General features: G+C 59.8%; 51 protein-coding genes and 1 tRNA gene. 29 read left to right on the forward strand and 23 right to left on the reverse strand.

Annotated features, from left to right (window positions below):
• Positions 1-72 precede the first annotated feature (72 nt).
• The 4 genes from EP165_RS10550 to EP165_RS10565 all read left to right on the forward strand — a co-directional run bounded on the left by EP165_RS10550 (position 73) and on the right by EP165_RS10565 (position 5,100).
• On the forward strand, positions 73-1,428 hold the full coding sequence (locus tag EP165_RS10550) for an ABC transporter substrate-binding protein (RefSeq protein ID WP_127522183.1): 1,356 nt from the start codon (positions 73-75) through the stop codon (positions 1,426-1,428).
• A 106-nt stretch (positions 1,429-1,534) separates the two neighbouring features.
• On the forward strand, positions 1,535-3,262 hold the full coding sequence (locus EP165_RS10555) for an ABC transporter permease (RefSeq protein ID WP_127522185.1): 1,728 nt from the start codon (positions 1,535-1,537) through the stop codon (positions 3,260-3,262).
• Between the two features lies 1 nt (position 3,263).
• Positions 3,264-4,382, forward strand: coding sequence for an ABC transporter ATP-binding protein (locus EP165_RS10560; RefSeq protein ID WP_127522188.1), 1,119 nt, complete (start codon positions 3,264-3,266; stop codon positions 4,380-4,382).
• The gene (locus EP165_RS10565) at positions 4,375-5,100 is read left to right on the forward strand and encodes a histidine phosphatase family protein (protein WP_245440098.1); all 726 of its coding nucleotides are present in this window, start codon (positions 4,375-4,377) and stop codon (positions 5,098-5,100) included. Before EP165_RS10560 ends, EP165_RS10565 begins: the two co-directional genes overlap by 8 nt.
• A gap of 90 nt (positions 5,101-5,190) precedes the next feature.
• On the opposite strand, the gene EP165_RS10570 is transcribed toward EP165_RS10565, so the two are convergent.
• Together EP165_RS10570 and EP165_RS10575 are read right to left on the reverse strand one after the other, a co-directional pair.
• Positions 5,191-6,255 (reverse strand): ABC transporter ATP-binding protein, encoded by a 1,065-nt coding sequence (locus EP165_RS10570; RefSeq protein WP_127522190.1) that lies wholly within the window; start codon positions 6,253-6,255, stop codon positions 5,191-5,193.
• Entirely contained in the window at positions 6,252-8,120 is a 1,869-nt protein-coding gene (locus tag EP165_RS10575) for an ABC transporter permease subunit (RefSeq protein ID WP_164743002.1), read from the reverse strand. Before EP165_RS10575 ends, EP165_RS10570 begins: the two co-directional genes overlap by 4 nt.
• Before the next feature lie 238 nt (positions 8,121-8,358).
• On the opposite strand from EP165_RS10575, the gene cuyA reads away from it, so the two are divergent.
• From cuyA to EP165_RS10590, 3 genes are all read left to right on the forward strand, one after another.
• On the forward strand, positions 8,359-9,381 hold the full coding sequence (gene cuyA, locus EP165_RS10580) for a D-cysteate sulfo-lyase (protein ID WP_245440099.1): 1,023 nt from the start codon (positions 8,359-8,361) through the stop codon (positions 9,379-9,381).
• Positions 9,382-9,501: 120 nt separating this feature from the next.
• Positions 9,502-10,539, forward strand: coding sequence for an ABC transporter substrate-binding protein (locus tag EP165_RS10585; RefSeq protein WP_164743003.1), 1,038 nt, complete (start codon positions 9,502-9,504; stop codon positions 10,537-10,539).
• Positions 10,540-10,562: 23 nt separating this feature from the next.
• A complete protein-coding gene (locus EP165_RS10590; protein ID WP_127522196.1) occupies positions 10,563-11,612 on the forward strand; it encodes a succinylglutamate desuccinylase/aspartoacylase family protein in 1,050 nt (349 codons plus the stop codon).
• An 11-nt stretch (positions 11,613-11,623) separates the two neighbouring features.
• On the opposite strand, the gene EP165_RS10595 is transcribed toward EP165_RS10590, so the two are convergent.
• The 4 genes from EP165_RS10595 to EP165_RS10610 form a co-directional block, all read right to left on the reverse strand.
• Positions 11,624-12,814 (reverse strand): aminotransferase class V-fold PLP-dependent enzyme, encoded by a 1,191-nt coding sequence (locus EP165_RS10595; RefSeq protein WP_127522198.1) that lies wholly within the window; start codon positions 12,812-12,814, stop codon positions 11,624-11,626.
• A 90-nt stretch (positions 12,815-12,904) separates the two neighbouring features.
• Positions 12,905-13,858, reverse strand: coding sequence for a LysR family transcriptional regulator (locus tag EP165_RS10600; protein ID WP_164743004.1), 954 nt, complete (start codon positions 13,856-13,858; stop codon positions 12,905-12,907).
• Between the two features lie 93 nt (positions 13,859-13,951).
• Positions 13,952-14,650, reverse strand: a complete 699-nt coding sequence (locus tag EP165_RS10605) for a fumarylacetoacetate hydrolase family protein (RefSeq protein WP_127522202.1) — start codon at positions 14,648-14,650, stop codon at positions 13,952-13,954.
• Between the two features lie 41 nt (positions 14,651-14,691).
• The gene (locus tag EP165_RS10610; RefSeq protein WP_127522204.1) at positions 14,692-16,332 is read right to left on the reverse strand and encodes a GMC oxidoreductase; all 1,641 of its coding nucleotides are present in this window, start codon (positions 16,330-16,332) and stop codon (positions 14,692-14,694) included.
• Here EP165_RS10610 and EP165_RS10615 point away from each other — a divergent pair.
• From EP165_RS10615 to EP165_RS10660, 10 genes are all read left to right on the forward strand, one after another.
• Positions 16,324-17,304 carry a Gfo/Idh/MocA family protein gene (locus EP165_RS10615; protein WP_127522206.1) on the forward strand — a complete coding sequence of 327 codons (981 nt, stop codon included), beginning with the start codon at positions 16,324-16,326 and terminating at the stop codon, positions 17,302-17,304. The two genes, EP165_RS10610 and EP165_RS10615, sit on opposite strands and share 9 nt — an antisense overlap.
• Positions 17,304-18,491: an aminotransferase class V-fold PLP-dependent enzyme gene (locus tag EP165_RS10620; protein WP_127522208.1), complete on the forward strand. Its 1,188-nt coding sequence runs from the start codon at positions 17,304-17,306 to the stop codon at positions 18,489-18,491. The genes EP165_RS10615 and EP165_RS10620 overlap by 1 nt, the downstream gene beginning before the upstream one ends.
• Complete coding sequence (locus EP165_RS10625) at positions 18,491-19,468, forward strand: ABC transporter permease (RefSeq protein ID WP_127522210.1); 978 nt, start codon at positions 18,491-18,493, stop codon at positions 19,466-19,468. The genes EP165_RS10620 and EP165_RS10625 overlap by 1 nt, the downstream gene beginning before the upstream one ends.
• A gap of 4 nt (positions 19,469-19,472) precedes the next feature.
• Entirely contained in the window at positions 19,473-20,441 is a 969-nt protein-coding gene (locus EP165_RS10630) for an ABC transporter permease (RefSeq protein WP_127522212.1), read from the forward strand.
• 76 nt (positions 20,442-20,517) lie between these two features.
• Entirely contained in the window at positions 20,518-22,107 is a 1,590-nt protein-coding gene (locus EP165_RS10635) for an ABC transporter substrate-binding protein (RefSeq protein ID WP_127522214.1), read from the forward strand.
• Positions 22,108-22,140: 33 nt separating this feature from the next.
• Positions 22,141-24,222 carry a hydantoinase/oxoprolinase family protein gene (locus EP165_RS10640; protein ID WP_206075895.1) on the forward strand — a complete coding sequence of 694 codons (2,082 nt, stop codon included), beginning with the start codon at positions 22,141-22,143 and terminating at the stop codon, positions 24,220-24,222.
• Positions 24,219-26,252: a hydantoinase B/oxoprolinase family protein gene (locus EP165_RS10645; RefSeq protein WP_127522218.1), complete on the forward strand. Its 2,034-nt coding sequence runs from the start codon at positions 24,219-24,221 to the stop codon at positions 26,250-26,252. Before EP165_RS10640 ends, EP165_RS10645 begins: the two co-directional genes overlap by 4 nt.
• The gene (locus tag EP165_RS10650; protein WP_127522220.1) at positions 26,249-27,400 is read left to right on the forward strand and encodes a 2-aminoethylphosphonate--pyruvate transaminase; all 1,152 of its coding nucleotides are present in this window, start codon (positions 26,249-26,251) and stop codon (positions 27,398-27,400) included. The genes EP165_RS10645 and EP165_RS10650 overlap by 4 nt, the downstream gene beginning before the upstream one ends.
• Positions 27,397-28,464, forward strand: coding sequence for a C-terminal binding protein (locus EP165_RS10655; protein WP_127522222.1), 1,068 nt, complete (start codon positions 27,397-27,399; stop codon positions 28,462-28,464). Before EP165_RS10650 ends, EP165_RS10655 begins: the two co-directional genes overlap by 4 nt.
• A 57-nt stretch (positions 28,465-28,521) precedes the next feature.
• Entirely contained in the window at positions 28,522-29,244 is a 723-nt protein-coding gene (locus EP165_RS10660) for a GntR family transcriptional regulator (protein WP_127522224.1), read from the forward strand.
• Positions 29,245-29,247: 3 nt separating this feature from the next.
• Here the strand turns inward: EP165_RS10660 and EP165_RS10665 are convergent, their stop codons facing one another.
• Genes EP165_RS10665 through EP165_RS10675 form a run of 3 tightly spaced genes read right to left on the reverse strand, consistent with a single transcriptional unit; the run spans position 29,248 to position 32,367 of the window.
• A complete protein-coding gene (locus tag EP165_RS10665) occupies positions 29,248-30,651 on the reverse strand; it encodes an FAD-binding oxidoreductase (protein ID WP_127522226.1) in 1,404 nt (467 codons plus the stop codon).
• A 17-nt stretch (positions 30,652-30,668) separates the two neighbouring features.
• Positions 30,669-31,448: an SDR family oxidoreductase gene (locus tag EP165_RS10670; RefSeq protein WP_127522228.1), complete on the reverse strand. Its 780-nt coding sequence runs from the start codon at positions 31,446-31,448 to the stop codon at positions 30,669-30,671.
• 19 nt (positions 31,449-31,467) lie between these two features.
• Positions 31,468-32,367 carry a dihydrodipicolinate synthase family protein gene (locus tag EP165_RS10675; RefSeq protein ID WP_127522230.1) on the reverse strand — a complete coding sequence of 300 codons (900 nt, stop codon included), beginning with the start codon at positions 32,365-32,367 and terminating at the stop codon, positions 31,468-31,470.
• Positions 32,368-32,475: 108 nt separating this feature from the next.
• On the opposite strand from EP165_RS10675, the gene EP165_RS10680 reads away from it, so the two are divergent.
• Positions 32,476-33,240: an SDR family oxidoreductase gene (locus EP165_RS10680; RefSeq protein WP_127522232.1), complete on the forward strand. Its 765-nt coding sequence runs from the start codon at positions 32,476-32,478 to the stop codon at positions 33,238-33,240.
• A 28-nt stretch (positions 33,241-33,268) separates the two neighbouring features.
• Complete coding sequence (locus EP165_RS10685) at positions 33,269-33,985, forward strand: RraA family protein (RefSeq protein WP_127522234.1); 717 nt, start codon at positions 33,269-33,271, stop codon at positions 33,983-33,985.
• 25 nt (positions 33,986-34,010) lie between these two features.
• On the opposite strand, the gene EP165_RS10690 is transcribed toward EP165_RS10685, so the two are convergent.
• Positions 34,011-34,925: a polysaccharide deacetylase family protein gene (locus tag EP165_RS10690; RefSeq protein ID WP_127522236.1), complete on the reverse strand. Its 915-nt coding sequence runs from the start codon at positions 34,923-34,925 to the stop codon at positions 34,011-34,013.
• Positions 34,918-35,406 (reverse strand): ureidoglycolate lyase, encoded by a 489-nt coding sequence (locus EP165_RS10695; protein ID WP_127522238.1) that lies wholly within the window; start codon positions 35,404-35,406, stop codon positions 34,918-34,920. The genes EP165_RS10690 and EP165_RS10695 overlap by 8 nt, the downstream gene beginning before the upstream one ends.
• Before the next feature lie 117 nt (positions 35,407-35,523).
• Between EP165_RS10695 and EP165_RS10700 the strand changes: the two genes are divergently transcribed.
• Genes EP165_RS10700 through hydA form a run of 4 tightly spaced genes read left to right on the forward strand, consistent with a single transcriptional unit; the run spans position 35,524 to position 39,375 of the window.
• Positions 35,524-35,979: a VOC family protein gene (locus tag EP165_RS10700; protein ID WP_127522240.1), complete on the forward strand. Its 456-nt coding sequence runs from the start codon at positions 35,524-35,526 to the stop codon at positions 35,977-35,979.
• 10 nt (positions 35,980-35,989) lie between these two features.
• Positions 35,990-36,970, forward strand: a complete 981-nt coding sequence (locus EP165_RS10705; RefSeq protein WP_127522627.1) for an ABC transporter ATP-binding protein — start codon at positions 35,990-35,992, stop codon at positions 36,968-36,970.
• Positions 36,967-37,935, forward strand: a complete 969-nt coding sequence (locus EP165_RS10710) for an ABC transporter ATP-binding protein (protein WP_127522242.1) — start codon at positions 36,967-36,969, stop codon at positions 37,933-37,935. The genes EP165_RS10705 and EP165_RS10710 overlap by 4 nt, the downstream gene beginning before the upstream one ends.
• Positions 37,936-37,983: 48 nt before the next feature.
• Positions 37,984-39,375, forward strand: a complete 1,392-nt coding sequence (hydA, locus tag EP165_RS10715; protein WP_127522244.1) for a dihydropyrimidinase — start codon at positions 37,984-37,986, stop codon at positions 39,373-39,375.
• Positions 39,376-39,397: 22 nt separating this feature from the next.
• On the opposite strand, the gene EP165_RS10720 is transcribed toward hydA, so the two are convergent.
• Positions 39,398-41,791, reverse strand: a complete 2,394-nt coding sequence (locus tag EP165_RS10720) for a thiamine pyrophosphate-binding protein (protein ID WP_127522246.1) — start codon at positions 41,789-41,791, stop codon at positions 39,398-39,400.
• A gap of 119 nt (positions 41,792-41,910) precedes the next feature.
• Between EP165_RS10720 and EP165_RS10725 the strand changes: the two genes are divergently transcribed.
• A complete protein-coding gene (locus tag EP165_RS10725; RefSeq protein WP_127522248.1) occupies positions 41,911-42,378 on the forward strand; it encodes an Lrp/AsnC family transcriptional regulator in 468 nt (155 codons plus the stop codon).
• A 278-nt stretch (positions 42,379-42,656) separates the two neighbouring features.
• Here EP165_RS10725 and EP165_RS10730 read toward each other — a convergent pair.
• A tRNA-Met gene (locus EP165_RS10730) sits at positions 42,657-42,733 on the reverse strand.
• A 185-nt stretch (positions 42,734-42,918) separates the two neighbouring features.
• Between EP165_RS10730 and EP165_RS10735 the strand changes: the two genes are divergently transcribed.
• The gene (locus EP165_RS10735) at positions 42,919-43,872 is read left to right on the forward strand and encodes a Gfo/Idh/MocA family protein (protein WP_127522250.1); all 954 of its coding nucleotides are present in this window, start codon (positions 42,919-42,921) and stop codon (positions 43,870-43,872) included.
• 18 nt (positions 43,873-43,890) lie between these two features.
• Here EP165_RS10735 and mnmA read toward each other — a convergent pair whose 3' ends face one another.
• On the reverse strand, positions 43,891-45,090 hold the full coding sequence (gene mnmA / locus EP165_RS10740; RefSeq protein WP_127522252.1) for a tRNA 2-thiouridine(34) synthase MnmA: 1,200 nt from the start codon (positions 45,088-45,090) through the stop codon (positions 43,891-43,893).
• 294 nt (positions 45,091-45,384) lie between these two features.
• On the opposite strand from mnmA, the gene sciP reads away from it, so the two are divergent.
• On the forward strand, positions 45,385-45,660 hold the full coding sequence (gene sciP / locus EP165_RS10745) for a CtrA inhibitor SciP (RefSeq protein ID WP_127522254.1): 276 nt from the start codon (positions 45,385-45,387) through the stop codon (positions 45,658-45,660).
• 13 nt (positions 45,661-45,673) lie between these two features.
• On the opposite strand, the gene EP165_RS10750 is transcribed toward sciP, so the two are convergent.
• Together EP165_RS10750 and EP165_RS10755 are read right to left on the reverse strand one after the other, a co-directional pair.
• Entirely contained in the window at positions 45,674-46,123 is a 450-nt protein-coding gene (locus EP165_RS10750) for a paraquat-inducible protein A (RefSeq protein WP_127522256.1), read from the reverse strand.
• A gap of 61 nt (positions 46,124-46,184) precedes the next feature.
• Positions 46,185-46,562: a flagellar export protein FliJ gene (locus EP165_RS10755; protein ID WP_127522258.1), complete on the reverse strand. Its 378-nt coding sequence runs from the start codon at positions 46,560-46,562 to the stop codon at positions 46,185-46,187.
• A gap of 472 nt (positions 46,563-47,034) precedes the next feature.
• Here EP165_RS10755 and ctrA point away from each other — a divergent pair, with 472 nt between their 5' ends.
• The gene (gene ctrA, locus EP165_RS10760) at positions 47,035-47,730 is read left to right on the forward strand and encodes a response regulator transcription factor CtrA (RefSeq protein WP_127522260.1); all 696 of its coding nucleotides are present in this window, start codon (positions 47,035-47,037) and stop codon (positions 47,728-47,730) included.
• A gap of 106 nt (positions 47,731-47,836) precedes the next feature.
• Here the strand turns inward: ctrA and EP165_RS10765 are convergent, their stop codons facing one another.
• Together EP165_RS10765 and chpT are read right to left on the reverse strand one after the other, a co-directional pair.
• Positions 47,837-48,220: a response regulator gene (locus EP165_RS10765; RefSeq protein WP_127522262.1), complete on the reverse strand. Its 384-nt coding sequence runs from the start codon at positions 48,218-48,220 to the stop codon at positions 47,837-47,839.
• 151 nt (positions 48,221-48,371) lie between these two features.
• On the reverse strand, positions 48,372-49,001 hold the full coding sequence (chpT, locus tag EP165_RS10770; protein WP_127522264.1) for a histidine phosphotransferase ChpT: 630 nt from the start codon (positions 48,999-49,001) through the stop codon (positions 48,372-48,374).
• A 305-nt stretch (positions 49,002-49,306) separates the two neighbouring features.
• Between chpT and EP165_RS10775 the strand changes: the two genes are divergently transcribed.
• Together EP165_RS10775 and EP165_RS10780 are read left to right on the forward strand one after the other, a co-directional pair.
• Positions 49,307-49,897: an EipA family protein gene (locus tag EP165_RS10775; RefSeq protein WP_127522266.1), complete on the forward strand. Its 591-nt coding sequence runs from the start codon at positions 49,307-49,309 to the stop codon at positions 49,895-49,897.
• A gap of 213 nt (positions 49,898-50,110) precedes the next feature.
• Complete coding sequence (locus tag EP165_RS10780; RefSeq protein WP_348629557.1) at positions 50,111-51,346, forward strand: coiled-coil domain-containing protein; 1,236 nt, start codon at positions 50,111-50,113, stop codon at positions 51,344-51,346.
• A 6-nt stretch (positions 51,347-51,352) separates the two neighbouring features.
• On the opposite strand, the gene EP165_RS10785 is transcribed toward EP165_RS10780, so the two are convergent.
• The 5 genes from EP165_RS10785 to EP165_RS10805 form a co-directional block, all read right to left on the reverse strand.
• Positions 51,353-52,153: a TrmH family RNA methyltransferase gene (locus tag EP165_RS10785; protein WP_127522270.1), complete on the reverse strand. Its 801-nt coding sequence runs from the start codon at positions 52,151-52,153 to the stop codon at positions 51,353-51,355.
• A gap of 10 nt (positions 52,154-52,163) precedes the next feature.
• The gene (locus EP165_RS10790; RefSeq protein ID WP_127522272.1) at positions 52,164-52,931 is read right to left on the reverse strand and encodes a HugZ family pyridoxamine 5'-phosphate oxidase; all 768 of its coding nucleotides are present in this window, start codon (positions 52,929-52,931) and stop codon (positions 52,164-52,166) included.
• Between the two features lie 32 nt (positions 52,932-52,963).
• Positions 52,964-54,070: a CaiB/BaiF CoA transferase family protein gene (locus tag EP165_RS10795; RefSeq protein ID WP_164743005.1), complete on the reverse strand. Its 1,107-nt coding sequence runs from the start codon at positions 54,068-54,070 to the stop codon at positions 52,964-52,966.
• 65 nt (positions 54,071-54,135) lie between these two features.
• Entirely contained in the window at positions 54,136-54,897 is a 762-nt protein-coding gene (locus EP165_RS10800; RefSeq protein WP_127522276.1) for a 3-hydroxyacyl-CoA dehydrogenase, read from the reverse strand.
• A gap of 124 nt (positions 54,898-55,021) precedes the next feature.
• Complete coding sequence (locus EP165_RS10805) at positions 55,022-57,478, reverse strand: response regulator (RefSeq protein ID WP_127522278.1); 2,457 nt, start codon at positions 57,476-57,478, stop codon at positions 55,022-55,024.
• Between the last annotated feature and the right edge of the window lie 193 nt (positions 57,479-57,671).

A 57,671-nucleotide genomic window follows, 5' to 3' on the forward strand; every position in this document is an offset into this window, starting at 1 on the left:
CGAACTGGCATGCCGGTTGCTCCTCTCCAGATGCGATGCACATGATCGCGATAATTTTCTGGGAGGAATTTTATGTCTGATATCAAACGCAAGCCGCTTCGTATGCTGGGGCTGGGGGTTGCCTTTGCCGCCCTCATGACGGCCTCGCCGCTTCATGCCGCAGACGACAAGCTTGTCGTCGTGACATCCTTTCCGTCAGATCTGACGGATGTCTTCAAGACCGCCTTCATGAAGGAGAATCCCTCGATTGCCGTCGAGGTGGTCAACAAGAGCACGTCATCGGGCGTGAAATATCTCATCGAAACGGCGCAGAACAACCAGTCGGATATTTTCTGGGCCTCTGCCCCTGATGCCTTCGAGGTACTGAAGGGTGAGGGGCTTCTGGGCAGCTATTCCAAAGAGGTCGAGGGTATTCCTGCCGATCTCAATGGCTATCCGATCAACGATCCGGACGGGCAGTATCTGGGCTTTGCCCTCTCGGGTTACGGCTTTATGTGGAACACCCGCTACATGGAGGCCTACAATCTGCCGGCTCCCAAGGAGTGGGACGATCTGGAGGACGCCGTCTATCACGGCCATGTTGGCATCTCCTCTCCCTCCCGCTCGGGAACGACCCATCTGACAGTCGAGACAATCCTGCAGGGTGAGGGTTGGGACGAAGGCTGGGAAACGCTCAAGGCCATCTCTGGCAACGCCAAGACCATCACCGAGCGCAGCTTCGGCGTACCTGATGGCGTCAACAGCGGCTCTTTCGGCGTCGGGATCGTGATCGACTTCTTCGGCTTCTCTTCCAAGGCTTCGGGCTTTCCGGTCGAGTTCCATTATCCCAGCGTGACAGCGCTTGTTCCCGCCAATATCGGCGTCGTGGCAAACGCACCCAATGAGGGGCCGGCCCAGAAGTTCATCGACTTCCTGCTTTCGGAAAAGGGTCAGGCCTTGCTCTTCGATCCGAAGATCATGCGTCTTCCGGTGAACAAGAGCGCCTACGCGGACGCTCCGGAGGGCCTGCCCAATCCGTTCGATGGGTCGATTCAGACCAAGGTCCAGTTCGACAGCGACATGTCTGAACAGCGCTACAACGTAGTCAACGCGCTGTTCGACGTGATCATCACCTACCGGCTCGACGATCTTCGGAACGCCACGGCCGCGGTGCATGCGGCGGAGACTGCCCTTGCCGGTTCCGGTTCCGGCAATGCCGAGGCCGCGAAGCTGATCGAGGAGGCCAGGGCCCTTATCAATGCGCTCCCCGTCAATGCCGAAGAAGCCCTGGACCCGGATTTCAACGCGATCTTTACGGTGAGACGCAAGGACGCCGACACGAAGGTCGAAGGCCGCCAGGCCGAGGTCGAACAGCAATGGGACGCCATGGTGGTCGAGAACTACCGCAAGGCGACCGAGTTGGCCGAACAGGCCAAGTCGCTGCTCTAAGACAGGAGCGGCCCGCCGCGGGATGCTCTTCCTGAGCATCCCGCCACAAAGCCGGTTCGCGGCGGGCCTGCCTTTCGAGACTTCCGGTTCCAAACGGAGCATTTCCATGACCACTGCAGCCCTTCGGCGGCCGGCACTCAACATGTCTGTCGGGCCCTATCTGGCGGCTGGCCTTGTCGTTCTGTTTCTCGGCGCGTTTCTCGTCGTGCCGGTGTTGAAAGTCATTCAGGTCGCGTTTCAGGACCCGGCCACTGGCGGTTTCACACTGGTGAATTTTCAGGACTTTTTTGCCAGCACGCTGTTTCGCCAGTCTTTCTACAATTCCGTCTATGTGGCGGGTATGTCGGTGGTCATTGCCTCGGCCATCGCTCTGCCGCTTGCCTATTTCACGACGCGCTTCAACTTCTCCGGTTCCGTCATCATTCAGACGCTGGCCTTCGTGCCGCTCATCATGCCGCCCTTCATCGGCGCGGTGGCAATGCAGCTTCTGTTTGGCGCCAATGGCAGCGTGAACCTCATCCTGCGCGACTATTTCGGCATCACGATCCCCTTCATGAAGGGGCTGAACGGCGTAATCTTCGTGCAAAGCCTGCACTATTTCCCGTTCATCCTGATCAACCTTTCGGCCAGCCTGCGCAACATCGACCGCTCCATGGAAGAGGCGGCGCAGATGCTTGGCTCCAGCGGCGTGCGCATGTTCCGGCGCATCGTGTTTCCGTTGGCCATGCCCGGTTATATCGCCGGTGCCTCGCTGGTCTTCGTCAAGGTGTTCGATGATCTGGGCACGCCGCTGCTCCTCAACGTCAACACCATGCTGGCGCCGCAGGCCTATCTCCGCATTTCCTCGGTCGGCATCTCCGATCCGATGGGCTATGTGATCTCCTGCATCCTGATCGTGTTCTCGATCTTCGCCATGTGGGTGTCCTTCCTCGGCATGCGCGGCAAGGATTATTCGACCACGCAGAAGGGCGGTGGAGGCCTGTCCCGCCGAGACCTGACACGGCGCGAAGCGGTGCTTTGCTACATCGTAGTCCTGATGATCCTGGCGCTGGTTCTGGCACCGCATCTGGGCCTTCTGCTTCTTTCCTTCGGCACGGTCTGGTCTTTCGGAGTCCTGCCCGACGGTTTTACGGTGGAACATTACGAGACGGCGCTCACCTCCGCCTGGGGCTTCATCCAGAACACGCTTCTTTATGCCGGGCTCGCCGGGCTGATCGATATCATCATCGGCACGGCCATCGCCTATCTGGTGCTGCGCACCAACATCATCGGGCGCAAATGGCTGGACTATATGGCCGTCTCCGCGCTTGCCGTTCCCGGCGTGGTGCTCGGCATTGGCTATCTGCGCGTCTTCTACGGCGTCGAAATGCCTGTCACCGGACAGCCTCTGGCCACCTGGTGGGGCATCATCGTCATCGCGCTCGCCGTGCGACGTCTGCCCTATGCGCTGCGCTCCTGCACTGCCGCGCTTCAACAGATATCGCCGGCACTGGAGGAAGCTGCTGAAAATCTGGGCGCTTCCAAGCTGCGTACGGTCCGGCGCGTCGTCGTGCCGCTCATGGTGAGCGGTCTGGTGGCCGGTTTCGTGACCAGCTTCGCCACCGCGGCGGTGGAGCTTTCGGCCACGATCATGCTGGTGGCCAGCGAGAAAGACGCGCCGCTTGCCTACGGGCTTTATCTTTTCATGCAGTCGGCGGCAGGCCGCGGTCCCGGTGCTGCGCTTGGCATCATGGCGGTGATTATCGTCGGGCTTGCGACATATCTGTCCCACCGCCTGGTCGAAAACGCACGCCACAATCAGGCGACGACCGCCAATCAGGGGGGAGGACATTGAGATGAACATGCCCGTGAAATCCGTAACCACTCACGAGTCACCGCAAGACGTAAAACCCGGCGCCGTGGAGCCCGTCGAAATTGACATTCGCAATGTGTCCCTCTCTTTCGGCGCGACCGAGGTGCTCAAGGGCATCGATCTGAAGATCGAGCCCGGCGAGTTCTTCGCCTTCCTCGGCCCCTCGGGGTCGGGAAAGTCCACGCTCCTTCGCGCCATTGCCGGCTTCGGCCCCACGCCGAAAGGCCAGATCCTGCTCGGTGGACAGGACGTGGTCGGCATGGCGCCCTGGAAGCGCAATGTGGGCATGGTATTCCAGAGCTATGCGCTGTGGCCGCATATGAGCGTTGCGCGCAATGTTGCATTCGGCCTCGATGAACGCCGTGTGCCGAAGGCTGAGACGGAAAGGCGCGTCAAGGCGGCGCTGGAAATGGTCGGCATGAGCCAATATGCCGAACGCTATCCCTCGCAGCTCTCCGGCGGTCAGCAGCAGCGTGTGGCGCTCGCCCGCACCATCGTGGTGGAGCCGCGCGTGCTGCTGCTCGATGAACCGCTCTCCAATCTGGATGCAAATCTGCGCGTGCAGATGCGGCAGGATCTCCTGAAGCTGCAAAGGCGGCTTGGCATCACCACCATCTTCGTGACCCACGATCAGGAGGAAGCCAACACGATCTGTGATCGCATCGCGGTCATGGCCGACGGCGTGGTTCAGCAGGTCGGGCGGCCGGATGATGTTTATGACACACCGGCGAACGCCTTTGTGGCCAGTTTCCTCGGCACGGCCAACGTTCTGGAAGGCAGCGTCAGGAAAGAGGCTGGCGGCAGTGTTTTCGTCCTGCATTCGGGCATTGCCCTGCCATGCGCGGAAAATGCCAGCCCGGGCGCCGGCAAGCTCGTGCTCAGACCTCAGAGCATTTCGTTCGGCGGAAGCAGCGAAAACGGCCTCAAGGGAACGGTTATGTCGGCCGAATTTCTCGGCGGGATGATCCGCTACGCCATCGACGTTGCTGGCCAGACGCTACTTGTCGACGAGGTTCACACAAGGGGTCATGGACGGCGAAAAGCGGGCGAGCAGGTCAGCCTGAAAGTGCGCCATCAGGAAGGAGTTCTGATCGGTGGCTGACGGCATGCTCGCTGCCGGCCCTGGCCATGCCGATGGCGCATCGGAAGAGCTTTCCGCGACTGGCAGGTACCCGCAAATCCTGCTCATTCGCCACGGAGAAACGCAGTGGAACCGGCACCGCCGGCTTCAAGGGCGCATGGACGCGCCCTTGACGCTTAACGGTACGCGGCAGTGTCTTGCCGTTGCTACGGCTGCTGAGGCACATCTTCGTTCCCTGTCCCCCAATCCACGCTTCTGGGTAAGTCCGCTCGGGCGTGCACGGCAGACGGCCTCTATTCTCGCGGATTGCTGGGGCATCGAATTCGAGCGTTTCGTCGAGGCTCCCGAGATCGCCGAGCGTGCTTATGGAGCGTGGGAGGGAAGCACTCTGAACGAGGTGAAGGCAGAGAAGCCGGGAGAGTTCGATGCATACGCCGCCGATCCATGGGGGTATCGGGTGCATGGCGGCGAGAGCAAGGATGAGCTCTTCGCGCGGATCAAAGCCTGGCTTGATCGCCTCGACCAACGGCAGGCGCATGTCGTCGTGACGCATAGCGGCTGCTTCAGGGCTCTCCGCGCCCTCTATACGGACGCATCGCGGGCAGTGATCGATGCCTATCGCGAACCGCAGACCACGGCATTTCTGCTTCAACCGGCCGGTGAAAAGGAGATCGTTCCGACCGCCGCACTTCTCAGAACATGCGGTGTCGAAGGTGCTGGATACTCCGTGGAGATATAGCGCGGTCCAAAGGCATGCCCCAACAGCGGTTCACTTTATCCCGGTTGATGGCGAGGGTCTGGCTGGCGTCCGTCGGGCGCGTGAGCAGTGTCAGTGCGCTTTGGAGATCACCAGTGCGTCCTTTGGTTCCCAGCCGACTATGACCTCCTGGCCGACCGCGAAACTAGGTGCGTCGCGGTCCTGGTATCGCACCAGTATCCTGGCCCCATCCGTTTCCACGGCATAGGCGGTGGATTCGCCCAGGAAGGTTGCCTCGGCAACCGTGCCGGTCAGGCTATTGGCTTTTGAAGCGCTCTCGGTCGAGATGCGAAGCTTTTCGGGGCGCAGAAGCACATGAACGGGTGTGCCGGCAGGCACTCCCTTTGCGTCGGCATCGAGCCACATGCCCGAACGAAGGCGCACTCTGTTCCCGGCCTCTGCAACCTCGCCATCCAGCAGGTTGGAATCGCCGACGAACTTGGCAACGAAGGATGCGGTCGGGTTGCGGTACAGGGTAACCGGATCGGCGACCTGCACGAACCGTCCCCCGCGCATGACGGCAACGCGGTCGGACATCGCCAGCGCCTCGTCCTGATCGTGGGTAACATAGATCACCGTCACGCCAAGCGTACGCTGAATGCGCTTAATTTCGCTTTTCATGTGGTCGCGCAGATTGCGGTCGAGCGCGCCAAGCGGCTCGTCCATAAGCAGAAGCCGCGGTTCGAAAACGATTGCCCGGGCCAGTGCCACGCGCTGCTGCTGTCCCCCCGAAAGCTCGGATGGGTAGCGGGTTTCGTAGCCGACGAGCTGCACGATCTCCATTGCCCGGCGCACCTTCTCGGCGATCAGCTGCGCAGGCGTGTTGCGCACTTCGAGCGGGAAGCCGACATTCTCCGCGATCGTCATGTGCGGAAACAGTGCGTAGTTCTGAAAGACCATGCCAACGTTTCGCTTGAATGCCGGCACATTGGTCATGGAATCGGCGTCGAAAAGAATTTCGCCGCCTGAGGCCATTTCGAAGCCCGCAATAAGGCGCAGCAGTGTCGATTTTCCGCAGCCGGAAGGACCAAGCAGGGTGAAGAATTCGCCCGCCTTGACGCTCAGATCGATGCCGTCCACCGCACTGACGCTTCCGTAGTTCTTCTTCAGGGATTTCAGGGTCAGAGCGGTAGTCATGTCGTAACTCCATCCAGGCTGGTGTCTTCTTGTGCAGTACCGCTTCGTTTTTCGCGCCTGAGCTTGAGCCAGAACCCAAGCATCAGGACCGCAATGACGCCGGTGATGATCATGCTTGAGGCAGCGCTGATAACCGGGTCGATGGCGATGGTGATATCGGCCCAGAATTGCAGCGGCAGCGTGCGCGGCAGACGGCCCAGCAGGAAAAGCGTGACGATGAGTTCGTCGAACGAAACGAGGAAGGCGAGCAGCGCCGAGGTTGTGATTGCCGGCCACAGGAGTGGCAACGTGATCCGGCGCAACACAGTCCGTCGCTTGGCGCCAAGCGATGCAGCGGCAAGCTCAAGGTTGATGTCGAGGCCCCGCATTGCCGTTGTCAGAACGATAATCGCATAGGGCGCGGCCATCACGGTATGGGCTATCACGATACCGGTAAGGGTGCCCATCAGGCCGAGTGCCAGAAAGTGGCCGTAAAACGCGATGGCGAGAATGATGTGGGGCGTCATCAGCGGCCCGATCATGAAAAAGAACAGTGCCCGCTTGGCGACCAGCTTGTAGCGTACGATGAGCATCGCGCCCGCCACACCGGCGATGATCGACAGAATGCTCGTCGCCACGCCGATCAGGACGCTCATCACTACCGCATTCTGCCACACCGAACTCGTCAGGAATTTCTCGTACCACTGAAGCGAGAATCCGGGCGGCGGGAACACGAGGTAGGAGGACGAGCTGAACGAGACCAGGATCACAATCGGCAGAGGTGCGATGAGAAAGATCATCACCAGCACCAGAAATGTGCGCAAGGTCACGTGGCGCCACCGGGCGAAAGGCCTTACGGCGACCTCGAACAGAAGGCGGGGCCACGGAAGGATGCGCTTGCGCAATGCTGCAAGCGCTGCGCTCGCGCGGCGCCTCAGGCCGCTACCGTTTGCGCCACGGCTTTCCGCATCGTCCAGCTTGACCGCCCAGATCGTCTCGAGCGGCGTGATCAGACCGGCCACAAGCAGAAGGAAAATCGTCACGATCAGCAGCGAGGTTGCGAGAACCGCCCCGAACTGTGGATTGAGCAGAATGCTTGTCTGCGTGACGATAAGCTGGGTGATCATCGTGTCCGAGGGCCCACCCAGAAGTGCGGGGGTGATGTAGAAGCCGATCGACAGAATGAAGACCAATACCGCGGCGGCGATGATGCCGGGCACGCTGAGCGGAAAATAGACCCGCGTAAATGCTTTCACCGGGTCGGCGCCCAGCACGGATGCCGCTTGTGTCAGGCGACGGTCGATCTGCACCATCGTGGCAAACATGGTGAAGACCGCGACCGGCATCAGCACGTTCACCATGCCTGCGTAGACGGCGAAGCTGGTATAGAGAAGGCGAAGCGGCTGATCGACGATGCCGAGCCAGTCGAGCACCGTGTTGATCAGCCCCTGGCGCCCGAAAATGATGATCCAGGCATAGGTGCGGATCAGAATTGCCGTGAACAGCGGGATTGCGAGCATCGTCGCGATGAGCGCGACGGTTCCAGGCTTTGCGCGCGACATGACATATGCGACGGGGTATCCGATCACAACGCTGGAAACCATGGTCCAGAAAGCGATCGCGATCGTCCTCAGGAAGACATCGACATATGGTCCGTTTTCGGCGTCCAGCATGCGCTGAAAACCGGAGAAATCGAAATCCGTTCCGCCGATACTCGTCCACAGCACGTCGAAGAGCGGATAAGCGAAGAAGCCGCCGAACAGGACAACAATGAGCAACCACGGCACCGCGCGTGCCACCCTGCCTGCCAGGTACTCGAACCTGGCGTTCGAAGCCCGGTCGGATTGGCCGTCGCCACCCATATGATTAGCCGTCAGCTCGCTCACCAGCGCTTCTCCACCCGTCTTCCTCCTGCCATTCGCGCGGACCATAGGCACGCGTGATCGAGCGGTGCCAATAACAAAACTGGATCGCGGCAGGGACAAATTCGCGATTAGCCAAAATGCAGAGCCACTTCCACAGTGTGTGAAACGGACAGCGGCCTCCGGAAGGCGGTTGTCAAATGGATGCGAATTGAACGGATGCCGGACCGACAGGCGCGGTGCGGAAATGAAGGACCTGCCAATGATGAGTTTAGCGAAGATAGATCGGCCGCGGCTTGAATTCTGTCATATCCCGACGCCGCTGGAGCCGCTCCCGCGCCTCACCAAACATTTGGGCGGGCCGAATATCTTCGTCAAACGCGACGACTGCACCGGATTGGCCGGTGGCGGCAACAAGTCGCGCAAGCTTGAATACATCTTTGCCGACGTTCTGAAGGCGGAAGCCGATGTGATTGTCACGCAGGGCGACGTGCAGTCCAACCATGTGCGTCAGACATCGGCTGCAGCGGCGAGATTCGGCATCGAATGCCACGGTATTCTCGGGCGGCGCGTCGAGGACACAATGCCGGATTTCCAGTTCGAAAAGGAATCCGGCAACGTCTTCCTCGACAATCTCTTCGGCGCGCATCTGCATTATGTCCCGGGCGACACCGACATGGATCTGGCGCTGCAGGAGCATGCCGAGGCGCTGCGCAGGAAAGGCCGAAAGCCTTACATCATTCCCGGCGGAGGCAATACACCGCTGGGCGCGATGGGGTATGTGCGCTGTGCGCACGAACTGCTGGGTCAGGCCCGCGACATCAATCTGGAAATCGACCACTTAGTGCATACGACCGGCGGTACTACGACGCAGGTGGGCCTGCTTGTCGGTCTTCACAGCCTGCAAAGCTCGGTCAATGTCTACGGCGTGAGTTCGAGCAAGCCGAAGGCCGTGCAGGAAGAAAAAATGAAGGGCCTGTGTGCCGACCTGATGGCATTTGCGGGTATCGACGGGGAAATCCCGCCGGAAACGATTGTGGCCGATAGCGATTTCATCGGTCCTGCCTACGGTGTCCCGGCCAAAGAGACGATCGAGGCAATCGAGCTTGTCGCCCGGCTGGAGGGCATCCTCCTCGACCCCGTCTATACGGGCAAGAGCATGGCCGGCCTCATCGCGCTGATCCGCAGAGGACACTTCAAGGCAGGTGAGAACGTCGTCTACCTGCACACGGGCGGCACACCGGCGCTTTTCGCATACACGCAGAGCTTCGATTTCAATCGCTAACGTCCGCGTTGGCGCACCATGAACCAACCAAGGGAGGTATTTTTGATGACAAGTCGACTGACGTCAGGACCAGCGAGGCGCTATTTGTGTGCCGCAGCTGCGATCGCGATAAGTGCGGGAATGGCTTCCGCTCCGGCACTGGCTGAGGCCCCTTCGCTCAAGGGAGAGGGCGAGATCGTGTTCCCCACGCTTGGAGGAAGCTGGGAAGACGCGCTCAAGAGAGCATTCTTCGAACCCTTCACCGCCGAAACAGGCATCGAAGTCGTGATCGTTCCGGAGGACCATGCGAAGCTGATGGCTTCGACGAAGGCAGGCCAGCCGTATGCCGATCTGACCTCGCTTTCCGGCGGTATGCTTGAGGCGTGGGTGCGCGACGGCATCCTCGGCGAAATCGACTACAAATATTTCGATCCCGAAGTCATCGAGAACATCCCGGAAGTCTGGCGCAGGGACCACGGCGTGGGTCGCGTCGTCTACTCCATGGTCATGGCGTGGAACACGGATGCATACAAAACCGCCCCTGCTAACTGGGCTGAATTCTTCGATCAGTCGAAGTTCTCTGGTCCCCGCGGTTTTGCCGCCTGCGACAAGATCGTCGACGGTGCGGATCTTGAGATCGCGCTCATGGCTGACGGTGTTCCATTCGACGAGATCTACCCGATCGACATGGACCGCGCGTTTGCCAAGCTGGAAAGCCTGAAAAAGGACGTCAGCAAATGGTGGACGTCCGGTAGCCAGCAGGCTCAGGGTCTCGTAGCCGGCGAATTCGATGCGACGACGGCCTACAATGGCCGCATCTACCGCGCCATCAAGGACGGTGCTCCGGTCAATTTCACCTGGAACCAGTCGGTCCAGATGTACGACTACATGGTCGTCATGAAGGACTCACCCAACTACGACAATGTGATGAAGTTCATGGCGTTCTTCTCGCGTCCGGACCGCCAGGCGGAGTACGCGCGCATCCAGACAGGTGGCCCCACCAACGCCAAGACATTCGAATATGTCGATGCCGAGCTGGCCAAGTGGCTGCCGGGCAATCCCGAGCACAAGGACAAGGTTCTGGTTCAGGATTACTCCTGGTGGGCACAGGCGGACGAGCAGGGGCGGACCAACTGGGAACGCGCCGTGGAACGCTGCACCAAGCTGCTCTCCAACTAGCCTCGGCAATTGAAGGCAGGCGGTTGCCCAAGGCCGCCTGCCTCTTTTCCTCTCCCCACGATTTCAAGCAGACAAACGCCGTGAATCTCGTTTCCGAAGCAGCCGCAGCCACCGATAGTGTTCAATGCGTGGTGCGCAAAGGCAGCCTGCAGTTCCCCCATCCGGCATTGTCCGGACACAACTGGCCGGTGCTTGAGGTCATCGCGCCACTGCCAGGGCCACGCGTCTGTGTGATGGCCGGTATGCACGTCAACGAAGTCTGCGGAATCGAGGCCGCCTTCCGCCTCGCCGATGCGCTGCCGGGGCTGCTGACCCATGGCCAAGTTTCGATCGTTCCGTTCGTGAACATGCCGGCACTGAGCGCGCGCACCGAGTACTACTGCCCGGTCGACGGCAAGAACATCAACTGGCAGTTTCCCGGTGACCTGCAAGGCAGCTTCAGCGAGCAACTCGCCGATGCGCTGCTCAACCACTGGGTGGGTGACGCGGATCTTCTGATTGACCTCCATGGCGGCGACCTTCGCGAGGACATCGCGTCATTCGTGATGTTTCAGGAAACGGCGGACGAAGCGCTAAACGCCAGAAACCGCAGTTTGGCGGAGTGTTTCGACGTTGCCTACATGGAACCGCTGCGTCCGAAACTTATGGAGGCGGGCGGCCGCGCCTGCACCGGAAGGGGTCGGCTGGGCAAGCCGGCGGTGATGAGCGAGGCGGGTGCCAATGGTCTCCTCGACGAGGACTGTGTGGCTATTCACTACGACGGCGTACTAAGGATTCTGAATGCGCTGGAAATGACCGGCGCGGCTCCAGCTCCGAAAAAACGGCAGCTGGTCGAAGTGCGCGATCGCGCCGGTGTGGAAGCCCCTGCGAGCGGCTTCCTGAGAACCAGGGTCGAGATTGGCGAGCACGTGGAGAAGGGACAGATCGTGGCCGATATCCGCGACCGCCATGGTTGCGTCGTGCAAATGATCGAGGCGCCGATCTCCGGCATTACGCTGTTCAAGATCAGCCACCCGCTGGTCAATCGCGGAGAGCGGATCATGAGCTTCGTGCACAGTGTAACAGGGGCCTAGCAAGCCCGGCGTCAGCCGGGCTTGATTGTCGCGAGTTCCGCGCAGAACCGCTCTATCTCGTCGTGATCATTGTAGTAATGCACCGAAGCGCGGATTATCGCCTCGAGGCCCCGGCCAACCATATCCAACCGTGTGCTCTTTGTGCGCGAAACCCACGCATTGATGTTCCGGGCGGACATGTGGGCTCGGATGTCGTCTGCCGGCACGCCGTCTAGCGTAAAGGTGACGATGCCGCATTTTCGTGCGCCGATATCGTGAAGGCGAACGCCGGGAATGGCAGCGAGCGCCTGCCGAAAATCGGTCGCAAGCTGCTCCACGCGGGTCGAGATTTCTGACATGCCCAGAGATAAGGCGTAGTCCAACGCCGCGCCGAGGCCTGCTTTTGCGGCAAGGTTGTTTTCAAAAGTCTCGAAGCGCGAAGCACCGCTCAACAGGGCATAGCCGTTGTCCGAGACCCAATGCGCGCCGTGATCGTCCAATATGGCAGGGAGGAACTTTTCGATCGCGGACGGGCGCGCATAGAGAAAGCCGGTTCCGCGCGGTGCCCGGAGCCATTTCCGGCCGGTCGTGGAAAGAAAATCGCACTGAATTTCCTCGACATCGATTTCGAGCTGCCCGACCGACTGGCATGCATCGAGCAGGTAGGGCACCTGCGCCTGTGTTGCTATCTTGCCAATCTCCACTGCCGGATTCACCAGCCCGCCGTTTGTGGGGACATGGGTGACTGCGATGAGTTTGGTGCGCTCATCGACCATCTGCCCGAGTTTTTCCGTATCCAGTTCGCCGGTTTGCGTGTTCGGCACCACATCGATTCCGACCGAATGGGTCTGGGCGATCTGAAGAAAGGCTATGTAGTTGCTCGCATATTCCGCGTTCGCCGTAAGGATGCGGTCTCCTGGCCGCATGGTCTGCGCAATCGCGTAGAATGCGTGTTGCCATGCGCGCGTCGCGTTTTCCACGATGGCGATGTCCTCCGGCGCGCAATTGACCAGTTCGGCGGCGGCGTGTTTCGGCCTGAGGAGCGCGTCCGAGTTCTTGGCCGCAGCTTCGTAGCCGCCGAGCATGATCTCATCGCGCTGATAGGCTTCGACCGCTTCGATCACCGGCCTGGCCATCAGCGCGGCGCCGGCGTTGTTGAAGTGAATGACATTTCTGCAACCGGGCGTTTCTGCACGAATGCTGCGAATTTTCTCACGATCCATTGTGATCGTTTCCTCCGTCCAAAAAGCGGAGTGTTAGCTGTCGCGCGATGGATGCGAAGCCCCGCGTTACTGTCAGTCGAGATAAGAAATCTATATCGCGGTGGCGACCGAGATATCGATCTCACCGATATCGGTGAACATCGGGTTGGCCGCACAACTGCGCGGGATGAGCCGTTCCAGACGACGCGCCACCTCCCGCGTGCTTTTGTCGAGCGGACCTGACGTCGCCCAGCCCAGATAAAGCGTCCGCGACATGCCCATATTCACGAGCCGACACGGTTTGATGAGCTTCGACTGCACCTCGCGGTATATCGCCAGCGGCTCGAGGATGGCGTAACGTCCGCCGCGAATAACCAGATCCTTGATTGCCGGCAGCGAGTCCAGCTCGATCGCGATCGGCAGTGAGATGTCATGTTTCGATGCCGCGGCATCGAGCAGTTTGCGAACCTTGTTCCGGCGTGTGCTTGAAACAAGCGGAAATTTCATCAGTGTTTCGAAATCCGAAATTGTCTCGGGCAGTTTGTCGTCGTTGAAGGCGCCTGCCAGCACCAAGGTTTGTTCGATGAGGGGCTGGACTTCGTAAACCGACGTGGACGCGGACGGATAAAACACTGCGAGATCTACCTCGCCTGACACCAGCCATTCTTCGATATGCGAGGAGAATCCCTCCGCAATGTTGATCGTGACCCCGGGCAATTCTGCGGCCAGCATGTCGACGATCTCCTGGCCAAAGGCGAGACATGCCGAAGGAATCATGCCTACCGATACGTGGCCCTGAACCACATGCTGGGTCTTGAGGACATTGGCTTTCGCCTGCTCAACGCGTGCCAGAATGTCAATTGCGTCGTGGTAGAGGGACTTACCTGCGTCCGTCGGCACAACGCCGCCCGCATGCCTGATAAATAGCTGCACGCCGAGCTCGTCTTCCAAATTTCTTATCTGATAGCTGAGCGCCGGCTGGGCTACGCGCAATTGTAGAGCGGCGCGCCCAAAACTCTGCTGCTTGGTGATTTCAACGAGATAACGAAGCTGCCTGAGTTTCATGATGGTGCTCCACAGGGTGACCATAATCGCACCCGGGCGGATCGTCCATCTTACCTTCCATGCAGGATTGGCTGTCTTCGGAAGGTGGCACCTCTAGGCGGCTTTCGGGCCGATTTCCGTCGAGATTGACCCGAGTCCGTCAATGGCAACCATACAGACATCGCCGATTTCAAGCGGGCCCACACCTTCCGGTGTCCCGGTCATGATCATGTCTCCGGGTTGCAGCGCGATCGATCTGGACAGAATCGAGATGATGTCTGGAACCGGCCAGATCATGTCGGACAGGTCGGCTTTCTGTTTCTGTTTGCCATTGACGGTGAGCTCGATGACACCACGGGAGATATGCCCGACGCGTTCGAATGGGTGCACTGGGCCGATTACGGCCGAATTGTCGAACGCCTTGCCGAAGTCCCAGGGACGGCCCTTCTCGCGCGCGGCGAGCTGAAGGTCGCGACGTGTCAGATCGTTGCCGATCGCATATCCCCAGACATAAGAGAGTGCATCGACGCTAGGGATTTCGCGGCCGCCAAGCCCGATCGCCACCACGAGTTCCGCCTCGTAATGGAGATTCTGTGTTAGCGGCGGGTAGGGGACGCGATGATCGCCCTGCACGACTGCGTCAGCCGGCTTGCTGAAAAAAAACGGTGCCTCTCGTTCCGGGTCCTGGCCCATTTCGCGCGCATGCGCGGCATAGTTCCTTCCGACACAGAAGATGCGCCTTACGGGAAATCTGTCGTTGCTGTCGACCACAGCTATGGTCGGTGTGGCGGGAGCGGCAAATACCAGGTTCATTCCAGTTCCTTTCGTCTGCAAGTCGGCATTCGCTTGTGGTCCTACTTCCGGTTCAGGCAGATTCGGTCGGCCTGGCGCAGTGCAAGCGCTTGAGCGGTTGCGGTCGGATTCATCGTGCTGGAGGTCACAAACACGCTGGCATCAGCGATGAATAGATTCTCCACTTGGTGACAGCGTCCCCATTCGTCAGTCACCGAGGTTTGCGGATCACACCCCATTACCGCAGTTCCCATAACATGAAACCCCGCCTGTTCCTTGAGCGGCGTCCGGAAAGTCGACACGGCACCCACATCGCTAAAGAGTGCCGCGACTCGATCCATCGTCTTGTCCAGGATTGCCCGTGAGTTCTCCGAAACGTCATAGACCATGCGCGGTACTGGCCTGCCGGCAGAATCGGTGATCCGGTCTGACAAGGTGATACGATTGCGTTGCTCTGGCAGATCCTCGGCGCAAATGCTGAAGCCGACTATGTGGTTGGCTGCATTCTCCTGCGTCAGTGAAGCCGAGGCGGCGAGTGTCTCGACTGCCAAGCGCGATGAGGGCTGGGCGGAAAACTGAAGTCGTGAGCCCCTGACATGCTCTCCGGCGCTTTGGCTACTTCTGAACTGAAGCGAAATAATACCGCCGTTCTGCCCAGGTCCCGGACGGGCAAATGGCGCGGCGAACACCGCATCTACCCAGGCGTATGGATGCAGCATCAGCCGGCGGCCAACGAGTCCGGTCCCGTTTGCAAGCCCGTTAGGAAACCTGCCCGAGCTTGAGAGCAGCAGAAGATGCGGGGTGTGCAGGCCGTTTGCAGCCAGAATGTATTTCTGCGCCCTGATGGCGAAGCGGCCGCCGTCGCACTCCGCAACGGCCGCAGTGATGCGACCGTCCTCACCGTGCTCAAGCGCGACGATCCGGGTCCCGGTGAGCAACCTTGCGCCTCTGCTCATCGCTGCGGGCAGGTAGTTTCTGTCGGCACCGGAGGCGCGCCTGGTCGCGCAGCCGATATTGCACGGCCCCTCATGCACGCAGTGTTTTGTCGGCCTGCCAGCGACGATATCGGTTGGCCAGGCATGCCAGTTTTTGGACTTCAGAGCGCCGGCGATCCATGTGGTCGCCTCGCATGTCGATGGATACCGCTGCGCGGATGGCATTCGTGCGGGAATTGTCGGGTCGCCCGCAACATAGGCAACTCCAGTCATCGCTTCATTGAGGCTGTAATACGGCATTAGGTCCGCATAACGAAGCGGCCAGTTCTCGGCGACGCTGTCTGTATCGTGGACCGTGAAATCGTCCGGCCGAAACCTCGGTGCGTGTGCGGCCCAGTACAGCGAGCTGCCGCCGACATTGTTGCCGAACGCGGGCTTAATCGCACTGTCCTCATCGTCGATTGCAATGTCAGCGGGCCCTGACCTGACATTGGGGTTTGTATGCAGTTTGTCGTGCATCAGTTCAGAATAGCGCGGAGAATCCGGCGGCGGGCAATCGGTTGGAAACCATTCGCCCTGCTCGACGCAGGTAACGCCAATGCCGTGTGTTGCGAGACGCCAGGCGGCGGCCGCGCCGACTGGGCCCGCGCCGATGACCAACGCCTCCGTTTCCATCGTCGCCTCCCTCAAATTGGCAATTGCCAAGCCAATATATGTATGATTGTATAACAAGATGAAGTTTAGGCAAGAGATCGAAACGTGACGCAATCCATCACCAATCTGGCTATCATGGGCATGGGTCGCTGGGGCGCGCAGTTGGTGGAAGCCGTTCAGGGCAAGAGCCAAACGGTCCAGTTTACCAACGTTGTGTCACGTAATGCCGAGCGGGTTCGCGCAGATGCCGATCGTCTTTCGCTCAAAGTATCCGCGGATCTGGATGCCGTGCTCTTTGATAGCGAGATAGACGGTGTCGTTCTCGCTACCCCGCATTCCACGCATGAGGAGCAGATCATCGCATGCGCGCGGGCCGGAAAGCCGGTCTTTGTGGAAAAGCCGTTTACCTTGACCAGGGCCTCGGCCGAGCGTGCGCTTGCCGAGGCGTCGCCTGATCTTGTGGTTGCCGTGGGCCACAACCGCCGGTTTCTTCCGTCGGCGGTGGACCTCAAAGGAATGCTCGACGAGGGTCGGCTGGGGCGTATCCTGTACGTCGAGACTAATTTCTCAGGCAATGTCGCTTCCGCGTATGAGGACGATCATTGGCGTGTGCGCGGCGGTGAAAGCCCGGCGGGTGGTTTAGCCGGTGCGGGCATCCATATGATTGACCTCATCATCCACCTCTGTGCGCCGGTCCGGTCCGTCTATGCGGAATCGTGGCGCCAAGCTCTCGACATTCAGATGGACGACACTACCTGGGCCACATTTAAGCTCGAGGACGGAGCGGGCGCGTCCCTTACGACACTGATGGCTACTGCGCCGACGTTTCGCCTGCAGGTTTTCGGCACCAACGGCACCGCTGAGCTCAGGGGCGAGAGCTGTCTTGCGCTGACTGATCAGTCCGGCAAACGTGAGGTACGCGATTACGATCCGGTCGATACCAGGCGCACGCAACTGGAGGCGTTTGGAGCTGCGATCCGGGGTGAGTCTAGCGCTACCATATCCCGTGACGACATACTGAACGGCGTGGCGGCGTTCGAAGCCGTAGGCCTCTCGGTCGAACGTGGCGAGCGGGTCGACATCTGATGAACGCGCCGGCGTTTCCTTATGGGCATTCGCTCAAGCCGATGTTCCACCTTCGCAGCGACATGATCTATCTCAACCACGGCGCCTATGGTGCGACGCTGCGCGATGTTCTGGACTATCAGCGCGGCTGGGTCGAGCGGATGGAAGCTCAGCCAGCACGGTTCTTCATGAAGGACCTGCCCGGTTTGATTCGGCAGGCGGTGGAGGTGTTGGCGCCGGAAGTCGGAGCCGACCCGGTAAAGACTGTCATGGTGGAAAACGCCACCAGCGGCGTCAACGCAATACTGCGCTCATTGAACTTCCAACCGGGCGACCGAATCGTCACAACTGATCACGTCTACAACGCGGTTCGCAACATTCTCCGATATGTGGTGGACCGCGTCGGCGCGGAGTTTGTGGAAGTCCCGGTTGCGATGCCTTTGGCCGATCCGGGTTCGATGGTCGAGCGTATTCTTCGCGAGTGCAATTCGCGCACGAGGCTCGTGGTTGTCGACCACATTGCCTCACCATCGGGTATTGTTTTCCCTGTCGATGAAATAGTTCGTCTGTGCCAATCGAAAGGTATTCAGGTCCTCGTTGATGGCTCCCATGCGCCCGGCATGATCGAGCCCGATATCGGCAGGGTTGGTGCCGACTGGTATGTCGGCAATTGTCATAAGTGGATGGGCGCGCCGAAGGGAGCGGCGTTCATCGCTGTCGGGCCGGCCAACGAGACTGAAATCCACCCTTCGATCATATCCCACGCCTACGGAAAGGGTCTGGTCGATGAATTTGCGAAGATCGGCACGCGTGACGCTTCCGCCTGGCTAAGCGTGCCATTTGCCATAGAGGCTCATGGCCGGTTGGGCGGGCGGGCCATGCGTGCGCGCAACAGGCAATTGGCCATCGCCGGCGGCCGCGCCGTAGCTGGCGAACTGGGAACTGAAATGGGTGCGCCAGAGAGCTGTTTCGGTGCCATGACGACGGTTCGCATTCCGGCAGGGATCAAGGCCGATCACGAAGCTGCGGCAAAGCTGCGCGAAGCACTATGGTCGGACCATCGGATCGACGCGATCGTGGCCCCCATTTCGGGCGCACTTTGGGTGCGTCTGTGTGCCTACGCCTACAATCAGGACTCTGATTTCTCGTCTGTTGCAGGCGCCATTCGTGATGCGGTCAAGACCGCAGGCTGGCGGGAGCGCTCGTAATGGTCGGCTTCCTGCTTAATCGCCTGCTTCAGATTACTATCGTCATGTTCATTGTGATCGCAATCGCGTTTTCGATGTTCACCTATCTCGGTGATCCGCTGGTGGCGATCCTCGGCGCGGATTCGACGCCTGCGCAGCGCGCGGCTTTGCGTGCCGAGTTGGGCCTGGATCGTCCAATAATAGTTCAGTTCGCGTCTTACGTCGGCAACATTCTGAGCGGTGATTTCGGCATAAGCTACCGATTGGGCAGGCCGGTGGGCGCGGTGCTGGCGGAGCGTTTCCCCGCCACTTTCGAATTGGCCGTGTCCGGCATGCTTATTGCCGTCGTGGTCGGCATACCCGCCGGCGTCTACGCGGCGATCTACAAGAACCGCCTGTCGAGCCGCATCATAATGGGTGCGTCGCTGTTTGGCATCTCGCTTCCGTCCTTCTTTATGGGTGTTTTGCTGATCTGGGTATTCAGCGTGAACCTCATGTGGCTGCCGTCTTACGGGCGCGGCACTACGGTCGACATTGCCGGCTGGAAGACCGGATTGCTCACACTGGACGGATTGCGGGCATTGCTTATGCCGGCGCTTACGATCGCCGTCTTTCAGATCGCAATGATCATGCGCCTCGTCAGGGCGGAAATGCTGGAAGTCATGAGGTCGGACTACATCCGCTTCGCGCGCGCGCGGGGCTTGTCGGAGCGATCCGTGAACTTCCGTCACGCGCTGCGCAATACACTCATTCCGGTCGTGACCGTTGTCGGCGTTCAGCTCGGATCTGTCATTGCGTTTGCCGTGATCACCGAAGCCGTCTTTCAGTGGCCTGGGCTCGGCCTTCTGTTCCTGCAATCGGTCGCAGCGGCCGACGTTTCGATGATGGCTGCATATCTTATTGTTATCGCAGCGCTTTTTGTCTTCATAAACCTGATCGTCGACCTTCTGTATTTCGCAATCGATCCGCGCATCAGCATTTCTTCCGGGAAGGGGTGACGACATGTCTGAAGCTGACAACGCCTCTCCGAACCCGAACAAACCGAGCTCTGGTGTGTGGGCGCAACTCCGGGCATCGGTCTACAAAAACGACCTGCTTTACGAGTTTTCCCGAAGCCCGTCGGCAATCGTCGCATCGCTTCTTATGCTGCTGTTCGCGCTTGCTGCTGCTTTTCCCGACGTTGTCGCGCCTTATCCGGTTTTCGACCTCGCGGCGCTACGTCTGGAAGACGCGTTCCTTCCACCGGCTTGGCTGTCGGGCGGTGATCTCCGGTATCCCCTTGGAACGGACGATCAGGGGCGCGACATGATTTCGGCGATCATCTACGGACTCCGTATCTCGCTTTTCGTCGGATTGGGAGGCGTTGCTCTTGCCATTTGCATTGGCGTCAGCGTCGGCCTGATCGCGGGATATGTCGGAGGAATTACCGACTCCATTCTCATGCGGGTCGCGGACATCCAGCTTACCTTCCCGGCAATTTTGATCGCGGTCATGATCGATGGAATTTCGCGTGCTGCCTTTGGTGCCAGCGCGCATGAGGAGATTGCCGCTTTCGTCCTTATCGTCGCAATCGGACTCTCCGGCTGGGTACAGTACGCGCGAGCCGTCCGCGGCGCCACGATGGTCGAGCGCAGGCAGGACTACGTCGCAGCGGCACGGCTCATCGGCGTCCGGACGAGCACTATCCTCTTCAGCCACATCATGCCGAATGTGATGACTTCGGTGCTGGTCATCGGGACGATTCACCTGGCGATCGCTGTCATCCTGGAGGCAACGCTCTCCTTTGTCGGGCTTGGCATCCCCCCGACGGAACCGTCTCTGGGCACGCTCATCCGTATCGGTAACAGCTACCTGCTTTCGGGCGAATGGTGGATCGCGATCATGCCCGGCGCCGCACTGCTGATCCTCGTTCTGTCTATCAATCTGCTCGGTGATTTCCTGCGCGATGCGCTGAATCCGAGGCTGAAATGAAGCTCGGCGACAACTTCGAGCTGAGCAATAGCAAGATGTCGGCCAACGGCACTTTCCGCAACTAGGAGGAATTCAAATGAAACTGAATGCGAAGAACAGCATAACCGCTATGGCTGCAGCGGCCATGATCGCGGGTGCGAGTGTCGCCGCATCTGCCGAGACCCTGCGCATTGCAGCTCAGGCCGATGCCGGCACCATGGATCCACAGGCGCAGAATATCTCGACCACGATATCGGTCGTTTCCATGGTCTATGACGCGCTCATCACGCGCGACCGCGAACTGAAGAAAGTTCCGGCGCTCGCCGAGAGCTGGGAGAATCTGAGCCCTACCGAATGGCGTTTCAAGCTGCGTGAAGGCGTTACCTTCCACAATGGTTCGGCATTTGGCGCGGACGACGTGGCGTTCTCGATTAAACGCTCCCAGCAGCCGACGTCGCAGTTTTCGAACTTCGTGTCTACCATCGAAGACGTACGTGTCGTCGACGACCATACTGTCGAGGTCGTCACCAAAGCACCCGATCCGCTCCTTCTCGACAAGCTCGCCTACATTTTCATCATGGATCGGGACTGGGCCGAAGAGCACAATGTTCAGGAGCCGCAGAACCTGCGTGATGCGCAGGAAACCTATTCGGTTCTGAACGCGAATGGGACAGGCCCGTACAAGCTTCAGAGCCGCGAACCGGATAGCAAGACCGTCTTCATTCGGCACGCCGACTACTGGGGCGAAATGGCCGGAGATATCGACGAGATCGTCTTCACGCCGATCTCCAGCGATCCGACCCGTATCGCGGCACTGGTATCGAACGAAATCGACCTCGTGATCGATGTGCCGAGCCAGGATGTCGGACGGCTCGAGGCGAACCCGGACATCAAAATCGAGAAGACCGACGAGTTCCGCACAATCTTCTTCGGCTTTGATCAAAGCAGTGAGGCTTTGAGACATGGGGACGCCGGCGGCAAGAACCCCTTCAAGGATATCCGTGTACGCCAGGCGATAGATCATGCCATCAATGCCGAGGCTATTGCAAAGACCGTGATGCGCGGTCTGGCGACACCTACCGGTCAGATTCTTGCGCCGGGTAATGCCGGTTACGATGCCGCGCTCGACGTACGTGCGGGGTATGATCCGGAAAATGCTAAGGCACTGCTCGCCGAGGCCGGCTACCCGGATGGCTTCGCAATCCGTCTTGATTGTCCCAACAACCGCTACATCAACGACGAACAAATCTGCAAAGCCGTAACCTCCATGCTTACCCAAATCGGGTTGGACGTGAGCCTCAATCTCATGCCTCGGGCCAAGTATTTCCCGATGCTTTGGGAGCGCGACACGTCGATGTTTCTGATGGGCTTCAACTCCCCATATTTCGACGGGATGTATGCGCTGGAAACGCTGCTTGCGACGCGCAACGACGACAGCGGCCAGGGCATCTACAACTACGCCCTGTACTCCAACAGCCAGCTCGATGAAGCGATCCAAGCAGCTGCGGTGGAGATGGACCCAGAGGCACGCAACCAGCAGATGGCGGCGATGTACAAAATGATCAAGGACGACATGGCCTACGTCCCGGTCCATCACCAGGTCCTGGTCTACGCTATGCAGACCAGCGTGGAAGCGCCCGTGCGGCCGGACAACTGGCTTGAGATCCGCTGGGTCAAGAAAGACTGAGCAAGAAGACTAACTGGGATGCGAGAGGATCTGATGGCAGACAAGCGTTACCGCATTGGCATTGACGTCGGCGGAACTTTTACCGACTTCGTCCTTGCGGACATGGCGGAGCGGGAGCTTTGGTTCCACAAGGAACCAAGCGTGCCGGATGATCCCTCGGCAGCCGTCGATCAGGGCATACGTGCCCTGATCGAAAACCATCGAATATCGGCGCAGTCGGTTGAGCTGGTCGTTCACGGAACGACTATTGGACTGAATGCGATCATTCAGCGGCGCGGCGCCAAGATGGCGTTGATCGTGTCGCGCGGTACCCGCGATGTCCTGGAAATTGCGCGCATGCGGTTGCCAAGCTCCTACGATTTCACGGAGCCACGCGAAACGCCGCTTGTCCCGCGAAATCTCGTCTTCGAGGTTTCGGCTCGTATGGACGCGCGGGGGCGGGTCATCGATGGCGTGGACACGGCCGAGATCAAGGCGCTGGCCGCACAACTTAGATCGGCGGATGTGGAAGCGGTAGCCATCATGTTGCTTAACTCCTACCGAGACCCGTCTCTTGAGATTGAAATAGGGCATGCTCTGCGCAGCGAGCTTGGCGAGCTGCTGATTACGGAGTCGAGCGTTGTCTGGCCGGAAATCAGAGAGTACGAACGGTGCCTGGTTGCCGGGTTGAACTCTTATATCCAGCCCTTGATGACCAGCTATTTCGACCGGCTTGAGAGCCGGGTCAAAGCGGTGGGGCTTGAATGTCCCATTTACATCACAGCCAACAACGGCGGCACGCTCGGCATCGACACGGCGCGTAGCCGGCCAATCGATACCGTTTTGTCGGGCCCGGCATCGGGGGTGGTCGCCTCAACGCGCGTCGGCGCCGCGAGCGACATCAGCCAACTGATCACCTTCGACATGGGCGGCACGAGCGCCGACATCTCGGTTTGCCAGCGGGGCATACCGGAATTTACTTCATCGACATTCGTCGGCGATTTTCCGCTGATGATGCCGGTCGTGAACGTCGCGGCGATCGGCGCCGGCGGCGGCTCGATATTGTGGGTGGACGAGTTGGGTCTTCTCAAGGTCGGCCCCCTTTCGGCGGGTGCCGCTCCGGGACCGATCTGTTACGGCCGCGGCGGCGAAAAGCCGACTGTCACCGATTGCTATGTGACTTTGGGCATCATCGACCCCGACAACTTTTTGAGTGGGCGCATGCAGCTTGACGCCAAAGCCGCTCGAACTGCACTGGATGCGATTGCGGAGCAGTTAGGTATGCAGGGCCCTGACCGCGCGCTTCAGGCGGCGGAGGCCGCAATCAGAGTGGCAACTGCGAAAATGGCGACTGAGATCAACAAGCTTTTGGCGCATGCCGGAGTTGATCCTCGGGACTTCTCGCTAATGGCATATGGAGGGGCCGGTGCCACGCACGCAAACCTCCTCGCCGAGGAGGCGCGCCTGACGTCTGTTCTCGTTCCGACCGCGCCTGGCACTTTCTGCGCACTCGGTGCGGTGCTCGCCGACGTACGCCGGGATTACGTGGCAAATGCGCGATATCTGATCGGCGATGCGGGACAGCGCGCGGAAGCAGACTGGAATAAGCTGACCGCGCAGCTTGCCGAAATGGAGGCCGAGGCGGGGCGCTGGGTTGAGAAAGAAGGTGACCTGATCGGCGCACACGATTTCGCCGTGTCGATCAACCTGCGCTATCCGAGCCAAGCTTACGAGCTGGAAATCTTCATCCCGCCGGAACAGCGGGATCAGCTTTCCGCAGAGCTGGTCAGCAGGCTTTTCCATGAGGAACACCAGAAACTGTACGGCTTTAACGAACCGGACAGCGCCTTGCAGACCTCCACTTTGCGTCTCGGCGTCATCGGACGCGTGGCGCCAGTTACGCTGCCGGACGCCGATAGTGCCAGGCCGTCCTCATCCGATACGCGCACGGTATGGCATGGCGGACGATATCTGGAGGCAGCCGTGTACCGCCGGGAAGAGCTGGGGCAGGGGGCGGCTGTTGCCGGGCCGGCCATCATCGAGCAGCCAGATACCACAATATTCCTGCTGCCAGGCTGGCATGCCGAGGCGGGCAGACAGGGCACTCTCAGGCTCAGGAGAGAGATGCAGGGATGAAACTAGATCCGATTACCGTCGAAATTTTCTTTCACAAATTTACCGCCATCACGGAAGAGATGGCGATCACGCTGCAGCGCTCCGCACGTACCACGTACGTAAAGGAGGCTGGCGACTTCGGTACAGCCCTGGCAACTCCGGAAGGGCGTTTCTTTGCCTACCCGAACTTCCTGGGGGTTTCGGGCTTTCTGGATAGCAATGTGGGGCCGACACTTGAGCGGATTCCCGATCTTGAGCCCGGCGATGTCGTGATTACCAACCATCCGTATGAGAGCGAGGGTCTGGCGACTCATATGCCGGACCTGCATCTCATTCGGCCGATTTTCCACGAAGGCCGCATCGTGGCACATGCGTGGGATTTCATTCACTCAGCCGACATCGGTGGCGGCGTGCCGTCGAGCATATCGCCCAAGTTTACTGACCTTTTTCAAGAGGGGCTGCAGATAGCTCCCATGAAGATCGTCAAAGCCGGTCAGATGAACGAGGATTTTCTCACCTTCTACCGCGCGAACTGCCGTACGCCCGATGTCAATCTTGGAGACATCAAGGCGATGCTCGCAGCGCTTCGCGTTGGCGAGAAGCGCGTCCTGGGTCTAATCGAGCAGCGCGGTGCAGACACGCTGATGCATGCACAGCAGGATCTGGTGGAATATGCTGGCATCAAGGCGCTGAAAGTTCAGCAGACGATACCGGATGGAACCTACGAATTTTGGGACTATCTGGACGACGACTACAATTCGAGAATACCTGTGCGGGTGCGATGCAAAATGGTCGTGTCCGACGGGCACGTTCATCTCGACTTTTCAGGTTCGGATCCCCAGGTCGAGGCCGCCTACAATATTCCGACCGGCGGTAAGCGCCATCCGTGGCTCACGCTGAAGCTGATGCATTTTGTATTCAGCAATGATCGCAGCATTCCGCTGAACCATGGCGTCTTCAACAATGTGACTGTCGAAGCGCCGCTGGGAAGCATCCTGAACCCGGAACCGCCTGCGGCGGTCGGTATCCGAAGCGCGACCGCAATCCGCCTGAACGAAGCACTGGTTGGGGCAATGACAAAGGCGAAACCGAGCCTCATGCCCGCACCCAGCGGCGGCATCATGATCCCCTCCGTGCTGGTGGAGCAGGACGCACGATCCGGCGCACGCAACGTGATGGTGCTCCAGTCGCTGGTCGGCGGCACCGGCGCGCGCTCCGGGTCAGACGGCGTCGACGGACGCGATTCCAGTCTCGCCAACCAGCGCAACACGCCGATCGAAAAAACCGAGGAGGAGGCCGCTGCGACGATTACGAACTATGCACTTCGACGCGATTCCGGTGGCGCTGGCCGCTGGCGCGGCGGCACCGGCGTGGTATTCAGCGTCAAGATTGCCAAGCATGGCAGCGCCGTTCTTGGCCGCGGGATGGAGCGGTTCGTATTCAGACCGTGGGGCGTAGCCGGAGGCAAGCCGGGCGAGCGCGCGAGGGTGGTGGTCAATCTCGGCCTCCCTGGCGAACGCGAACTTGGCAAGCTGGATATTTTTCACCCGCAGCCTGGAGACATCGTCACGATAATGACCCCAGGCGGCGGCGGTTATGGAGACCCGCTTCTGCGCCCTGCCGAAATGGTGCGCGAGGACGTGCTGTTTGGTTATGTGAGTGAGGCTGCCGCGCGGGACGACTATGGCGTGGTCCTTCACAATGGCGAAGTCGACGAGCAGGCGACGAAAGCCCTTCGTGATTCTCGCAGCGCCGCGAAGAGCAACGACGATTTCTACGATTTCGGCCCGGAGCGCGATGCCTGGGAAGCCGTTTTCGACGATGCGGTGATGTGCGAGCTCAACGGCTTGCTCATGCAACTCGGGCTGGCTGTTCGCTCGAAGCGCAGGTCCGACATTTTTCTGAACGTGGTGCCCGGCCTCGCGGGCAAAGATGCCAGCGACCTGGTTTCGCTGATCGGCGACACCCAGTCGGCCCGCGCGAGGCTCAATTCTGAAATTCAACGTCTCCGGAGTGATCTGGAGGATTTTGCCATGGAGACCCATCAATGAGCACACAGCTCAACGAACGCCGTCACGACTTCTACCTGCTGACGCCCGGCCCGCTCACGGTCTCCGATGAGGTAAAGCGGGAAATGTTGCGCGACCGCAGCCCCAATGCGGAGGAGCATACGAAACTGACGGCCGAGGTGCGCAGTTACATGCTCGACATCTGCAACGGCGCTGCAACCCATGAATGCATACTGGTTCAGGGCAGCGCCACCTATGCCATCGAAGCCGGCTACCAGACACTGATCCCCGAAGGGGGCAAGCTGCTCGTCATACAGAACGGTTTCTACGGTCAGCGTCTGCGCGAACTCGCGGAGAGCATCAGGGTACCTCTTGTTGTTTTGGAACTGCCGATGCTCCCGCTTCCCGCGCGCGAGGACATCGAACAGGCGCTCGACGACGACCCCGAGATCACCCATATCATTTGCTGCCACGCGGAGACTGGTACCGGTGTGCTCAACCCCATTGAAATGATCAGCGAGGTGGCGCGCGAGCGGAAGAAGAAGTTCATGGTGGACGCAGTCGCCTCGTTCGGTGGCTTCCCCATCGATGCGGCGGCGCTCGATCTCGAGGCAATTTTCGTTTCGCCGAATAAGTGTCTCGAAAGTGTCCCGGGCGTTGGCATCGTCATTGCGAAAAAGTCGTCCCTGGGTATCGCGAAGGGCAACTCGAAAAGCGCCTGTCTCGACCTTTACGCGCAGTGGAAATTCTTTGAGGAAACCGGATGGTGGAGATGGACACCGCCGACGCATGTCATGGGCGCGCTGGCCAAGGCGTGTGAGCGCCACCGCCGGGAGGGCGGCCAGGCGCCAAGGCTCGAAAGATACAGGAGCAACTGGCGCAGGCTGGTGGACGGACTGCGGCAGCGTGGATTTCGCACTCTCCTGCCCGACGATGTCGCGGCCCCGATCATTGCCACATTCCACGACCCCGAAGACCCGAACTATTCCTTCCAGAAGTTCTATAAGGCGTTGGAGAAGCGCAATATCGTGATCTTCCCCGGCCGACTTACGGCAACAGGTACGTTCCGCATCGGCGTTATGGGCGATCTTGTCGAGGGCGACATGAACTTTGTTCTATCCGCCATTGACGATGCTCTGACTGAGTTAGGTCTTTCGCCGGCTGAAGCTGTCGAGGCGGGCCATCAATGACGCGCCTCCTAATCATCGACCCGCAGTTTGCAGGCGACCCGGATATCGAGCGGGAAGTTACGGGCGCCGGATTTGAATATGACATCATTCGTCCGGAAGAGGGAGCTATCAGCGCCGATGCGCTGAAGGCGGCCGACGCGATAGTCAATTGCCGCAGCCGCCATGCGCTTCCCTCGAAACTCGTGGACGATATGGATCGTGCAAAAATCGTTGTTCAGGCGGGTGTCGGCTTCAATCACATCGATATCGATGCTTGCGCCAAGCGGGGTATCCCGGTTTGCAATACACCGGACTACGGCACAGTCGAGGTCGCCGATCACACTCTGGCGATGGCACTCGACCTGTTGCGCGCTACGACCGCGTACAATAACAGGCTGCTGGTCCGCGACGACGCGTGGAGTACGCTTCAGCTTCCGGTAAGGCCAGTTAGGCGTATCCGCGGGCTCACCTTCGGAATTATCGGGCTGGGCCGGATCGGTCGCGCTGCGGCCTTGCGGGCCCGCGCATTCGAAATGAACGTCGCGTTTTACGACCCTTATGTTGAGGCCGGAACCGAACTTTCGTTCGGTTTTCATCGCTACAAGACGCTCAACGAGCTTCTAGCGACAAGCGACATTGTCAGTCTGCACTGTCCTTTGACCGACGAGACAAGCAACCTTATCGACCGTGCTGCAGTCGAGCGCATGAAGCCCGACGCGATTCTCATCAACACGTCGCGTGGCGGAACCGTAGACTTGGACGCTGTATTTGACGGGCTCAGAAGCGACAGCATTTGCGCTGCCGGTCTCGATGTTCTGTCCACCGAGCCGCTGGATCGTTCACACCCGTTGCTGGAGGCCTGGACCAAGGGCGAAAGCTGGCTGGAGGGGAGGCTGCTCGTTACCCCCCATGCGGCGTTCTACACACCCCAGAGCCTGTGTGACATGCGCCGGTTGTCAACCTTGGCGGTCGTGGAGTATTTGCGCGACGGTTCCTTGCGTAGCTGTATAAATCTGCCACAACTTTACCGACACGGTTTTGAATTTGGTCCCTATGGCGGACAATCCGCTATAAGTGTGAACTGAATCGGATACTGGCGGAAGTACTAGGTCCGGCAACACAGACTAGGTAGTTGCGGCGATATGGCGACTGAAACTGCGGTTGATGATGTGGAGGGTGGCTTCCCGCTTCCGAAGCGGGCACTTTTGCCTGACGCAATCGCAGACGCAATTGCAGAGGCAATCGCTACGCGTCACCTTCGGCCGGGCGAGAGGATTGTTGAAACCGGATTGACCAAGCGCTTTCAGGTAAGCCGGGTGCCTGTGCGTGAAGCGTTGAAGATACTCGCCACTCAAGGAATTTTGGTGGGCGGGGGGCATCGCGGTTACCGGGTTGCCGATTACGGTCAGAACAAGGTCGAGCAGGTATTCGAAATACGCCTCATGCTGGAGTTGGTTCTGTTGCGTGACGCAATTCGCAACTGGCAAAAGGACAGCAAGTCACTTTCCGATCTGCGTGCGGTGATCGACCGTATGCGCCGTGCCGCGGACGTTGACGATTTCGGCGAGATGCTGCGCGCCGATCTGGATTTTCACCTCGCGATCGCAAATGCATCTGGCAACGAAGTCGCAATCTCGATGTGGAAGACCATTGCCCGCCACGTGTTGATCATATTCAATCTGGCGCGATATCGAGACATAAAGCTGTCGACCGTCGTCGACCGCCACATAGCCCTTCTGAAGTTCATCGAGAAACAGGTTCATTCACCTGATTCAGGGGATGAACTGAAAGTGGCGCTGGATAAGCATTTCCTGGCGAGGCGGCGCCAGAGCGAAGAAGTTGCTCGCTCGAGCGGCCTCTCATAATCGTCAGGTCAGTACCTTCCCCGGATTGAAAATTCCCATTGGATCGAGGGCAGCCTTGATCTGCCGCATCAGTTCGAGCGCGGGTGGTTCTTTGTATTTTGCCATCTGCGCCGTTTTCATGCTGCCGATGCCGTGCTCAGCGGAAAAACTCCCGTCCAATGCCACAGCCGCGTCGTACACAAACTCCGAAATCGCGGCTGCGGTATCAGCCCCGATCTGAACGCCTATCTCGCGGGGGATAGCATTGATGTGCAGGTTACCGTCGCCGACATGCCCGAAAATGTTGATCTGACAGTCGGTAAAGCGTGTTTCGAAACTGTTCAGAACTCTGGCGATTAGATCCGGTATCGCGCCGGTAGGAACGGACACATCATGTTTGATGCTCTTGCCCTGCGCACGCTCGGCTTCACTGATATTCTCCCGAATTGCCCACAAGTTCTCGCGTTGCGATTGAGACATCGCCAGGACTATGTCGTCGCATTGCATCCGGCCGGCCATTTCGACCAGCCGCTCGGCCCAGATGTCCTCATCGCCGTCGTCGTAAAGCGCTATCTCGCCCAGCAGATACCACGGATGGGTGGCCTGCAACGGGAGCCTCTCATAGCCGCAATTCCGCGCCAGCAGATTTGCGGACACGTCCGAGAAGAGTTCCCAGGATTCCACGATTTTGCCGAAGCGGCCTTGGATATCTTTGAGGCTAGACAGGGCCGATTGGACTGACTTGATGCCGGCAAGGAAGGTCAGGCGGGAGGACGGCGGATGGTGGAGCTTGATGCAAGCCGCGGTCACGATCCCCAATGTCCCTTCGCCGCCGATGAACAGCTGCTTGAGATCGTAGCCGGTATTGTTCTTGTGTAACTTTTTGAGGTCGGACCAGATTGTCCCGTCCGCAAGGACAGCCTCGATACCAAGCGTCAGGTCCCGCATGTTTCCATAGCGGAGTACGTTTACACCGCCCGCATTTGTGCTGACCGCACCCCCGATTGTGGCCGACCCCTCGGATGCAATGCTGAGCGGCATCATGAGCCCGTTGCCAGCGGCCGCCTCTTGAGCCTCGAAAAGCGAAAGACCGGCTTCGACCGTCATGCAGTTGCTGGTTATGTCGAGTTCCCGGATCGCACGCATCCGTGTGAGGCTCACGACGAGTTGCTGCGCGGAACCGTCCGGCGTTGCTCCGCCGCACATGCCGGTATTGCCGCCCTGCGGTACGATTGTGACAGAGTTTTTGGCGCATAGCCGGACGGTTTCTGCGACCTCTTCCACGCGGGAGGGGCGCACGACGCCGAGTGATCGGCCGTCAAGAACGCCCCTCCAATCCGTGTCGAAGGGAACACGGTCGTCATGGGAGGTTAACAGGTTTGCCTGACCTACTGCTGCTGCCAGATTCTCCAGGAAGTCAGGGCTCATCGGCAAAAAAACCGGTGTTAGATAATGCTTGTTATTTGGCCGCCGTCGACGCGCAGGATCGAGCCTGTGATGAAGGAGGCCTTCTCGCTGGCCAGAAAGGCCGCCGCTGCCGCAAATTCATCAGGCCTGCCATAACGCCCAACCGGAATGCGACCCCGCGAAGCTGACTGGATATCATCTACGGATTTTCCCAGCCGCTGCGCATTGTTGGCATCGAGCTGTTTCAGCCTGTCGGTCGCGATCCGCCCGGGAGCAATTGCGTTCACCGTGATGCCGTGCTTGCCCACTTCGTTCGCCAGCGTCTTGCCCCAGCCGACTAACGCCGGCCTGATCGTGTTGGAGATCGCCAGATTGGGGATCGGCTCGATAACGCCCGACGAAATCACCGAGATGATCCTGCCGAACTTTGCCTCGATCATTTGAGGAAGAACCAGATCTGCCAGCCTGACGAGATTCACGAACATGGAATCGAAAGAGGCGCGCCACAGGTCGGAATCTACACCTTGCGCACTGCCGGGTGGCGGTCCGCCGCCATTAAGTACAAGGATGTCGATTGCACCTATCCGTGCGGTGGCATTCGCATGAAGAGCATCAATCTGGTCCGCACTCGTTGTATCGCAGCTAAAGCCGTGCGCGCTGCCATCTATAGCTGACGCTACCTCAATCGCACTTTCCGATGTGCGCCCCACGATACCGACCGTGGCGCCCTCGGCCGCTAAGGCCGAGGCGATACCATGCCCGAGCCCCTTGGTGGAGCCCAGAACTAGGGCCTTCTTACCGGAGAGGTTCAGTTCCATCTGGGTATTCTCCTCAGTCCTACCGCTCTATCCGGCGGATCATCCATTCAATTTCGGCGACGGTTGCAGCACTCAATGCGGGTCCGGGTTTGCGGAGTCGGTCAGACGCAATAATCCCGCGTTTCTTCAGTACGTACTTTCGTACGGCAAGTCCGAGCGCCGGCTGGGTTTCGTAACGGACAAGCGGAAGATGTCGATCGAAGAGATCGTGTGCTTCTTCGCGCTTGCCGGCGTTCATCAGCTCTACGACCTGCGTCAGCATTTCCGGGTAGGCGTACCCGGTCATGGCGCCATCGGCACCACGTTCCATCTCGAAAGGCAGGAACAAGCCGCCATGGCCGCACAGAATTGAGATCCGGCGCATCCCGCCCGCGGCACGCAGTTTGGAGATCTTCTCTAGACCGGGCCAATCCTCGTGCTTCAGCATCACGCAGGAGGTATGCTGTTCCACGATCTTCTGGATCACGGGAACACTCATGACCACATTGGTGGTGAGGGGAAAGTCCTGCAAAACGAAGGGAACGTCTTCTCCAATCGTTTCCACGACAGTTCCGAAATAGCCGAGGATCTGCTCGTCGGTCTTCAGGCCACCGCCGGGTGCAACCATTACGCCCGCTGCGCCGATATCCATGGCGGTCTGCGTGAGCTGGCGCATATTTGCAAAGCCGGGTGAAGAAACGCCGACGACGACCGGCACCTTGCCGTCGACCGCCTTCATCACGCATTTCGCGAATGCGGCCGATTCTTCGAATGTCAGCTTCGGAGCCTCGCCCATCATTCCCAGGATCGTCAGTCCGGTAGCGCCCGAGCTCAAGAAGGTGTCGATCATCTTCTCCGTCGACGCGAAGTCGAGCTCCCCACTGTCGTCGAATGGGGTGGGCGCGATCGGAAATACACCCTTGGCGTCGACTGTAAGCATGCGTGCGGATCCCTTCCCAAGCAAATTTTCTCTATTCCTATCAGGCGTCATATTGTATTACAAGCTAACAATTCGAAATGTGGGTTCGGATGTGGAGTGACATGAGTCATGACAGGTAAGCTCGAAGGCAAAGTGGCCGTAATTACTGGCGGTGCGTCGGGGATAGGTCTTGCCAGTGCCCGGCTTTTTCTGGAGGAGGGCGCCCGCGTGGCGATCGTCGGCCGCAGCCGCTCAACTCTCGAGGGTGCCGCGGCCGAGTTGAACGCGGGAGACCGGCTTGCATTGCTGGTTGGCGATGTCGGCGATGAAGAGACCGTCGCTGCGCATGCGGTCAAGGTCGAGCGAACCTTTGGTGGGTTTGACGTTCTTCTCGCGTCGGCTGGTTGGTCGACAGGAACCAGTGTCCCCGACACATCGCTCGAACGATGGAACGCCGTTTTGAGCACCAATCTCACCGGATCGTTCCTGTGGGCCCGCGAGTCAGTCATGTCGATGCGCCGTCGAGGCGGCGGCTCGATTATTTTCGTGGGCTCGCAACTCGCTTATTCGGGGGGCAAGGCGAACGCGGCCTATCTGGCCACCAAGGGTGCGCTCGACAGTCTTTGCAGGACAATGGCCGTTGATCACGCGCCGGAGAATATTCGCGTCAACCTTCTGGTGCCGGGTGCTATCGACACGCCGCTGTTGCGTCGGGCGTTCTCGCGTAACCCAGACCCTCTCGCCGCCGAGCAAAAATCAATCGGGCGTCACCCGCTTGGCCGGCTTGGACTGCCGGAAGAGCAGGCGAAGGCCGTGCTTTTTCTGGCGAGTGACGATTCTTCCTTCACCACCGGCTCACGCCTCGTCGCCGACGGCGGCTGGATGGCCGGCTGAGCGTTCCGCCCCGATTTTAGGAGTTATCATGTCTGCCACCGTCCCTCTGGAACCCGCCATCCGTAACATGCTCATGAAGTCCGCGGTTCCAACCGTTGTCTCGACGCTTTGGAAGAACGGCTACAAAAACACCTTCATGTTCCGACCGCGCGCCTTGAATAGCAACTGCAACAAGTTTGTCGGTGCCGCGTTGACAGTGCGGACGATCGCGGCGCGCGAAGATGTTGTGTCGGCGATTGCGGGAGGCTCATCGCCGAATCTTCAGGCTGCTGCCGTCGATCAGCTGAAGGCTGGTGACGTGCTGGTTGTCGCCATGGGTGGCGAAACGCGCACAGCCTTCATGGGGGATATCATGACGACCTATATGAAAGGTGTGGGCGTCTCAGGCGTCGTGTTGGACGGCTCCGTCTCGGATGCGGCTGCGATCGCGCAAATCGAGATGCCCGTATTCTGTACAGGAAATGCCGCCACGCCACTGACGTCGCATCGCATGGTGGTGGACGTGAACGGACCCGTCGAGTGCGATGGAGTTGCCGTATACTGCGGAGACGTCGTTATGGGAGATGCAAACGGGATCGTGGTCATACCGCGTCACATGGCGGCCGAGGTTGCGCGCATTGCAAGCGAGCGTGAAGTTCTCGAGGAATTCGTCATCTCCAAAGTGCGCGACGGTGCACCTCTGTCAGGTACCTATCCGCCGAACGAAAAAACAATGGCGGAGTTCGATAAATGGAGGGCCGGCTAGCCGTGGCTGTTGTGGTGTCGCAAGATCAGGGTCGGCGATGGGCATCGTGCCAGTGCATCGCGATGTCGCTGCGGCGGCATATCCATGCATCGGAGACGTTCGATACATATTCGACGAAGCTTTGAAGTCCTGCTGCTCTGCCTGGGTGACCGATGATGCGCGGGTGCAGGCCGACCGACATCATTGCCGGCCGGCCTTTACCTTCGCGGTACAACAGGTCGAACGTATCTTTCAGCAGTGAATAGAATTGATCTGCCGTAGCCATGCCGCCGCGCATGAAGTTGGCATCATTACAGACCAGCCCGTAGGGAATGATCAGATGGTCGCACTCGCCTATGCGGCGCCAATAAGGCAGATCGTCATTGTATGCGTCGGAGTCGTAGAGGAAGCCGCCGTGCTCCACGATCAAGCTGCGTGTATTGACGCTGGGTCCGTATCGGCAATACCAACCTGCCGGTTTGATGCCGGTCTGTGCTTCAATAGATGCATAGGACTTTGCGATTAGGGAACGCTCCTGAGCCATAGTGAGCCGGCTGTGATATTCCCAGCGCCAGCCATGGGCGCAGATATCGTAGCCCAGTTCGCTGATCGCAGTGCCAACTTCGCGATTCCGCTCAAGAGCGAGCGCGCATGCAAAGATTGTGGCGGGTACTTTGGCGTCTTCGAGAATACGTAGAATACGCCATATGCCTGCGCGGCTCCCGTATTCGAACATCGATTCCGCTGCCAGGTCACGCCCGTCGAACTCCAGTGCTCTGGATTCGGTGAGCCCGCCTTCGGATCGGTCATAGCCGTCTGGGACCGATTGCTCCGATCCTTCCTCGTAATTGACGCAGATGTTGACCGCGATCCGGGCCCCGTTTGGCCAGGGCTCTATCTTCGGCTGACGCCCGTATCCGATGAAATCGCGTTCCAGCGAGGAGAGGTCCGGTTCAGTCATTGTGAAGCTCTATTTCTCTGTCGAGGTTGTGAACGATGTCGTCGCCGCGGCCTGCAACAGATTGCAAGACGACAAAGTTGGTATCGGCACGGAATGAAAGCAGTCCATGATGCCAAACGTTTGCCGCGTAGACGATCGAAGTGGGGCCGGTAACCCGAAATGCGCGAAGCGACGAAGGTACCGGGTCACCTCGCTTGTCGGATAGACAGGCAATGGCCAGAAATTCGCATTCATGCATTGGAAGAAATGCCTGCGGCGTGAAGGGGTGCTTCTCCAAGCTGCTAATAGTAACTGGAAACTGCGCCTGCGGCGGATTGTTGATCCACAGAGCCTTGGTCGATCCGGGCGCATTTCCGAATGCACAGTCCAGGTAGAGACGGTCACGCCCACCGGGGTGTTTCAGCACTTTTCCGAAAGGCTCAAACGCGATCTCGGTTATCGATTCAACTCGTCTGACGTCGTGTCTGGACGGTGATGCCATCCGTTTTTCTCCAAAATCGGGATCGACTTTGTTAGACAATTATACTAACTTTCGACTCTCGCATATATCGAAGATGGATGGTCGCGTGCACAGCGCAGGGCCCTGAAGCGGTGAAAAATGAAGATTCAGCATATGGCTTTTGCGGTCCGCGATGCCGAGCAGGCGCTTGAAAAGTACCGTGCGTTTCTTTCCGCCGGCGATGATGCCGAAATCGTCGACTACGCGAAGTCGAAGACGCGTGTTGCCTTGTTCCGCGTCGGGGGAATCGAATACCAGCTTTGCCAGTCGCTGGAGCCCGGCGGGCGCTTCGATTCGTGGATCGAGAAGCGCGGATCGGAGGGCCTTCATCATATCTGTTATGCTGTGCCCTCAATCGAAAACGCGCTGGATGCCGCCGTAGCCAAGGGTGGTGCGCTCAAGACGTGTGTTGCCTGCGGCGTAGCGGGGAAACACCCTCATCCTGAAGGCTTCGTGGCTTTTCTCGAGGAGGAAGTCGGCGGCTTGGAGGTTGAGTTCATGCAGCTCTACACGGACGCCGAGCTGGTAGAGTATGCCAGCGTGAAGGGTATCTGAAATGACACCTTTGGACGAGTCGGTCCTTTCGGTCCGGAACCTCTCGGTAGAGTTTGAAACGCGGTTCGGTCCGCTGAAGGCGATTGACAATATTTCGTTCGAAATCGGTCGGGGCGAAGTACTGGGTGTCGTCGGCGAGTCAGGTGCAGGCAAGTCGCTGACGGGCTCTGCGATCGCCAACCTGATCGTTTCGCCTGGACGAGTGTCCGGCGGTGAAATTCTGCTCGGTGGAGAGCGGATCGACAATCTGCCCGCCTCGCAGATGCGCCGCGTTCGCGGCAAGCGCATCGGAATGGTGTTTCAGGACCCACTGACAAGTCTCAACCCGCTTTTTCGAGTGGGCGACCAGATCGTCGAGACTATCCTCACGCATCTTGATTGCTCGCCGAGCGCGGCGCGGAAAAGGGCAATTGAATTGCTTGGCGAGGTCGGAATTCCCTCACCTGAGGAACGTATCGACTCCTTTCCGCACGAGTTCTCCGGCGGCATGCGTCAGCGTGTCGTCATCGCGCTGGCGCTCTGCGCCGACCCGGAACTAATCATCGCTGATGAGCCGACAACGGCCTTGGATGTAGTTGTTCAGGCGCAGATTCTCGACCTGTTGCGCGCGCTGTGCGACGAGCGTGGTGTCGCGATCATGCTGGTCACGCACGACATGGGGGTTATCGCGGAAATCGCCGACCGTGTGGCCGTTGTGTATGCCGGGCGCATAGCTGAAATCGGTCGCAGAGACGAACTGATCTCGCAGCCGCTGCATCCGTATGCGCGCGGCTTGATGGGGGCGATCCCAACCGTCACAGGAACCGACCGCGAACTGGTTCAGATACCGGGCTCGATGCCGCGGCTGACGGCAATACCGAAAGGCTGCGCCTTTCACGCACGGTGCGGCCAGAAGTTTGAGCCGTGCGATATACGGCGGCCTGACCTTCTTGATCACGAGGGCCGAAAGGTCGCCTGTCACCTCTACAACAGTGAGAGGCGCGCCGCATGAAGCCACAGACGGACGGATCGGTTTCCATTCGCAAGGTCGGGCGCCAGTTCGACATCTCCGACAGCTGGATCAACCGCAAGATCAGCGGCAAACCGCGCCAGGTTGTCAACGCGTTGACTGACGTGGAATTTGAGATTGAACGTGGTGAAACGTTTGCGCTTGTTGGCGAGTCCGGTTCGGGGAAGTCCACGCTTGCCCGGATAGTCGTCGGCCTGCTGGGTGCTTCTCAGGGTGAGGTCGTGATTGACAGCTCGCTGCGAACGGTACGCGCTGATGGCGGGCAGGGTATTCAGATGGTCTTTCAGGATCCCTATGCGAGCCTCAACCCGCGCTGGCGCGTCGAGCGGATCGTTGCTGAACCGATCCGGACGCTCAATCTCGTTGCGAACAAGACGCAATTGTCGAAGCGCATCGACGAACTTCTGGAACTTGTGGGACTGCACCCCGACGATCGGAAGAAATACCCGCACCAGTTTTCCGGAGGTCAACGCCAGCGCGTGGCAATCGCGCGGGCGCTTGCATCGGAGGCGCATTTCATTGTTTGCGATGAGCCTACCTCAGCGCTCGACGTCTCGGTGCAGGCGCAGATCCTGAATCTGATGCGCAGGCTGCAGGAGCAACTCGGTCTTACCTATCTCTTTATCAGCCATGATCTCGCGGTCGTGCGTTACATGGCTACGCGCGTTGGCGTCCTTTACCTCGGTCGTATTGTCGAAATTGGCGAGGTGGACGAGCTTTTTGCCAACCCACGCCACCCGTACACCAAAATGCTGTTTGAGGCGGTTCCCAAGGTTGATGGAGGCAGGACCGAAAGAACAGGTATCACGGGTGAGATACCAAGTCCCATCAATCCGCCCGCCGGTTGCGCGTTTCATCCCCGCTGCCCGGTTGCCATAGACAGATGCCGGCGAGACGTCCCAAGGCTCATTGACCAGGTCGCGTGCCACGTTGCGAATGCCGGCTGATGATAAATCGGCATTTCATTCACTCTGCGACGAGTTGGTAACACGGCAATGGCTCTGGAATTCGATCTGGTTGTTCGAGGCGGAACGGTTGTTAACGCCGACGGGATTGCCGAAGCTGATATTGGTGTTTCTGACGGGCGGGTTGTCGCTATTGCGCGCAATGTCGGCAAGGGTGCCAGCGAGGTCGAGGCGCGGGGCCGGTTGGTGCTGCCGGGCGGCGTAGACACCCACTGTCACATCGAACAGATTTCGGGCAACGGCCTACTGAACGCCGACACGTTCGAGACCGCGACACGCTCCGCCGCCTTTGGCGGCACGACCACATGCGTTTCGTTCGCTGCTCAGCACAAGGGACAGGAGCTCATTCCAGTCGTTGAAGACTATGAGCGCCGGGCGCAGCGTGGCGCTCTGATCGATTATGCCTTCCACATCATCGTATCGGATCCGGAATGCGGGTCGCTTGAGGAGGATGTCGTCACACTTGCGGAGCGCGGTCACCGCTCCATAAAAATATTTACAACCTACAATATCCGACTTGATGACACGAAAATTCTACAGGTGATGGCTGCGGCCCGAAAAGGCGGCGACTTGATATGCGTGCATGCTGAAAATCACGCCATCATCGCATATGCCACGGAACGCAACCTGGCTGCAGGCAATACTGCCCCGAAGTTCCACGCGACCGCTCATTCTCGCCTCGCAGAGGCTGAGGCGGTTGCGCGTATGATCCGGTTTTCGGAGTTTCTCGATCAGCCGGTCCTGCTGTTCCACATTTCGACACGCGAGGGTGTTGAGTTGGTGCGGCAGGCCCGCCAGAGGGGCAGCCGGGTAAGAGCCGAAACCTGTCCGCACTATCTTCTGATGACCAGTGAGGAACTCGACAGGCCTGGCCTGGAGGGGGCGAAGTTCATGTGCAGTCCGCCGCAGCGGACGCAGGACGACCAGGAGGCGCTTTGGCAGGCACTCGCGCTCGGCGACATCCAACTGGTGACTTCCGATCATGCGCCTTTCCGGTTTGACGGGACCGGTAAACTGGCCAATGGGCCAGACGCTCCTTTCAACCGAATTGCAAACGGAATGCCGGGGCTCGAGGTGCGGATGCCGCTTCTTTTCGACGCGATGGTCTCAAGCGGCCGGTTCGACCTTTGCAAGTTCGTGGAAGTCACGGCCTCCAACCCGGCGCGAATATTCGGTCTGGAGGCGAAGGGGGCGATCCGAATTGGTGCTGACGCAGATTTTGCGATCTGGAACCCTGATCGAAAAGTGACGTTCGGCGCCGACGACCTTCATGATAATGTCGGCTACAATCCTTTTGAAGGTAGAACGGTGACCGGTTGGCCGGAAACGGTGGTCTCCAGAGGCGATGTCGTAGTCGAGAGCGGCGTAATCTCCGATAGCTACGGACGCGGCAGACGTGTTGAATTGAAGCCGGCCATCTGAGCAATGCCGACCTGGACCGCGGCTAGACGTGCAGGCGCGGTATGGGCCGTCCCGGCGACATGGATTGCGCTGCCCTGACAATGGCGTCGGTGTCGATTCCGTGATGCGCGTAAAGGTCGGCGATAGTTCCGGACTGGCCAAAATGCTCCACACCGAGTGAGCGCGTCCGGTGTCCTAGCACTGCACCGAGCCAGCCGAGTGTTGCCGGGTGGGCGTCTGTCACGGTGATCAGAACGCAATGCGATGGCAGGCTGGCAAGCAGCCGCTCGATATGGCTGTTTGCATGTGCAAATCCGCGTTCACGTGCTCTTTGCGCGGCAGTCCAACCGGCATTAAGCCGGTCAGCCGATGTGATTGCCAGCAGGCCCACATCGCGCCGGAATTCACCCATTGTGCCAACCGCTTCGATAGCCTCGGGGGCCACCGCTCCACTATAGGCAACCACGATCTGAGCGTTTGGTCCCGGCCTGCGCATCCAGTAGGCGCCATCGATAATGTGGCGCTCCTGTTCTTCGGAAATCTCGCGGAGTGGTTGTTCAACCGGCCGGGTCGACAATCGCAAGTAAAGCGAGCCCCCGGTTTCGTCTCGTAGCCAGTTGCGCTCATCGGGGTCGCCTTCGCCGTCGCGCTGCATATAGTCGAACCCGAAACGCATGATTGCGGACAGTTCGTCCACGAAAGCCGGTTCAAACGCCGCTAAACCGTCCTGGGCGATACCAATGAGCGGTGTTCCGATGGACTGGTGAGCACCCCCTTCCGGAGCTAGCGCTATGCCGGAAGGAGTTGCCACAAGCATGAAGCGGGCATCTTGGTAGCAAGCGTAATTGAGCTGGTCGGCACCACGGTAGATGAATGGGTCGTAGACCGTGCCGATCGGCAGAAGCCGTTCTCCATTGATGGAGTGGGAAAGACCCAGCGCCGAAAGCATGAGAAACAGGTTCGATTCTGCGATGCCGAGCTCGATATGTTGGCCGCTTGGTGAAAACGACCATTGATAGGTGGAAGGGATCTGCTCTGACTTGAACGTGTCAGCCAGAGTTTCGCGTGCAAACAGTCCGCGCCGGTTTATCCATGGGCCGAGATTGGTCGACACGCTGACGTCGGGGGCGGTTGTCACTATTCGACGAGCGAGGTCGGTGTCGTCGCGTGCAATCTCGTGCAGGATCTGCCCGAAACCCATTTGCGTGGACACAGGTGCGCCCTTCGCAGCAGGCATGGGGAGGCGGCGCGGAACAGCGATTGCGGGGGCGGCAAGCCGGCGCGTGCCGGAGGCGAAGAAAGGTGCGTTCGAAACCGCTCGTTGCAGCTCTTTCGGCGAAATTTCGCAGCCCTCCCAGGGGTCCCACTCCCTGCCTGGTCGCACCTGCATCGCCGTGCGGAATTTCTCCATCTGAGCCGGCGTCATGAGGCCCGCATGGTTGTCTTTGTGTCCTGCAAGCGGCAGGCCATGACCTTTGACCGTGTAACAAATAAACAGCGTTGGCCGGTCGCTCTCTTGCGCCTGTGTGAACGCACCGAGCAACGTCTCGATGTCGTGGCCGCCGAGATTGGTCATGAGCGTAGAAAGCTCGTCGTCCGTGCGCCGCTCTATGAGTTCGGTTACTTCGCCTTGATCGCCGATTTCATCCATCAGGCGTTTGCGCCACGCACTTCCGCCCTGGAAGCTCAGTGCCGAATAGAGCTGGTTCGGGCATTGGTCGATCCAGGCCTTGAGCCTGTCGCCGCCCGGCTCTGCAAACGCAGCTTCCTGAAGGCGTCCGTGCTTGACGATGACCACGTCCCAGCCGAAGTCGGAGAATATTTGCTCGAACTTTTCCCAAAGTCCTTCACGCACGACCGCGTCAAGCGACTGGCGATTGTAATCGACGATCCACCAACAGTTTCGCAACCCCTGCTTCCAGCCCTCGATAAGCGCCTCGTAGATGTTGCCCTCATCCATTTCGGCATCGCCGACGAGCGCAATCATCCGGCCTTTCTCGCGACCTTTCATGAGGCCATGCGCGGTCACATAGTCCTGGACCAGCGATGAAAACAGCGTTTGCGCGACGCCAAGTCCCACCGATCCGGTTGAGAAATCGACGTCGTCGCTGTCTTTGGTGCGCGAGGGATAGCTTTGTGCGCCCTTGTATCCACGAAAGTGCTTCAGATTGTCCGCCGACTGATTTCCCGCGAGATACTGAATTGCGTGAAAGACAGGTGAAGCATGGGGCTTTACGGCAACGCGATCCTCGGGGTGAAGCACACCGAAATAGAGCGCCGACATTATGGCCGCCATTGAAGCCGAGGAGGCCTGGTGCCCTCCCACCTTCACCTCGTCCGCGGCACGTACATGATTGGCATGATGAATCGTCCACATGGCCAGCCATAGAACGCGCCGCTCGAGTTCCCGCAGATGACTTAGGTTGATCTCGTTCATGACTGCCCCGGTTCGGTCCTGGTGCGTGATCCTAGCCGGTCATTTCGGACTGTTCCTTGCAATTACCGCCCACATCGAGTCACTAATTGATCGAAACAGCCAAGATTTGAGGAAATGAGGTGGAAAAACCTAACATTGACGCAATAAACCAGAGAATTCTGCGTGAATTGCAGGCGAATGGCAGGATATCGGTGCAGGATCTGAGCCAGCGCGTCGGCCTCAGTCCGTCACCCTGTGCCCGTCGGATAAACATGCTCGAGCAGGCGGGTGTCATCGCCGGCTATCATGCGATGATCGACGAGGCGAGCGCCGGGTTCCCGTTCGCTGTCTTCGTTTCTGTGAAGCTTGATCGCCAGGTGGATGACACGATCAGGGAGTTCGAGGCGGCCATTCGCACCTATCCGGAAGTCGTCGACTGCTGGCTCATGACCGGCAATCGGGACTATCTGCTACGCTTGGCTGTCCGGGACACCGCCGATTACGAGAGCTTTCTGACGGGCAAGTTGACCAGAATTCCAGCGGTTGCGTCTATAGAAAGCTCAATTCCTCTACGCCGAGTCAAATCCGGAATATCGCGATCAAGGTAGCGCGGCGCTAACAGGAAAGATGTGGAACTAGGCGCTTTGGGCTTGTGTGGCAGGCCACTAAAGGCGCCCCGGTACGGGAACGGTGCCACATGCGGCCGGCGATCAAGGAATTGTCGAGCTCAACTCAACCGCATCGCACTGAGAGAATGGTGCCGCGGTGGTGTGAGCATCAGGTCAAAGCCGCAGGGATTGTCGGTAGAGTTTCCTCAGTTGGAAATTTATCAACAAAATCAATGAGATTGCCGCTTATGACCCCATCGCTCTGGTTGGGGGCATGATGGTAGCGGAGGAGGGATTTGAACCCCCGACACAAGGATTATGATTCCTCTGCTCTAACCAACTGAGCTACTCCGCCCCAGGCGGGCGTGCCGACCTTGAAGTCGCGCGGATATAAGGTTGCGGCGGTCTGGCTGTCAAGCATTGCAGTCGCCGTGAATTCGGGCGTTTTCACGCAGCGATTCACCCATTATCAAAGTGTGGGGTTGAGCGGCCACGGGCCCGGGTCTATTGAGGCGCGGCGCATTTAAGGCAAAGAGAAGTATGGCACCGCGCATAGCAGTCCTCGGTTGCGGGTATTGGGGAAGCAATCACGTCCGGACATTGAAGGCGCTTGGCGCACTTCACGCCGTCTCCGACGTGAACGCCGCTCGCGCGGAAGGTTTCGCGATCGAGCATGATTGTCTGGCCGTTGAGCCTGACGATCTGTTTGCGCGCGACGACATCGATGCCATCGTGATGGCTTTGCCGCCACAACATCATGCGGACTTGGCGATCAAGGCCGTTGAAGCCGGAAAGGACGTGCTGGTCGAAAAGCCGATAGCGTTGTCGGTCGCCGATGCCGAACGCGCCGTTGAAGCCGCCCGCGAGCACCAGCGCATCTTCATGGTCGGTCATGTGTTGCGTTTCCACCCTGCGTTCGAACAGCTCAAACAACTGGTCGGCTCAGGCGAGCTGGGCGACGTCAAATATATTCACTCGCACCGGCTGGGGCTCGGAAAGTTCCACACCGAGAACGACGCGCTGTGGGATCTTGCGCCGCACGATCTTTCCATGATCCTGGCGATTACGGGGGCAGCGCCGGAAGAGGTGCGCGGCGAGGGGGCCGCGCTTCTCGATCATCTTTCGGACTTCGCGCATCTGCATATGCGATTTCCGGGCGGCATTCGCGGGCACCTCTTCACGTCGCGCCTGAACCCTTATCGCGAGCGCAGGCTGACCGTAGTCGGCACGCGGGCGATGGCGGTGTTCGATGATGTCGAACCCTGGAGCCGCAAGCTCGCGGTTTACCGCCATGCGGTCTGGCAGGATTCTGGGCAGTGGGCCTTTACCACCAACGAACCGACCTATGTGCCGGTGGCGGAGGGTATGCCTCTGACGCGCGAGCTGCAGCACTTTCTTCATTGCATCGAAACGCGCGAAGCGCCGCGCACGGATGGCGAGGAAGCGATAGGGGTGCTGAAGATATTGACCGCTGGCACGGTCACGCACGACTGAGAATTCGGGTGAGGCCGTCTAGCCGGCACTCACACGCTGTTCGCCGGCCAGCTTCTTCAGCATTGCCTCGGCGTCAGCATGGCGCTCCGAGCGCTCGATGAAGCCACCGCCGAAGACGCGGGCATTGTCGCCGTCGCCATCGTAGAGAACGCATGCCTGACCGGGCGCGACGCCTGCCTCGCCCTCGGCAAGCTCGACAATGAACGAGCCGTTTTCCGCAATCAGCCGGGCGGGCTTGGGCGGGCGGGTCGAACGCACTTTTGCATAGAGCTCGATGCCGGCTTCGGGAAGCGCGGCGGCTTCGCCGTCGCCCAGCCAGTTGAAATCGCGCAAGGCAATGCGGTGCGTGTTGAGCGCTTCGCGCGGGCCGACGATCACACGTGCCGCATCGGGATCGAGGTGAACCACATAAAGCGGTTCACCCGAGGAGACGCCGATGCCGCGGCGCTGCCCGACCGTGAAGCGCAGAATACCTTCGTGGCGGCCGAGCACGCGGCCGTCGATATGAACTATATCGCCAGCCACTGCGGCGTCCGGCTTCAGCTTGGCGATGATGTCGGAATATTTGCCCTGAGGAACGAAGCAGATGTCCTGGCTGTCGGGCTTGGCGGCTATTGCCAGCCCCATGCGCTCGGCTGCCTCGCGCACTTGCGGTTTCGACATTCCGCCAAGCGGAAAGCGCAGGAAATCGAGCTGCTCCTGCGTGGTCGCGAACAGGAAGTAGCTCTGGTCGCGGTCGGAATCGACCGGGCGGTAGAGTGCGCGGTGGTTTCCGTTCAGCCTGCTGCGCACATAATGGCCGGTAGCAAGAGCGTCGGCGCCGAGGTCGCGCGCAGTCTGAAGCAGGTCGGCGAACTTCACGGTCTGGTTGCAGGCGACGCAGGGGATCGGCGTCTCGCCCGCGACATAACTCTCGGCAAAGGGATTGATCACCGCCTCGCGGAAGCGCTGCTCGTAGTTCAGCACGTAATGCGGAATGCCCAGCGTTTCGGCCACACGGCGTGCGTCATCGATGTCCTGGCCCGCGCAGCATGAGCCGGCGCGGTGAACAGCGGCGCCATGGTCGTAAAGCTGCAGCGTTACGCCGACGACTTCATAACCTTCCGCGGCCAGCAGTCCGGCAACAACGGAGGAATCCACGCCGCCCGACATCGCAACCACGATGCGGGTGTCGGCCGGCTTGCCGGGCAGGTCGAGGCTGTTGAGGCGATCGTTCATTTCCGTGGCCGTTTCGAGCGGCGTCTGGCCCGTGCCGCCGGGCTCAATTGCGATGTTATGTCAGCCGGGTCCATTTCGCACGGATCGGGGCCCAATGCCAACGGCCTCGATATAGGACAGCAGAGTCCATTTCGCCACAGTCATGGGCTTCCGGGCCGAATCCATAAAATGTGAACGTGGCCGCTAACCTTTCGTTCACCGAGGTTAGCCGTCGATTACCGTTCGTTTAGGCAAATCTTAAAGCTGTCTGCGTAGTGTTGCTCAGGTTAGGTCTGTGGGTTTGTAGAGAGTACGATGACCGATCTGGTTAGACCGCGTGTCAAATATGTTATCGGGCCGGATGGCAGCCCGCTGACAATAGCCGACTTGCCGCCGCAGAATACACGGCGCTGGGTGATCCGGCGCAAAGCGGAAGTTGTGGCGGCCGTGCGCGGCGGTTTGCTGAGCCTCGACGAGGCCTGCACCCGCTATCGGCTGACGGTCGAGGAATTCCTGTCCTGGCAGGCCTCGATCGACGATCACGGCCTTGCGGGCCTTCGCACCACACGCATCCAGCAGTACCGGCATTAGCGCTCAGGGCGCTCTAGCGCCCGGGCTTGGCCTGCGCCAGCAAAGACGCAATCGCCGTCATCACCACAGAGCCTGCAAAGAACCACAGGCCGGGCAAGGTCAGCGCGGTTGCTAGGCCGCTCGACTTGGCGGCGAAGATCACCAGCGCAACCAGCAGCACATCGAGCATCGACCATTTGGAGAGCGTGCCGATCATCGCCCGCAATCGCGCGGCTTTGCCGGCTGGTGCGCTGATCAGATACTGGATCGATACCAGTTTGATTGCGGGCAGGCCGATGGAAAAAACCGCTATGGCAAGCGCCAGGAGCCAGTCGCCCGTGTCCCACAGGCCGGCGATGATGTGCAGAAGCGATGGCTTTTCGGAGAAAAACACCAGCCGCTTCACTTCAAGAAGCGGCAACGTTATGCCGAGGGCGAAGCAAAATACGGCGGCAGTTATCAGGATGGCGGCAATCAGGCGCATGCGCCCGCTATAGCGGCCCCGATGGCCGGCGCAAAGCCGGGGAATTGACCGGCGGGGCGTATCAGCCGTGCATGACCTGGCGGGGTTCTTCGCTTGTTTCGCGACCGCGGCCATCGCGCGATTCGAGCATTTCCGCCTTCGCGAGCTCCTGTTCGGCTTCATCGAGCGCGAGCTGCGCGGCCTCTTTCTGCTGTGCCAGGTCGACCTGCGAGTTGCGGAGGTTGTCGCGCCTTTGCCTGGCAGCCTTGGCGAAGGTCGGATAGGCAAAGTGGCTCACGTCGGTGATGCCAGCCTTCTTTTCGTCGGCGGCGATCTGGGCGTCCAGTTCCATTGCCATGCGGTCGAATTCGGCGATCATCAGATCCAGCTGCGCCAACTGGCGGCGCTTTTCGCTCACCTGGAACTGCTTGAGCCGTACGAGATTATGGCGCGACTTCATGACTCAATACTCCCTGCACGCGGCAAACCGCGACCAAGCGGTCGGAACACCCTTCAAAAACGGCTCGCATGCAAAACAGCGCATCGAACCCCTCCGCCCGCTTCCCGGCCCGCGATATGGAAAGAAAATCCTAATCTTTCGCGGTGCCGGTAACCATTCGTTTACGGGCATCGTTAATCATAGGTGCGAGGGCTTAAGGCGGGGTAAAGATCGGTACCGGTCGGCGGATTTCCCCAGACGTTGAGTCCGATGAGTCACTTACGAGCCGACTCTGAAGTGCTGCGTTAAGCTTTGTTCTGTGCGATTCATCATTAGATTCAAGGGAATGTACCCGAGAGCTGATCAGGTCTGATATTGCTTCTGTTGGCAGAATCAGATTTTGTTAACCATTAGCTGGCAGCCTCCGATGCAGGCAATCGCTGCCCCGGTCATCACTGTGACTACCGGTCCGGCGGCAGAGAAGGGGAATAAGATGCGCGTTCTGCTCATTGAAGACGACAGTGCCACGGCACAGAGCATCGAGCTGATGCTCAAATCGGAGAGCTTCAACGTTTATGTCACCGACCTCGGCGAGGAAGGTGTCGATCTCGGCAAGCTCTATGACTACGATATTATTCTCCTGGACCTGAACCTCCCCGACATGTCGGGTTACGAGGTGCTTCGCACACTCAGATTGTCCAAGGTCAAGACGCCGATCCTGATCCTCTCCGGCATGGCTGGTATCGAGGACAAGGTACGCGGCCTCGGCTTCGGTGCCGACGACTATATGACCAAGCCGTTCCACAAGGACGAGTTGGTTGCCCGCATTCATGCAATCGTGCGCCGCTCCAAGGGGCATGCGCAGTCGGTCATCACCACCGGCGATCTCATCGTCAATCTGGATGCCAAGACGGTCGAAGTCGGCGGGCAGCGCGTGCACCTGACCGGCAAGGAATATCAGATGCTGGAGCTGCTCTCGCTGCGCAAGGGCACCACGCTGACGAAGGAGATGTTCCTGAACCATCTGTATGGCGGCATGGATGAGCCGGAACTGAAGATCATCGACGTTTTCATCTGCAAGCTGCGCAAGAAACTCGACGCAGCGTCCGGCGGCCAGAACTACATCGAAACCGTCTGGGGACGCGGCTACGTGCTGCGCGAGCCCGAAGAGGTGCGCGAGAGCGCCTGACCTCAAGAGATCCAACGAATTCAAGCTGGCGCGCGGTCCTCACGGGTCGCGCGTTTTGCATTGAGCCGACTGTTCTGATCAGAAATTCCGGAGAGGCTGCCGGTGCTCAGCTCGCTTCGGCCGCTTCCAGCAGATCCATCGAGCGGAAGCGGTCAATCAGCAGCTGGCGGTTGAACGGCTTGAGAATGTAGCCCTTTGCGCCCGCACGTTTGGCGCGCATGATCGTGCCGATGTCGAACTGGGTCAGGCACACAACGATCTGCGGCTTTGCTTTCGCCTCGATCGCCAGCGCTTGGCGAATGAAATCGACCGTGTCCATATCCGGCAACGACGCGTCGAGCACTATCACGTCCGGCATGTCGGCTTCGCACATATAGATTGCTTCAGTCGCGGACGAGGCCTCGCTTACCAGAAGCTGCGGGCTCGACAGTATGCGTTTCGCCACTTTGCGAATAACGCTTGAATCGTCCACGATCATGCACCGTTTCATGATCCGGCCACCTTGTCGGTTAGTCCTCGCGCCCAATGGCGCGCGGCAAGATTAGCGTCAACCTGTAAACAATCATGTAATGCGTTGCCTGCAAAGTCTCCAAAGGCTGACTTCAACTTAACCTTGCATCTGGAAGTAAAGAGCAGTGCGATCAGCTGGCAGTCAGCCTGATTTCATCTGCTCCAGCGTGAATTCCTACGGTCATTCCGGCTTCCTGGGCCAGAAGCAGTGTATAATAGGGCTGAACCGCATGTGCGTCGATCGGCTCTTCGGGCTTTGCGCCTGAATGCAGTTCGAGAAACTTGGGCGGAACGCGCACCATGGGACCGCCGGCAACGAGCGTGAACTTCGGCGCGGTTTCGAGATCCTCGAGCTGAACGGTGATTTTGCCGCCGCGCGGGATCGCGCCATTTGCGATCAGCAGCAGGTTGAGCAGCAACTTGACCTTGTTTTTTGGCAGCAGCGCTCGTGCGCCAATCCACTCCAGCTCCGGCTTTTCGTTGCGAATGTAGGCCGTAGCGACGTTTTGCGCGTCGCCCGTATCGATCTGCATGCCCGCCGAGCCGGCAGCGCCAAAGGCAAGGCGTGCATATTGCAGGCGCGCCGAGGCGTTCACCGCACTGGCGCGGATGAGTTGCATGGCGTCTTCGTCGGCGCCGCCTTCGTCGAGAAGCTCAAGGCCGTTGTTGATCGCACCGACCGGAGAAATGATGTCATGGCATACACGGCTACAAAGCAGCGCCGCCAGTTCCGACGCTGACAGTGAAAATTTGTCGTCCATACCAGATAGGCCCCCGTTCATCTGCATCATGTTGCGCCCCGGTCCGCTCCGAATCGCACGCGGTATCATAGCGCGATATGCGGTCCAGTGTCGGCTTGAACAAAAGCCTATCTGCAACGCGTTGCAACTGCGCGATCGCGCAATAGGGCTGCCGAAGCGCAATTGCCGGAACTTCATCGCGGATTAATGGTTGAAAAAGGATTGAGACCTAAGATCGCATTCGATTCATCCGCACTTCGGACCGGCCGTGATTTGGCCTTCTGCATCCGATAGCGGCTGTTACCGCAATAACGGAGAATGGAAAGATGCTATCCGGTTTCCCCGCCTCTATCCGCACCCGTATCGTCGCGGCGGTACTCGTTTTCCTGACGGCCATGGCCGCCGGCATGGTTTCGGCACGCGCCAACGCGCAGGACTCGTACTCCATGCAGGAGGTTGTCGATGCCGGCCACCGGTTCTTCGGGTCAACGTCCGGCGGGCTCGCGGCGGTTGTCGAAAAGGCGTTCTCGTCGTTCGGCCTGCCAAATGGTTATGTGCTGGGACAGGAGGGCTCCGGCGCGCTTGTCGGCGGGCTCACCTATGGCGAGGGCCAGCTTTACACGAAGAATGCCGGTGATCACGTGGTGTTCTGGCAGGGTCCCTCGCTTGGCTGGGACTTCGGCGGCGAAGGCTCGCGCACGATGATGCTGGTCTACAATCTGAATTCCGTGCCCGCCATCTACCAGCGTTTTCTCGGCGTTGCCGGTTCCGCCTATGCGGTGGCCGGGCTGGGCTTCAATGTCCTCAAGCGCGGCGACGTCCTGCTGGTTCCGATCCGTACCGGCGTCGGCGCACGGCTTGGCGTCAATGTGGGCTACCTGAAGCTGACGCAGTTCCCGACCTGGAACCCATTCTAGATCAGGCTCGCGGCGCCTGCCGCCGCGACACAGACACCGAAGGCGCCTGCCGCAACCCGGCGGGCGCCTTTGTTTTGTCACAGACAGGTGCAGCGATGGGTTTAACCCTAAAGAACAGTAAAGCCGAGAGGCACTGGATTCAGTGAGGCACACCGTGGCACAGTCGACCGATATGTGGCGGTCATGGGGCTTTCGTCCGTGATACAGAGTATCTTGTTCTTTTCCTTGGGTTTCCTGTGCGCGGGGTTTCTTGCGCTTATGGTCGCGCCGGCCATATGGCGGCGCGCCGTTGTATTGACCCGGCGGCGCATCGAAGCCTCCGTCCCGCTTTCCCTTAACGAAATCCAGGCCGACAAGGACCGTATGCGGGCCGAGTTTGCCATGTCGACGCGCCGGCTCGAAATGAGCGTCAAATCGTTCAAGGAGAAGGCCGCCGCCCAGATCATCGAGATCAACAAGAACCGCGATGAGCTGCACCGGCTTGCCGAGGAGCGGACCGAAAAGAACGAGGCCCTTACCTCGCTGGAGGCCAATGCCGGCGAACTCCGCAACGAGTTGCGCCGTCGCGAGGAACAGCTGCAGCAGCTTTCGAACAAGCTGCTCGACGCGGAAGCCAAACTCGAGGAGCGGGCGCTCGAGCTCGACAAGATGGGCCGCATGTACGACGAGGCGACCTTTGCCTCATCGAGCCGCCAGATCGAGCTTGTGGCGCGCGAAACCGAGGTTGAAAAGCTGTCTACCGATGTTTCGGGCTTGCGGGACCAGCGTAAGGAAGCCGATCGCAAAGTGCGCGAGATGGCTGCCGAAACAAAAGCGGCGCAGGACGCCCTCAAGCTGGAAAAACGGCGAGCAGCCGACCTTGAAAGCAGGCTCGAACGTACGATTTCGACGCTGTCCGACCGGGAGGAAAAGCTCGACCGCCGCGAGAAGGAACTCGGGCGGCTTCGCGAGGAAATCAAAACCAACTCCGGATCCGAGAGCGACCTGAGCGCGGAGGTCAGCAAGGTTCAGGAGGAGAAAGTGAAGCTCGAAGGCGAAGTGGCGGAGCTGACCTTGCAGATGTCCAAGCTTCTCGAAGGCGCCAAGGGCGCAGATATCGAGAAGGCGATGGAGAAGCTGAATGCCGACCGCGACCGCATCGAGGGCCGGCTCAAGACCCTGGTCGAGGAAAACAAGAAGCTGCGCAAGCAGGTTGAGGCGTTCGAACGCGACAAGTCGGACGACTGGGATGAAGAGCGGCGCGAGAATGCGCTTCTGCGTGAGCAGATCAACGATCTGGCCGCTGAAGTCGTTAATCTGACCCTGGCACTGGATGGCCCCGATTCGCCCATCCGCAAGGCACTGGACGAAACGCCGTCCATCAATGGCGCGCCCAAGGCGGCCGACACGATCGTCAATCTGGCCGACCGCGTGCGCGCCTTGCAGAAGGCAGCCGCCGCGCAGCGCTGAGCGGGCCTAAAAGGCCGACAGCCTGTGCAGGGCAATCGCCGATGACGCGGCGACGTTGAGGCTGTCGAACTCCGATGAAATCGCGATCCTGACGCCCTCCATGCGGGCCATGAGCTCGGCCGGCAGGCCTTCGCCCTCGGTGCCGAAAAAGAGCGCGGTGCGGCCTGCAGGCGAAATCTCCGCGATGTCCAGCGCGCCGGCAGGGGTGAGTGCGAGTTGTCGAAAGCCCGCCATGTCCAGCGTTTCCTGGAGCGCGCGCCAGTCGGGCGCAATTGTGAACGGTACCTTCAGCACGCCCCCGACGGAAACGCGGATAGCCTTGCGGTAGAGCGGGTCGCAGCATGTCGCGTCAAGCAAGACCGCGTGAGCGCCGAAGGCCGCCGCGTTGCGGAAGATGCCGCCCACATTGTCGTGGTTGGAAATACCGACAAGCACCACCACGAGTGCGTTTTCGGGCAGATCTGCCACCAGTTCGGAGACTGTCGGCGGGGTACGCCTGCGAGCCAATGCCAGTACGCCGCGGTGCATGTGGAAACCGGCAATCGCGTCCATCACCGATGACGGGGCGACATAGACCGGGAGGTCCGCCGGTGCGCCCGCCAGAATCTCGCCAATGCCGTCCAGCCGGTTTTCCAACGCCAGAACCGACACCGGCTCGAACCTGCCGCTTTCGAACAGTACCCGCAGGACGACCTTGCCTTCGGCGATGAAGAGACCGTCTTGGCGTGCCAGGTCGCGGTCGCGAATGTTGCGGTAGCCCGCTATTCGCGGGTCGTCGGCGCTGCCGATTTGGGCGATCGATACCATGAGGTCACGGCTACCTGTCTGAGCCGAGCGTGGCCCGGCCCTCGGCGGTCATGCGCGCAAGAGTGGAACGCAGATCATCGGCGCCGGTCAAAGGTTCCGGAAAGAGGATGCGCAAGCTGGTGTCGTTGCCGATCAGATCGATGCCTTCGACGTCGATGCCGCTCAGCCGCCAATCGCCGCCGCCGGCTTTGCCAAAAGCACGGGCGAGGATATTCACTGCATCCGCGTGGTCGGCGTTCATGTGCTCGATTGCGGATTGTTCGATCGCATCCAGTCCTTCATCGACACCGACGAGCAATTCGCCGGCATCCAGCATGTAAGCCTTGCCGAAACCTCCATTCAGGCTGGCGTTCAGCGGCTCCACAAGGAAATAGCCGAAGTCGGCAAAACCCGCATAGAGCCTGGCTTTCGGGTGACGGTTTAGAAAACGCCGCTCGATACGGGCGTGGCGGCTGTCGTCCGGGCCAATCCGGCGTGCGCTGCAGGAGAGCGAGATGCGCGGATGGGCAAGGGGGTCGCCCTTGCCGGGTTCGCCGAGCAACAGCGAGCAGCGCGGGTCAGCCGCCAGCCCCGCCGTGTGTGCCGACAGAGAGGACACCAGGATGATTGACGTGCCGTCGAAATCGGTCGCGACCGCGACGCGGCTCGCAACCGGTGCTCCGCTTTCCGGGTCGAGCACCGCAATCGCGCCGAAGCGCGCCGTTCGCAACAGGCTGCGGGCGAGGGCGATCGCCTCGGCGTCGGTCGGACGCAGTACGTCCTTCTTGTCCTTGTTCACGCGGAATTCCGATAGCTGCTTCGCGGCGCCGACTATTCTTCGATGATGCCCTGGCTGACAAGGCCGCCGATTTCGCTTTCGTCGAACCCGAAGCCGGCCAGCGCCTCGGCGGCGCTCGTTTGCCTCGGACCCTCGACCGCCGAATGCGTGCGTCCGAAACGGGGTGCCGGACGTGGGCGAAGCATGTCGGCGCCCTTGTCCGTGTGTGTCTCGCGGGCGCGGTTGTGCGGGTGCGCAGCCGCTTCCGAGAAGGTCAGCACCGGAGCAACACACGCGTCCGTCTGTTCGAAAAGCTGCGCCCAATGGTCACGTGGACGGGTCGCGAAGCGCGCCGCGATTTCCGCGCGCATATCGTCCCAGAGCGATTGGTCATATTGTGCTTTTGCAAGCTGCGCGGGGAGCCGCAGGAGCCCGGCAAATTCGGCGAAGAACTGGGGCTCGAGACAGGCAACGGCGACATAACCGCCATCCGCGGTCTCATAGGTATCGTAGAATGGCGCTCCGGAATCGAGCAGGTTCGATCCGCGGGTTTCGTTCCAGAACCCGGTGGCAAGAAAGCTGAAGAACGGGGCGGCCAGCATCGACGCGCCATCGACCATCGCTGCGTCAACCACCTGGCCCTTGCCGCTGCGGCTGCGTTCCAGAAGGGCGGCAAGCACTCCCGCGACAAGGAACATCGTGCCGCCGCCGAAATCGGCGACCAGATTGAGCGGCGGTGTCGGTTTGCCGTCCTTCTGGCCGATGGCATGCAGCACGCCGGTAAGCGCCAGATAGGTGAGATCGTGTCCGGCGCGGTCTGCCAGCGGACCGTCCTGGCCGAAACCGGTCATGCGGCCGTAGACCAGCGCCGGGTTGCGCAAAAGTGCAACGTCAGGCCCCAGTCCCAGCCGCTCCATCACGCCCGGCCGGAAGCCTTCGACAAGAGCGTCGGCCTTTTCGATCATGCGCAGCACAAGCTCGACCGCACGCGGGTCCTTCAGATCGAGCCTGAGGACTGCGCGGCCGTGACGGTCGAGGTCGAACTTCCCGGGTATCGTCAGGAAGGCGCGGGCCGAGGAAAGCCGCTCGATGCGGACAACCTCGGCACCCATCTCGGCGAGCATCAGTCCGGCAAGGGGCACCGGCCCGAGCCCGGCCATTTCAAGAATGCGAAACCCGGCAAGCGGGCCGCTTTTCGCTCCTGCCGCCACCCTTTTGGCCGCTTTTAGCGCGGTGCCATGCGGATGGCGCCGTCCAGCCTGATTGTCTCGCCGTTGAGCATCTGGTTTTCGACAATGTGGCAAGCCAGGGCGCCGTATTCGGCGGGCTCGCCGAGGCGTGGCGGGAAGGGCACCTGCTGACCGAGGGAATCCTGCGCGTCCTGCGGCAGGCCGGCCAGCATCGGGGTGCGGAAAATGCCCGGCGCAATGGTGCAGACGCGAATGCCGGCGCGGGCTAGGTCACGTGCCACGGGCAGCGTCATGCCGACCACGCCGCCCTTGGAGGACGAATATGCCGCCTGGCCGATCTGGCCGTCATAAGCCGCCACGGATGCGGTGTTGACGATCACGCCGCGTTCGCCGCCATCAAGGGGCTCCTGCGTTTCGGCCCGAACGGCAAACAGGCGGATCATATTGAATGTGCCGATCAGATTGACCTCGATGACCTTGCGGTAGAGGTCGAGAGGATGGGCTCCTTCCTTGCCGGTTGTTTTCATGGCGATGCCAATGCCGGCGCAATTGACCAGGATGCGCGGAGCGCCAAGCCTGGCAGCCACCTCTTCGAAAGCCGCTTCGCCGGCCTCGGCGTTCGAAACGTCGCACTTGATGGCGATGCCGCCGATGTCTGCCGCTACCGCTTCCGCGTTCTTTATGCCGACATCGAGCAGGGCGACTTGCGCACCTTTGGCCGCGAGCGCCCGCGCCGTCGCTTCGCCAAGCCCCGAACCGCCGCCGGTGACCACTGCAACCTGACCGGATGGATTCATCCACTCCTCCTGAATGTTATGAAGTAAAACAAATTTCGCACATCGTACCGGCAGCCCGGTGCACGGCGCAAGCCGCGTGGCGCGCCGGGATCGAGAATTCGCACAGCCGGGATGGGGCGGAAGGTTAGGCGCTGGCCTGCCGCTTCTCGCCGGAACTGATCCATTCGATAAGCTTGGATGCCAGCCTGTCTGGCGAAACGGGCTTGGTCAGGTAATCGTCCATGCCTGCTTCGATGCAACGCTCCCGGTCGCCCTTCAACGCGTGCGCGGTGATGCCGATGATCGGCGTACGCGACAGGCCCTGTTCGGCTTCCGTGGCGCGGATGGCCTGTGTTGCCTCCAGGCCGTTCATACCGGGCATGGAAACATCCATGAGGACAAGGCGCGGGCGACGGCGTTTCCAGGTTTCTACGGCGCGGTTGCCGTCATCCACGATACGGAACTGATAGTCGAGCGGGCGCAGGATCTGGTCGAAAACAAGCTGATTTACCTCATTGTCCTCGGCAACCAGAATATCCAGCGAGTTGGAGTCTGACGCAGCCGTAACGGTAGCGGCCGGCATTGCTTCCGATGCCACGGGCCTGACCTGCGGTGCGGCTTCAGCGGCTTTGCCGGCGGCCGGTTCGATCTCGGGTGCGCTGCCATGTCCGGACCGGGCCGCAGACAAACGGTCCTTGATCGCGGCATGCAGAGCGGACGAACGCGCGGGCTTGGTCAGGATTGCCGATGCGCCGGCGGCCTTCAGCTCACGAAAAGCGAGACCGTGGTCGACCGAGGTCAACAGGATGACGGGAAGATCGCGGGTCGCGGTGCGGCCGCGCAATGCGGTCAGCACCTCGGCTCCGTTCATGTCCGGCATCTGATAATCCAGGACCATCAGGTCCACGCCTGCGCCCATCTCGGCGGCATGATCGAGGAAGTCGAGGGCAAGCCTGCCTCTCTCGACGGCGCAACAGTCGTAGCCCCAGTTGCGCAGCGTTTCCATGAAGATCTCGCAGTTGATAGGGCTGTCGTCGACGATGAGGATACGTGCTCCGGTATGGTCGCTCTCGGCCGCCGGCACATCCTGCTGCGCTTCGTGTTCCATGAGAGGTACCTCGAACCAGAAGGTGGACCCGACACCGACTTCGCTGGCGGCGCCGAATTTTCCGTCCATGAGGGTGACGAGCCGTGAAGCGATCGCGAGCCCCAGGCCGGTTCCCTCGTGGCGTCGGGTCGACGACGAGTCGACCTGGCTGAACTTGTCAAAGACACCGCTGAGTTTGTCTTCCGGGATGCCGATGCCGGTGTCGGTGACGGCAAAACGGATGCCGGATGGCGATTGTGACAACTCGATCAGTACATGACCTTGCTCGGTGAACTTGACCGCGTTGCCGACGAGATTGGTGAGGATCTGGCGCAGCCTGCCGACATCGCCCATCACCCAATGGGGCAATTCTGGGTCGACGCGGACAATAAGCTCCAGGTCCTTTTCCGATGCGCGTGAAGAAACTAGCGTCGCAACGTCTTCGACGGCTTCGCGCAGATCGAAGGGGGCAGGATCGAACTCGATGTGGCCCGCGTCGATCTTGGAGAAGTCCAGGATATCGTTGATGATGGTCAGCAACGCCGCGCCGGACTTGACGATGACATCGGTGAAGGTGCGCTGGCGCTGGTCGAGGTCGGTTTGGGCCAGCAGCTCAGCCATCCCCATGACGCCGTTCATGGGCGTTCTGATTTCATGGCTCATATTGGCCAGGAACTCCGATTTGGCCTTTTCGGACGATTTGGCGTCATCGAGGGCAGCCCGCAGCTTGTCGAGCGCTTTGCCGACCGAGCGTTCCATGGGGATGAAAAAGACAAAGAGTATCAAGGCGGCAAAGAGCAGGAAGAACGCGCCGGCTGCGTTGATCGCTATCTTGGTCCGGTCTGCGAGAACGCTGTTCAGGTCGCGTAGAATGTCTGCTTGCTGCCTGAGCGACAGCTTGACGGCGAGGCTGATATAGCCTTCCAGATACTTGCCCGCCGCGACTGGATTTATGGCCGCGTCAAGTGCCGCCTCGTCGACCTGTTTTCGCCAGTGATCGATGAGTTCGGGCGGCGTCATGCGGCCATAGGGCGTAAAGATGAGCAGCTGCGCTTTCAATCCGTCCTCGGCCCGCAGCCATACGCGGGCCATCCTGGTGTGGAGGTCGCTCAGCCGCTCCGACTGAACTTTGAGCGCCCTTGTCGCGGTTTCCGAAACACGCCTGTCGAAATCCGCGAGCTGGATGGAGCTCTGCGTGAGGTAGTCGCTGAGATCGTCCGCTTCGGCGATCAGCACTGCCATGGATGTGGCGTTGGAAAAGTATGAGTTGCCCTTGTGTCCGCCGGTCACGGCGACGCCGCAGACAGCGACAAAGGTCAACGTGACAAAAACGTTGCGCGTGCGGAGCCCGCCAACCGCATTCGCAATGGTCTCAGCGGTGTCGGTATCGTCCGGCGCAGCGGTCTGGGCCTTCTTGCGCTTCATGAATCCCAGAAAAGCGCGCAACGCACCGGAAGCATCCCGCTCGTCTTTACGTTCCTGTCCGCGCCGTATGCTGCGGAAAAATCGTGCCATAAGACGGCCCCCGGCCAATCGAGGCGTCAATATCGCGGTACAGGGTGAACTTTGAGTAAAAGTTGTACTTCAATTGGCCGGCAAAGTCGCAAATACGCGAAAGTCGGGATTTCTTGTGCCGGTCGACGCAAAAATGCCTAGATGAATGCGTCATCGGCAATATTAATAACTGCCGGGGGAGGCCGGCGGACAG

The organism is Mesorhizobium sp. Z1-4 (assembly GCF_004000235.1).
In the GTDB taxonomy this organism is placed as follows: Bacteria; Pseudomonadota; Alphaproteobacteria; order Rhizobiales; family Rhizobiaceae; genus RCIO01.

Coding starts and splice junctions, on each gene's coding strand:
- EP165_RS10600 (WP_164743004.1), bottom strand. CDS start 13,858: ATGAAACTCAGGCAGCTTCGTTATCTCGTTGAAATCACCAAGCAGCAG.
- EP165_RS10570 (WP_127522190.1), bottom strand. CDS start 6,255: ATGACTACCGCTCTGACCCTGAAATCCCTGAAGAAGAACTACGGAAGC.
- EP165_RS10645 (WP_127522218.1), top strand. CDS start 24,219: ATGAAACTAGATCCGATTACCGTCGAAATTTTCTTTCACAAATTTACC.
- EP165_RS10585 (WP_164743003.1), top strand. CDS start 9,502: ATGGCTTCCGCTCCGGCACTGGCTGAGGCCCCTTCGCTCAAGGGAGAG.
- hydA (WP_127522244.1), top strand. CDS start 37,984: ATGGCTCTGGAATTCGATCTGGTTGTTCGAGGCGGAACGGTTGTTAAC.
- EP165_RS10655 (WP_127522222.1), top strand. CDS start 27,397: ATGACGCGCCTCCTAATCATCGACCCGCAGTTTGCAGGCGACCCGGAT.
- EP165_RS10765 (WP_127522262.1), bottom strand. CDS start 48,220: ATGAAACGGTGCATGATCGTGGACGATTCAAGCGTTATTCGCAAAGTG.
- EP165_RS10685 (WP_127522234.1), top strand. CDS start 33,269: ATGTCTGCCACCGTCCCTCTGGAACCCGCCATCCGTAACATGCTCATG.
- EP165_RS10630 (WP_127522212.1), top strand. CDS start 19,473: ATGTCTGAAGCTGACAACGCCTCTCCGAACCCGAACAAACCGAGCTCT.
- EP165_RS10635 (WP_127522214.1), top strand. CDS start 20,518: ATGAAACTGAATGCGAAGAACAGCATAACCGCTATGGCTGCAGCGGCC.
- EP165_RS10660 (WP_127522224.1), top strand. CDS start 28,522: ATGGCGACTGAAACTGCGGTTGATGATGTGGAGGGTGGCTTCCCGCTT.
- EP165_RS10710 (WP_127522242.1), top strand. CDS start 36,967: ATGAAGCCACAGACGGACGGATCGGTTTCCATTCGCAAGGTCGGGCGC.
- EP165_RS10670 (WP_127522228.1), bottom strand. CDS start 31,448: ATGGAACTGAACCTCTCCGGTAAGAAGGCCCTAGTTCTGGGCTCCACC.
- EP165_RS10550 (WP_127522183.1), top strand. CDS start 73: ATGTCTGATATCAAACGCAAGCCGCTTCGTATGCTGGGGCTGGGGGTT.
- EP165_RS10665 (WP_127522226.1), bottom strand. CDS start 30,651: ATGAGCCCTGACTTCCTGGAGAATCTGGCAGCAGCAGTAGGTCAGGCA.
- EP165_RS10795 (WP_164743005.1), bottom strand. CDS start 54,070: ATGGCCGGGCTCGGGCCGGTGCCCCTTGCCGGACTGATGCTCGCCGAG.
- EP165_RS10755 (WP_127522258.1), bottom strand. CDS start 46,562: ATGAAGTCGCGCCATAATCTCGTACGGCTCAAGCAGTTCCAGGTGAGC.
- EP165_RS10775 (WP_127522266.1), top strand. CDS start 49,307: ATGCTATCCGGTTTCCCCGCCTCTATCCGCACCCGTATCGTCGCGGCG.
- EP165_RS10620 (WP_127522208.1), top strand. CDS start 17,304: ATGAACGCGCCGGCGTTTCCTTATGGGCATTCGCTCAAGCCGATGTTC.
- EP165_RS10650 (WP_127522220.1), top strand. CDS start 26,249: ATGAGCACACAGCTCAACGAACGCCGTCACGACTTCTACCTGCTGACG.
- EP165_RS10680 (WP_127522232.1), top strand. CDS start 32,476: ATGACAGGTAAGCTCGAAGGCAAAGTGGCCGTAATTACTGGCGGTGCG.
- cuyA (WP_245440099.1), top strand. CDS start 8,359: ATGATGAGTTTAGCGAAGATAGATCGGCCGCGGCTTGAATTCTGTCAT.
- EP165_RS10700 (WP_127522240.1), top strand. CDS start 35,524: ATGAAGATTCAGCATATGGCTTTTGCGGTCCGCGATGCCGAGCAGGCG.
- ctrA (WP_127522260.1), top strand. CDS start 47,035: ATGCGCGTTCTGCTCATTGAAGACGACAGTGCCACGGCACAGAGCATC.
- EP165_RS10735 (WP_127522250.1), top strand. CDS start 42,919: ATGGCACCGCGCATAGCAGTCCTCGGTTGCGGGTATTGGGGAAGCAAT.
- EP165_RS10625 (WP_127522210.1), top strand. CDS start 18,491: ATGGTCGGCTTCCTGCTTAATCGCCTGCTTCAGATTACTATCGTCATG.
- EP165_RS10695 (WP_127522238.1), bottom strand. CDS start 35,406: ATGGCATCACCGTCCAGACACGACGTCAGACGAGTTGAATCGATAACC.
- EP165_RS10605 (WP_127522202.1), bottom strand. CDS start 14,650: ATGAACCTGGTATTTGCCGCTCCCGCCACACCGACCATAGCTGTGGTC.
- EP165_RS10675 (WP_127522230.1), bottom strand. CDS start 32,367: ATGCTTACAGTCGACGCCAAGGGTGTATTTCCGATCGCGCCCACCCCA.
- EP165_RS10720 (WP_127522246.1), bottom strand. CDS start 41,791: ATGAACGAGATCAACCTAAGTCATCTGCGGGAACTCGAGCGGCGCGTT.
- EP165_RS10750 (WP_127522256.1), bottom strand. CDS start 46,123: ATGCGCCTGATTGCCGCCATCCTGATAACTGCCGCCGTATTTTGCTTC.
- EP165_RS10595 (WP_127522198.1), bottom strand. CDS start 12,814: ATGGATCGTGAGAAAATTCGCAGCATTCGTGCAGAAACGCCCGGTTGC.
- EP165_RS10690 (WP_127522236.1), bottom strand. CDS start 34,925: ATGACTGAACCGGACCTCTCCTCGCTGGAACGCGATTTCATCGGATAC.
- mnmA (WP_127522252.1), bottom strand. CDS start 45,090: ATGAACGATCGCCTCAACAGCCTCGACCTGCCCGGCAAGCCGGCCGAC.
- EP165_RS10640 (WP_206075895.1), top strand. CDS start 22,141: ATGGCAGACAAGCGTTACCGCATTGGCATTGACGTCGGCGGAACTTTT.
- EP165_RS10805 (WP_127522278.1), bottom strand. CDS start 57,478: ATGGCACGATTTTTCCGCAGCATACGGCGCGGACAGGAACGTAAAGAC.
- EP165_RS10555 (WP_127522185.1), top strand. CDS start 1,535: ATGACCACTGCAGCCCTTCGGCGGCCGGCACTCAACATGTCTGTCGGG.
- EP165_RS10560 (WP_127522188.1), top strand. CDS start 3,264: ATGAACATGCCCGTGAAATCCGTAACCACTCACGAGTCACCGCAAGAC.
- EP165_RS10785 (WP_127522270.1), bottom strand. CDS start 52,153: ATGGTATCGATCGCCCAAATCGGCAGCGCCGACGACCCGCGAATAGCG.
- EP165_RS10800 (WP_127522276.1), bottom strand. CDS start 54,897: ATGAATCCATCCGGTCAGGTTGCAGTGGTCACCGGCGGCGGTTCGGGG.
- sciP (WP_127522254.1), top strand. CDS start 45,385: ATGACCGATCTGGTTAGACCGCGTGTCAAATATGTTATCGGGCCGGAT.
- chpT (WP_127522264.1), bottom strand. CDS start 49,001: ATGGACGACAAATTTTCACTGTCAGCGTCGGAACTGGCGGCGCTGCTT.